The organism is Marinimicrobium sp. (assembly GCF_002695945.1).
Taxonomy (GTDB): Bacteria; Pseudomonadota; Gammaproteobacteria; order Pseudomonadales; family Cellvibrionaceae; genus Marinimicrobium; species Marinimicrobium koreense.
This window is the reverse complement of the sequence record NZ_NZQP01000055.1, coordinates 1-57671: the sequence shown is the minus strand read 5'-3', so window position 1 is coordinate 57671 and position 57671 is coordinate 1. Positions and strand designations below refer to the sequence as shown.

The following is a 57671-nucleotide window of genomic DNA, read 5'->3' as shown; positions in this document are numbered from 1 at the left end:
CAATCGGCCGGTGAGTGGGAGTGTCTGTCTGAGGTTGAGGAAGCCCTGGGTGAACGCCACCAGGGAGAAAAACAACCCACAGGACAGTACCGCGACCGCCATATTGTTGAGGGTGGGGTAGTCGGCCAGCAGACTGATGCCCAGGTAGCCGCGAAATGCCAGATTCCAGCTGAGGAAGAAGAACAGGTAGACGCTGTAGAGCACAAAGTTCCGCTCGCGGGTGACCAGGCCGACGATCAGGTTGTAGAGCAGCAGGATGGTGATGGCGCCGTAATAAAAGCCGAATCCGAGGGACTCGGCATCATTGCGTTTGAAAAACGCCGCGTCGCTGCTGAGGGTCAGCGGCAGTGCATCGTAGAGGCCGTCGTGACTGCTGAAGCGAATCAGCAGGGTTCCGCTCTGATCGGGCGTCAGCGGTAATGAAAGCGCAAAAGCCCGGTAGCGGAAGGGGCGGTCACTCAGCGGCCGGCGGTCGCCGGTGTGCCATTCGCGGACAGTACCGTCGTCGATCATCCACCAGGCGTCAATGTAATCCTGCAGAGGTTGGGCAATATCCAGGATCAGCCGCCGAGGGCGGGTGTCGGTATTGGTGATATCCAGCCGGAGCCAGTAGGCACGGTCGCTGAAGCTGAAGTTGGGGGCAGAGGATGACAGGGGTTGCCAGGCTCTGGTCGTATCGGCCAACAGGTCTGAGGGCGTGAGGTTGCCCTCCTTGGGTTGCTTGAGGATTAGCGCCTTGCCGGTCAGGTCGTAGGTGTCCTGCCCCGGGGTGATGTTCAGGGAGTGGGGCGCGTGCGGGTCATTGCCCCAGGCGGGCGATGCGAGCAGCGAAAACAGCAGTGACAGACTCAGCAGCCAGTGGCGTCTGGTCATCAGGTCCCTCCTTTCCGTGAGGTCCGGGTTGTCGGGTTTACGGCGCCGGTGCAAATTCCGGCGTCGGTGTGCTCAGCGCCTGTCCAAGCGACCGAAGTTGCTCGCTCAAGCCCTGGGGATCAATCTCGTCCGCTTCATTCAGATTCCGGCTCAGTGTCTGCCATTGGGGCTGCCAGTCAGTGCGCGTCGGCTCGGGGACCAACCACTGCACGACCGCTGGATCTCCGGCGTTCAGCAACTGGTCGGTGCCGGCAAGGGCGCTGATCACCACACTCAGGGATTGTCCCGCAAAGGCGTTGTGGGCCAGTTCAGGTTCTTCGAGTTGCGCCAGCTCCCGGGGCAGGCGCTCCCGCAGCAGTGACCGGAGCGCGTCGCGCAACAGGGGCAGTCGGCTGGAGGGGCTGAGCTGTCGGTAGGTGGCGGGAAGTCGCCCGCTGGTGGATTGCCAGTGTTGCTCGAGCAGTGCCAGGTCGTCCTGCAGTAACTGGCTGATCAGACGCACCAGGGCGNGGCGGCGGTTGTTGGGCAGTTGATCGACGGTCCGTTCGGCGTTCATCGGGTCGTCCCCGGCGGAGGTGCGGGGCTCGAAGTCACTCACCGGTCGGTCGCCCTGCTCATCCCAGAGCAGGAATTCCAGCGCGTGCAGGCCCAGAGCCACGTCGGCCTCATCGGTCAGACCGTGCTGNTCGNGCAGGGTCTGNGCGTTNATGGAGAGGGTAATGTCGTTGACGATGCCGCTGTAGGGATAGTTCTCCAGGCCATCCAGNTACCCGGGNTNGATGGGGTGNGCNTCCACCTGAAAGGCGANTTCCCNNAGGTCNCCAAACAGGCCGGGACTGCTNTCACCCAGAGTCAGNAGCGGCTCGAGATGGTGCCAGCGNGNGTGNCACTGATGCCAGGCCTCACGGGTGGCCNCNAGGCNGNCCTNCNCCGGCTGAGCCAGNAAAGCGTCGAGNCGCTCNTGCATTNCAGCACAGGCCGTGCGCGCCNCNCTGAGCCACTGCTCNCCCTGCNGCCANGCCGCCAGGGTGCTGTCNGCCAGNGCNGGGTCGGGGGCGGCNATGCTCTGTGTCTCGCNGGGCGATTCATCGGGAGTGGGGCCAGGGGACTCCGGACCCGGGTCGCAGCCGATCAACAGCAGGGCGGTGAGCAACGGGAGNGGGTGGGGGAACCGCATGGTCAGTCCCTCAGGCTGATGATCGGCCATTGACGTGCCTGCGCGGCCTCGGNCAGGCGCGGGTCCGGGTCAACGGCGGTCGGGTAACCCACCGACTCCAGCAGTGGCAGGTCGTTGGCCGAATCGCTATAGAAGTGGGCGTGTTCCAGAGCGTGGGGGTGTTCTTTCAGCCACTCCTTNAGACGGGTGACCTTGCCGCCCTGGAAGCAGGGCGTGCCGGTCGGGCGCCCGGTGTAGCCGTCGGGGCCGCGCTCGGCCTCACTGGCCAGCAAATGGGGANTGCCCAGGCGCTGTGCGATTGGGGTGGTGACCACATCATTGGTGGCGGTGATGATCAGCAGTTGATGCCCTTGGTCTCGGTGGCNCTGAATCAGCGCCTGNGCCTTGTCCAGCATCAANGGCTCGATCCACTCGGACAGNAATTCGCGCTGCAGCTCGGCCACCTGCTGGTCGCTCAGGGAGGCAAAGGGCGCNAGGGAGAACCCNAGGTACTCGTGAATGTCCAGGCTGCCGTCCTGATAGGCGCGGTAGAAGTCGTCGTTGCGGGATTTGTACTCCCCGGGATCGACCAGCGCCTTGTGGATCAGGAATTCGCCCCAGCGGTGGTCGCTGTCACCGGCGATCAGGGTGTTGTCCAGGTCAAAGATTGCGAGACTCACGGGGTACCTGCNGTTGCTTGGCCAAAGCCGCTNAGCATAGCGGCTCCTCAGGCCGGGCTCAACTGCGCCAATTGCTGAGCGCAATGACTTTATGGAACAATAGGCCGGAGTACTTTTATAACGACTGAAATAAGGATTGGCTGAGTCCCGTGATAGACGCCGAAGGTTTTCGCCCCAATGTGGGTATTGTATTGACCAATGACCAGGGCNAGNTGCTCTGGGCGCGGCGCGTTGGGGGGCAGGATGCCTGGCAGTTCCCGCAGGGTGGTATTCATGAAGGNGAGTCCCCGGAGCAGGCGCTGTACCGGGAGCTGCAGGAAGAGATAGGGCTGACCCGGGCGGATGTGGANATGCTNGCCTGCACCCGGGGCTGGCTNCGCTANCGNNTGCCCAGNCGGCTGGTNCGNCACAATTCCCAGCCGCTNTGCCTGGGTCAGAAACAGAAGTGGTTTCTGTTGCGNNTGAAATCTCCCGAGAGCCGGATCTGCCTNGAAAANGGCGGNCGNGCCGAGTTCGATGACTGGAGNTGGGTCAGCTACTGGTATCCGCTGGCGAAAGTGGTTGCCTTCAAGCGCGAGGTCTACCGCCGAGCGCTCAAGGAGCTCTCTCCCTACCACAGCCAACTCGAGGCCGCCTGGTTTGATCCGGCCCGTGCACCGGCGAGTCGCACATGCTGAACTCCCTGCGTTCCATCGTCCAGGAGGTTAACGCGGCGCGGGACCTGAAGACCGCGCTGGCGATCATCGTCTCCCGGGTCAAGACCGCCATGAAAACCGAGGTNTGCTCGGTGTATCTGCGCGGCCCCGAGGGCGACTANGTACTGATGGCGACCGAGGGNCTCAANGCCGANGCGGTCGGTCGGGTGCGNCTGAAAGACGGTGAAGGTCTGGTNGGCCGGGTCGTNACCCGGGAAGANCCCATCAACCTCGAGCAGGCTGAAACCCACCCCAGTTACCAATACTTCCCCGAAACCGGTGAGGAGCGCTTCAGCTCGTTCCTCGGCGTTCCCATTATCCACCACCGTAAAGTGCTGGGGGTGCTGGTGGTCCAGCAGGTGGAGCGGCGCCGGTTCGATGAGGGCGATGAAGCNTTNCTNGTCACCATGTCNGCCCAATTGGCGGGGGTGATCGCCCACGCCGANGCGACCGGNGTGATGGTGGCCATTGGCGAAAAGGCGGCGCAAGCCAAATTTGCCGGNGTGTCCGGNGCCTCCGGGATTGCCATGGGCGAGGCGGTGGTGATNACNCCGCCGGCCGATCTGCGCTCGGTNCCNTATAAAACCTGCACCNATGTGGAGGCGGANCTCGCCTTTTTCCAGAAGTGCCTGCAGGCGGTGCGGGAAGATATCAAAGGTCTGGGCGAGCAGCTCAAAACCCGGCTGAACCGGGAGGAGCAGGCGCTCTTTGATGCCTACCTGGCGATGCTAAATGATGCGTCGCTGGGGAAAGAAGTCACGGAACGGATTCGCCAGGGGACTGCCGCGCCATCGGCCTGGGCCGATGTGATTCTGGAGCACGAACGCACCTTCAGCAGCATGAATGACGCCTACCTCCGGGAGCGGGCGACGGACCTGAGAGATCTGGGTCGGCGAGTACTCGCTTACCTGCAGGAGTCCAACCAGAAGTGCCGCATTTATCCCGATCAGACCATTCTGGTGGGAGAAGAGCTGACCGCCTCCATGCTCGGCGAAATTCCCAAGGACAAGCTGGCCGGCCTGGTGTCGGTGCAGGGCTCGAGCAACTCCCACGTGGCCATTCTCGCCCGGGCCATGGATATCCCCACGGTGATGGCGGCCGTGGACCTGCCCTACACTCAGGTGGATGGGCGGACCCTGATCGTCGACGGCTACAAGGGCACGGTGTACACCGATCCGGGCCCGGAGCTGCGCAAGCACTACAAGGCGATTTATCTCGAAGAGCAGGAGCTGGTCAAGGGCCTGGAAGCGCTCAAGGACCTGCCCTGTGAAACCACCGATCACTACCGGCTGCCGCTATGGGTGAACACCGGTCTGATGACCGATGTGGTCCGCTCCCTGGAGCGCGGCGCCGAAGGGGTCGGCTTGTACCGCACTGAAGTCCCTTTTCTGCTGCGCGATCGCTTTCCCAGTGAGGAGGAACAGCGCTCCATTTATCAGGAGCAGCTCTCGGCGTTCGCGCCTCACACCGTGACCATGCGGACCCTGGATATCGGCGGGGACAAGGCGTTGCCCTACTTCCCCATCGAAGAGGCAAACCCCTTCCTGGGCTGGCGCGGCATCCGCGTCACTCTGGACCATCCGGAGATTTTTCTGGCCCAGATTCGCGCCATGATCAAGGCCAGTGAAGGCCTGGATAACCTGCGGATTCTGCTGCCGATGATTACCAGCGTGCCCGAGCTGGAGGCGGCCAAGGTACTGATCTATCGGGCCTTCAATGAATTGCTGGAAGAGGGCCACTCGGTCAAGCTGCCGCCGCTCGGGGTAATGATCGAAGTGCCCTCGGCGGTCTATCAGGCCCGAGAGCTCTCGGCCCGGGTGGACTTCCTGTCGGTGGGTAGCAACGACCTGACCCAATACCTGCTGGCGGTGGACCGAAATAACGCCCGGGTCGCCGATGTCTATCAGGCTTACCATCCGGCGGTGCTGCGGGCGCTGCGCAGCGTGGTCGACGACGGTCACGCCGAGGGCGTCAGCGTGGGGATCTGTGGTGAGTTGGCCGGTGACCCGGGGGCGGCCATTCTGCTGATGGCCATGGGCTATGACGTGCTGTCGATGAACGCCACCAACCTGCCCAAGGTCAAGTCGGTGATTCGCAGTATCAGCCTGGAGCAGGCGCGAGCGTTGCTTTCTGAGGTGATGACCTTGCCGGACGCCGATCAGATCCGCCAGCGCGTCGACGACACCCTGCGTGATCTCGGCGCAACGCGCCTGATTCGCCCCGCCAGCTCCACCGATTGAGTGCCGGTCGGGCGAAGGCACTGTGTTCGTCATCCAACAGTGGTAGTATTCCCCCGCACTGATTTGTCCCACCGTTCACTGACTGCGATAAGCAAGGCTTATGAAATACCCCGAAATTGACCCGGTGGCCGTGAGTATTGGCCCGTTTGAGTTTGCCGGCCAGTCCTATGGTCCGTTGGATATTCACTGGTATGGTCTGATGTACCTGCTCGGCTTTGCCGGCGCCTGGCTTCTGGCTCTGCGCCGGGCTGGTTTTCCGCATACGGTGGTCCAGCGCTCCCAGGTGGAAAACCTCACGACTTATGTGGCTTTCGGGGTGATTTTGGGGGGGCGCTTTGGCTATGTCTTCTTCTACCATTTCAATTATTGGCTGAGCGACCCGATCTGGTTGTTTCGGGTCTGGGAAGGGGGAATGTCCTTCCACGGTGGGCTGCTCGGGGTCATCGTGGCGCTCGCCCTGTTCGCCTGGCGGAGCAAAGTGTCATTCCTGGCACTGACGGATTTTGTCGCGCCACTCGTCCCTATTGGTCTCGGGCTGGGGCGCCTGGGTAACTTTATTGGTCAGGAGCTGTGGGGGCGCGCGGCCGATGTGCCCTGGGCCATGGTATTTCCCAAAGACCCCGAGGGCATTGCACGGCATCCCTCGCAGCTTTATCAGGCAACCCTGGAAGGGTTGGTACTCTTTACTGTGCTGTACTGGTATTCATCCAAACCTCGCCCCAGGGGCACGGTGGCGGGGCTGTTTTTGGTGCTCTACGCCTGTTTCCGAATTTTTGCCGAATTTTTCCGCGAACCGGATCAGCACATCAGTTTTGACCTGTTTGGCTGGGTTACCCGGGGGCAATTGCTCTCCTTGCCGATGCTCATTCTTGGTATCGGAGTACTGGTGTGGAGCTGGCAGCAACAGGTCAAGCGCCGGCAGTCGGGACGCTGAGTTCGAACGTTTTGGGGATCAGGTAATTCAACATGCAACAGTATTTGGCGCTGATGCGCGATGTCATCGACAACGGTCTGGATCGTGGGGACCGGACGGGAACCGGCACCCGGTCGGTATTCGGGCGGCAGCTTCGGTTTGATCTGTCTGACGGTTTTCCGTTGGTCACCACCAAAACCGTGCACTTGAAAAGTGTGATTGTCGAGCTCTTGTGGTTTCTGCAGGGGCGCACGGATGTCACCTGGCTGCAAGAGCGTGGCTGTAAAATCTGGAACGAATGGGCCACGGCGGAGGGAGATCTGGGTCCGGTCTACGGCAAGCAGTGGCGCAGTTGGGCCTGCCCCGATGGTCGCACCATCGATCAGATCGGCGAGGTGATCGAGCAGATTCGCACCAACCCCAACTCCCGGCGCCTGATTGTCAGTGCCTGGAATCCGGCGGACCTGCCGGATGAGTCCCTGAGCCCCCAGAAGAACGCCGAGCAGGGGCGGATGGCTCTGGCGGCCTGCCATACCCTGTTCCAGTTTTACGTGGCGGACGGGAAGTTGTCCTGTCAGCTCTACCAGCGCAGCGCCGACCTGTTCCTGGGGGTGCCTTTCAATATTGCCAGCTATGCGCTACTGACCCACATGATTGCTCAGCAGTGTGACCTGGGGGTGGGGGACTTTGTGCACACCTTCGGTGATTGTCACCTGTACCACAATCACCTGACCGACGATATTGTCTACGAGCAACTGCGCCGCGAACCCCGGCCGTTGCCAAAGCTGGTGATCGGGCGCCGACCGGAATCGGTGTTTGATTACCAGTTGGAAGATTTCCAGTTCGAGGGGTACGACCCCCATCCGAGAATCAAGGCACCGATTGCGGTGTGAAGTTCGTCACAGAAAAGGGGAACCTCGACGTATGACTGTGGCCTTAATAGTGGCGGCCGCCCGCAATGGAGTCATTGGCCGGAACAATGAGCTGCCCTGGCATCTGCCCGGCGACCTGAAGTATTTCAAGTCGGTTACTCTGGGCAAACCGGTCATCATGGGACGCAAGACCCATGAGTCCATCGGGCGCCCGCTGCCCGGAAGACTCAACATTGTGGTGAGCCGGCAGTCTCGAGAGGCGCGGGATCCGAGCCTGCGCTGGGTGACCAGTATCGAGGCCGCGATAGCCTTGGCCCGCCGGGAGCAGCCGGACGCTGAGGAAATCATGGTTATGGGCGGTGAAGAGATTTACCGCCAGAGTTTACCTCTGGCCGATCGGGTTTATCTGACCCGGATCGACCTGGAGGTGGAAGGGGATGCCCACTTTCCGTCGCTCAGTGGCGAAGAGTGGCACCTCACCGACGAGCAGCCCGGAGCGAATGACGCTTCGGTGGGGCACGTCTTTCAACGGTACGATCGTATTACCGTTTGATGACAGCGCAAAAGTATTGGTCAATTTTTAAGCAGGTGTTACTTTAATCAGACAGTCAGCGGGACAATTTGTTACCTGAGTGATACCGATCTACCCACTTGGGAAACGGTTTCCTTAAAGCATTGAATGTGAAGTAAGCCTCTTATTACAATGCTGCGTTCTTGGCTGCCTCGTAGAGGTTTTTGCCAGCCTTTTGAAGGCACTGTGTGGATAACGTGTTGTGTGGCAGCTGCCTGTCGCAAACTCATCTGATGCAAGCACCCGAGTTGGGGGAAATATGAAAAAGCAGCGATTGAAAGCCGTGGCTCTGACCACCGCGCTTTCTGCCGGCGCGCTAATGGGTAGCGTTGCCGTGGCAGATGAAACCCTGGAGCAGATTCTCCAGGTCGGTGAGGCCAAAACCGCAATGGCCCAGGAATCTCAACAGCGGATTGACCGCCTGGCCCAGGAAACCGACGATCTGCTGCAGCAGTTCAAGGTGGTAAACAAGGAAATTGAAGGTCTGCGTACCTACAATCTCCAGCTGGAGCGTCAAATCGAAGCCCAGCAGCGCGTACTGCGCGATCTGGATCAGTCCATCGAGCAGGTCACCGTGATCGAGCGTCAGATTCAGCCGCTGGTCATGAACATGCTGGACGCACTGGAGCAGTTCGTAGAGCTGGACATGCCTTTCCACCTGGACGAACGTCGTGCCCGCTTGCAGATGTTGCGTGACAATCAGGATCGCGCCGATATTTCCGTGGCGGAAAAGTTCCGCCAGGTTCTGGAAGCCTATCGCATCGAATCTGAATACGGTCGCTTCCTCGATACTTACCGCGATTCGCTGGAAGTGGATGGCCAGGAGCGCGAAGTGAACATTCTGCGCGTTGGTCGTATCTCCCTCATGTATCAGACCACAGATACCGAGCAGCAGGGCGCCTGGGATAAAGAACAGGAAGCCTGGGTTCCGCTCGATGATTCTTACCGGAATCACATTCTCAAGGGTCTGCGCATTGCCCGTGACCAGGCAAGCCAGGACATCATGATGTTACCCGTTCAGGCTCCGGAGGCAGCACAATGAAGATGACGTTTTTGAAGGGCTCTCTGGTTGCCCTGACCGCGGGTCTGCTGAGCGCCAATGTCGCTCTGGCCCAAGACGATGACCAGGCCGGTTCGCTCGACGAGCTGCTGGAGATGGTGCGTGAGTCACGTGTCAACGAATCCCAGGAGCACCGTCAGCGCGAAGCTGAGTTCCGTCAGGAGCGCGGCCAGCAGCAGCAGTTGCTGGAACAGGCTCGCAATACCCGGGCTCAAGAAGAAAACCGCTCTGAAACCCTGGAAGCCCGCTACGACGAGCAAGAGCTCGAAGTGGATGCCAAGCGCAACCAGTTGAATGAGCGTCTGGGTTCTCTGCGTGAGTTGTTCGGTCACCTGACCTCAACTGCAGGTGACTTGCGTTCTAACATTCAGACTTCAATCATCAGTGCTCAATACCCGAACCGGGGTGAGTTCCTGAATGGCCTGATCGACAAGATGAACAGCAACACTCGTCTGCCCAGCATCGAGGAAATCGAGCGCCTGTGGTACGAAGTGCAGCGTCAGATGGTCGAAAGNGGTCGCATCGTCACGTTTAATGGCGAAGTGATCAANCCNAANGGCGACAAGNTGNANCAGGAAGTNGTNCGTATCGGTTCCTACAACCTGGTGTCCGAAGGCAAGTACCTGGCCTTTATTCCGGATGGTGCCAAAATGGAAGAGCTGGCTCGTCAGCCTGCCGGCAACATTCAGGACGCGGCTGCCAACCTGCAAGCGGCCGATTCTGGCCTCGTTCGTGTGGGTATCGACCCGACTGGCCNGACCGGCGGTTCTCTGCTGACCGCGCTGATCGACAGCCCCACCTGGGGTGAGCGCTGGCATCAGGGCGGCGGCGTAGGCTACGTCATCACCGCCGTGGGTATCTTCGGCTTCCTGCTGGGTATCTGGCGGATCATCGTCCTGAGTGCGGTCAGTGCCAAAGTGACCTCTCAGCTGAAGTCCAGCACCCCGAGCGCCAACAACCCGCTGGGTCGTGTGCTGCAGGTGGCTGAGGACAACAAAGGGGTTGATCCCGAGACTCTGGAACTGAAGCTTGAAGAAGCCGTTCTGAAAGAGCGTCCGAAGATNGAAAGTGGTCTGGCCCTGCTGAAGATCATCGCTGCCGTTGCGCCGCTGATGGGTCTGTTGGGTACNGTGGTCGGTATGATTCTGACCTTCCAGGCGATCACCATCTTTGGTGCCGGCGATCCNAAGAACATGGCAGGCGGTATCTCCTCCGCTCTGATNACCACCGTTCTGGGTCTGGTNGTGGCAATTCCGACAGTATTGCTGCACACCATTGTTAACGGTCGCGCCAAGCGTATCATCCACATTCTGGATGAGCAGACTACCGGCATCGTTGCCGAGAACTCCGAGCGCAATAAGTAGGAGATAGACCATGACGGCAATAATGGAAGCGTTTGCAGCCATTAAAGCCTTTTTGGATCAAGGGGGCGGTGTGCTTGTGCTCATCGCCATCCTAACCTTCCTGATGTGGACCCTCATNTTTGAGAGGGTCTGGTACTTCAAAGGTGGTCTGAAAAGCGATGTCCAGGCGGCACTGGATCAGTGGGAAAGCCGTAGTGAGCGGAAATCGTGGAATGCCCACCAAATTCGTGAGGCGATGATTTCCCGGATCTCCGAGAAGATCAACACCAACATGGACATGATTGCCACCATGGTAAGTCTGTGCCCTCTGTTGGGTCTGCTCGGTACCGTGACCGGTATGATCGAGGTGTTTAACGTTCTGGCGATGACGGGCGGCGGCGACGCCAAACAGATGGCCGGCGGCGTATCGCGGGCAACAATTCCGACCATGGCAGGTATGGTGGCGGCCCTTTCCGGCCTGTTTGCCAACACTTACCTTGAGCGGATTGCCGATCGCGAAAATCACCTGTTTGCCGATCACCTGACGATGGATCACTAAGGCGAGCACCCAGTTTAAACCCGGTATTTAAGAGATATCCCATGAGCAGGAACAATCAGAAAGCCGAAGAAGAAGCTCAGGCCATTGACTTGACGCCCATGCTCGATGTGGTGTTCATCATGCTGATCTTCTTCATCGTGACTGCTACATTCATTAAAGAGACGGGGATTGAAGTCAATCGTCCTGAAGCGACCACCGCGGATCCGAAGGAAGAGGCTGCGATTCTGATTGCCGTTNACGCAAATAACGAAATCTGGATCGACAANCAGCAGGTGGACAANCGTGGTGTCCGGGCTCAAATTGAGCGTTTGCAGGCCGAAAACCCGAATGGGACAGTGGTTATCCAGGCGGACCAGGGTGCNGATATGGAGTTTGTTATNGCCATTACAGAATCCGCACGCGAGCTGGGTATTACCAACGTCGCTGTCTCCACTGAAGAGAACTAGGCTGCTATGAATTTTGCAAGAGTAGGTATCGCGGGGGGGTTGTCGGTCGTCGTGACGGTGGCCCTGCTGTTTTTGATGCAGTCCTTGATCAACTCCGACCTTGGTCAGGACGAAAAGCCGGAAGACCGTAAAATCGCCGACATCCATATGCCGGATACGGAGATTGAAACGCAGTACGAGGCGGCTAAGCCACAGAAGCCGGAGGATCCCAATGANCCTCCGCCGGATATTCCGGAGCCCGAGTTTGACTCTCCGGATGTTGATGCGAGTGCTCTGAACATGGCNGCGCCNAGTATGGGGCTCGACATGAACATGGGCACGGGTGGCAACTTCTCCGGTGACGGCGAATATATGCCTATCGTGGCNGTGGCGCCCGAGTATCCACGTCGCGCGGCTCAGCGCGGAATCGAGGGTTTTGTGACGGTAAGCTTTACCGTGACGACNAACGGTTCAACTCGTGACGTAGTGGTGGTGGATGCNGTGGATACCGAAGGTCGCGAGACCAGTATCTTCAACCGTTCGGCGATTCGCGCTGCAGAGCGTTTCAAGTTCCGTCCGCGGACTGTAGACGGNGAGCCGGTGGAAGTGGCCGGTGTTAGCTATCGTTTCGTCTTTGAACTNGCGGACGAGTAGGNTGGGGGTTATGACAGTGAATAAACTACAAGCATTTTTTGCCGGTACGCTGAATCGCAGCCTGTTGGCGGCGGCGCTGATCACCGCTCCTGCCGTCTCNACTGTGGTTGTGAATGAGGTGGCACCGGAGGCCAGTGGTTGGCTTCAGGGCAGTGTTATGGCCCAGGAGCTCATCAGGCCGTCCAGCACGCCGCCGGAAACCCGCCGGATTCCCGGTATCAGNCAGCGGTTGAACGAAGAGCTCTCTGAGGTTCAGAGNTTCATTGATCCGGAAGAAGATTCCGGTCGTGAGCCGGACCTGAACGAAGCGTTGCGTCTGTTGCAGGAAATGGAACGCAACATCGGCGAATACAACGCCTATGAGCAGGCTCAGATCTACAACTTCGTTGCCAATGTCCATTTCCAGATGGATAACATGGATCGCACCATTGATGCGTTCGAAAAGGTTGTAGCTCGTTCTCCGCAGATTCCATCGGGTCTGGAAACTTCCACATGGCAGGTTCTGGGCAAGCTGCACATGCAGGAAGAGNACTTTGATGCAGCACTGGACGCCTTCGAAAACTGGACCAACATGGTCACCAGTATCGACGCCGACCAGTACTACGTGTTCTCTCTGNTGTTCTACCAGATGGGTGATGCGGATCGTGCGCTGGTTCATGTCAACGAAGCGGTTGAGATGGCCGAGCAGGATGGCGAGGTTCCCGAAGAAAACTGGTATGCGATGCAGCGTCTGTTGTACTTCGAAAAAGAAGATTACAGAAACACGCTGAATGTGCTGAAGAAGATGGTTCGGGACTACCCGAAGGTGTCGACCTGGCGCCAGCTGTCTGACATGTACAGCCTGCTGGAAGAGTTCGACAATCGTCTGCACTCCCTGGAAGTGGTGTATCTGCTCGACGGCCTGGACAAGGAAAACATCCTGGTATCCATGGCTTCCATGTATCTCGATCGGGATATCCCTTACAAGGCCGCCAAGGTCCTTGAAAAAGGTATCTACGAGGATGAGATCATCGAGCCGACCTCCCGCAATCTGGAGCTTCTTGCCAATGCCTGGAGCATGGCTCAGGAAGTTGAAAAATCCATGGTTGAAATGGAAAAGGCGGCCGAGAAGTCTGACGAGGGCGATCTGTTCGCGCGCTTGTCCGCTATCTACATGTTGAACGATCGCTACGAAGACTCTATCGACGCAGCTCGTGAAGCGTTGGATAAAGGGGTTGAACGTGCTGACCAGGTGTATCTGCGCATGGGCACTGCCTATGTCAATCTGGAGCAGTATGACGATGCGATTGAGACTCTGAAGGAAGCGGCCAAAGACAAGCGCAGCGAAGAAGCGGCCAAGCAGTGGATCAGTTTCGCCGAGAAAGAGAAAGCGCGCGAAGAGAAGGCTCGTAAAGAAGAAGAGCGTTATCAGGAGCGCAAGCGTAAGTGGGAAGAGGAAGACGGTCTGGTATTGCCAGGCGCTTAAGCCTCTGCTCTCAACGCACAAAAAAACCGGCCTAGAGCCGGTTTTTTTGTATCGGGCAAAATTGAATGCAGCGCGCGAGGCGTCCCTGCCAAGTGCTCGCAAGGTGGACTCAGTCGAGTTTACTCAGATCCCTGACGGCCCCTTTGTCGGCACTGGTCGCCAGCATGGCGTAGGCTTTCAGGGCGGTGCTGACTTTGCGCGGACGGGCTTCTTGGGGTTTCCACGCCTGCTCGCCCCGCGCATTCATGGCGTCGCGGCGCGCCTGCAGTTGTTCGTCACTCAGGCGCACCTCGATCTTGCGGTTGGGAATATCGATCAGAATGGTGTCGCCGTCCTCTACCAGACCAATGGCGCCACCCGCCGCCGCTTCCGGCGATACGTGTCCGATCGACAGGCCAGAAGTCCCGCCGGAGAAACGGCCGTCGGTCAGCAGTGCGCAATCCTTACCCAGCCCCTTGGATTTCAGGTAGCTGGTGGGATACAGCATTTCCTGCATACCGGGACCACCGCGAGGCCCTTCATAACGAACAATTACCACTTCGCCGGCTATGACTTTCCCACTGAGAATCGCATCGACCGCCTCGTCCTGGCTTTCCACAACACGCGCCGGCCCTTCAAACACCCAGCAGCTCTCATCGACACCCGAGGTTTTCACCACACAGCCGTCCAGGGCGATATTGCCCTTCAGGACTGCCAGGCCCCCTTCGCGGGTAAAGGCGTGCTCCAGTGAGCGGATACAGCCGTTGGCGCGGTCGTCATCGAGGCTGGGCCAGCGAGTGGCCTGACTGAACGCCTGTTGGGTCGGGATACCCGCCGGACCGGCCTTGTAAAAGGTGCGTACCTCATCGGAGGTGGTCGTCGTAATATCCCAGTGATCCAGCGCCTCCTGGAAGGTGTTGCTGTGAACGGTGGGCAGGTTGGCATGGAGCAGACCGGCCCGGTTGAGTTCGGCCAGAATACTCATGACCCCACCGGCGCGGTGCACGTCTTCAATGTGATAGAGCTGAGTGTTGGGTGCGACTTTGCACAGCTGAGGAATCTCGCGAGACAGGCGGTCGATATCGAACATGGTGAAATCGACTTCGCCTTCCTGCGCGGCCGCCAGCAGGTGCAGAATGGTATTGGTGGAACCGCCCATGGCAATATCCAGGGCCATGGCGTTCTCAAAGGCTTTGAAGTTGGCGATTGAGCGTGGCAGCACCCGCTCGTCGTCTTCCTCATAGTAGCGCTTGGTGATGTCCACGATACGTCGGGCGGCCTCAAGAAACAGCTCCTCCCGGTCGGCGTGGGTTGCCAATAGAGTGCCGTTACCGGGCAGTGACAGACCCAGTGCCTCGGTCAGGCAGTTCATGGAGTTGGCGGTGAACATCCCGGAGCAGGAACCGCAGGTCGGGCAGGCGGAGCGCTCGTACTCGGCCACGGTTTCGTCGTCCACCGAGTCGTCGGCGGCAATGACCATGGCATCAATCAAATCCAGGTTGTGATCTGCGAGTTTGGTTTTGCCCGCTTCCATAGGACCGCCGGATACAAAAATCACAGGGATGTTCAGGCGCATCGCGGCCATCAGCATTCCGGGGGTGATTTTGTCGCAGTTGGAGATGCACACCAGGGCGTCGGCACAGTGGGCATTGACCATGTACTCGACGGAGTCGGCGATGATGTCTCGCGAGGGCAGACTGTAGAGCATGCCGTCATGGCCCATGGCGATGCCGTCGTCGACCGCAATGGTGTTGAACTCTTTGGCCACACCACCGGCTTTTTCGATTTCCCTTGCGACCAGTTGGCCCATGTCCTTGAGATGAACATGGCCGGGCACAAATTGGGTAAAGGAGTTGGCGACGGCGATAATGGGTTTATGAAAGTCTTCGTCTTTCATCCCGGTGGCACGCCACAGGGCGCGAGCACCAGCCATATTCCGGCCAGCGGTGGTGGTCTTGGAGCGATAAACGGGCATGGTTCTACTCTTCGTCTGACGTAATAAAAAAGGCGTCAATAATAGCAGAAAACCCTGTGGGTGGTGTCGCGTCCGGTCCGGTGTAGGGTGCACTGTTCCCGGACACGCCGTGAATACATCCATGTAGGCTCGCATCGCGGGTCCCCCGCTCCACGGTCCGGGAACAGTGCACCCTACACCGAACCTCAGTGGCACATTTCAGGCACTGTAGTGCGCGTAGGGCGGATAAGCTAAAGCGCATCCGCCGTCGTTGGCTAGGCCGTAATCCGACAGATCCCCAAGACCACGAATTTGTCGGATTACGCTTACGCTAATCCGACCTACTCTCTGAGTAGGTACTAGTTCCCGGAACTGTACGTTGGCACGGCGGAGGTTGGGTATACTGTTGTGAGACCGTCACCCGCCTCTGGACGCCCCACATGGATGTGGGAAGTGCCCCGAAGCGCGGGGAGCGCGAAGGGGGCCGGCGGGTGATGAGCCCCCACGGATGGGTTCACGGCGTGTCTCACAACAGTATACCCAACCGCAGCGTTTCGATACGAAGCTCTAACGGTTTCTCAACCTGTCCTATAGGTTTTTGATAAAAATCTTCGAATTCCGCTGATAGTTATACAACCGACGCCGCGCAACAGGGAGGTCATCAATCTGCGCCTGAACAAACCCCTGCTCGATAAACCAATGAGCCGTCTGGGTGGTCAGCAGAAACAATTGCTTGATGCCCTGACGCCGCGCCATTTTCTCCATCTGAGTGAGCAGCGTCGACGCCCGGCCGCCCTTGCGGTACTCCGGATGGGTGACCACACAGGCCAGTTCCGCACTCTCCTCAAAGGGATACATGGCCGCACAGGCGATGATGGTGCCGTCCTTTTCCAGCACATGGAACCGGTCGATCTCCGTCTCCAACAACTCCCGGGAGCGGCGCACCAGAATGCCCTCATTCTCCAGCGGCGCGATCAGCTCCAGAATCCCGCCCACATCATCGATGGTGGCCCGGCGTAGTTGTTCGTAACTGTCCGAGTGCACCATGGTGCCCATACCGTCCCGGGTGAACAGCTCGCTGAGCATGGCGCCGTCGGCGGCGTAACTGAACAGTTGGGCGCGGGGCACGCCCTGCAGGCAGGCCAGGTAACAGGCCGAGAGTGCCTGACGGATATCCCCGCTGATCTGTTCGCCCTGTTGTTCCAGAAAGTCCCGGCACTCCTGCACAGCCAACTGCCTGACCAGTTCGCCGCTGGCATCGCTGACACCCTCGGCTTCTATAAACGCCAACAGCTTGTCCGCTTTCAACGCCGAGGCCACTTGAGTGGCGACATCGGTGAAGGAGAGGTTGAAGGCTTCACCGGTGGTGGAATAGCCCAGCGGCGAGAGCAGGGCGATGGCGCCGGAGTCGAGTACGGTATTGAGTGAGCGGGTGTTGATCCGGCGGACCTTGCCGGTGTGCTGCAGATCGACGCCGTCGAGCACGCCGTGGGGCATGGCCACCACAAAGTTGCCGCTGATCACCTGCATGCGTGCGCCGTGCATGGGGGAGTTGGGCACCCCGGTGGACAGGGCCGCCTCCATCTGAATGCGGGCCTGGCCAATGGCTTGGGTGACCTGTTCCAGGTTGGCGGCGTCGGTGACTCGCAGGTTGCGGTGAAACTGGCTCTCGATGCCGGACTCGGCCAGTCGGGCATCAATCTGCGGTCGCGCACCGTGCACTACCACCAGTCGTACTCCCAGGCTGCTGAGCAGGGCGATGTCGTAGATGATGTTGCCGTAGTTGGGGTGCACCAGGGCTTCGCCGGGCAACATCAATACAAAGGTTTTACCCCGGTGTGCATTGATGTAGGGCGAGGAGTGCCTGAACCATTTGACGTAGTCTTGGGTTGAACCGGTCAAAGCGTTAGTTCCTTTTGTCAGACACAGGGACTTCGGACGCCGCCGTGTCGGGCTGGATGCAGAAGCGATCAATCAGCCCGCTGAGAATGTCCACCGCCGGTGCCAGTTGTTGAATGTCGATAAACTCGTCGGGTTGATGGGCCTGGTTGATCGAGCCGGGCCCGAGCACCAGCGTCTCCATGCCCAAGGATTGCAGAAACGGGGCCTCTGTGGCGAAGGCCACCGCCTCACTGGAGTGGCCCGTGAGACGCTCACAGGCCTTTACCAGGGCGGAGTGCTCGTCCTGCTCGAAGGGCTCCACGCCAGCAAACAGTTCCGATAACACAATGTCGGTACCCGAGCGCTCGGCAATGGGGCGCAGGCGCCGGCCAATGGCCGCGCGCAGCTCGTCGTTGTCCATGCCGGGCAGCGCCCGCAGGTCGAAATGCAATTCGCACTCGGCGCAAATCCGGTTGGGGTTGTCGCCGCCATGGATGCAGCCGAGGTTCATGGTGGGCACATCCACCTGAAAGCCGGGATTGCGGTAGCGGGTCTGCAGTTCACTCCGGTATGTGAGCAGCTCGGAGATGACCCCGTGCATGGTTTCCAGAGCGTTCTTGCCCAGCGCCGGGTTCGAGGAGTGCCCGCTGGCGCCGCGCACCCGAATCGACTCCATCATGATGCCCTTGTGCATGCGCACCGGGCGCAGCTCGGTCGGTTCCCCAATCACCGCGTAGCGCGCCTTGGGGCGCCCCAGCTCCACCAGCGCCCGGGCGCCGCTCATGCTGCTCTCTTCATCGGCCGTAGCGATGACGATCAAGGGTTGCGCCAGAGGTTGATCAGCAACCGCATCGATGGCCGCGAGCACCGCCGGGAAAAAACCTTTCATGTCGGTGGCGCCCAGACCGTAGAGCTTGCCGTCTCTTTCCGTGAGCGAAAAGGGGTCGCTCTGCCAGCGGTTCTGATCGTAGGGTACGGTATCGCTGTGGCCAGACAGAACCAGCCCACCGGCGCCGGAGCCCTTGGTGGCAATCAGGTTGTGCTTGCCGCTCTTGCCCGGCACTGCCAGAAGCTCGCACTGGAAGCCGCGAGCCTCGAGCCAGTCGGCCAGCAGGTCGAGCACCTTGCGGTTGCCCATATCCCATTGGGGGTCGGAGCAGCTCACCGACGGTTGGGCGACCAACTGGGCCAGCTGGTCAGAATACAGTTTGAGATCGAAAGTCATACACGGCCGGATTCAGAGAATGTATCGGCAGTGTAATACAGGACGGAAATCATCGGTAGGGCACGCCAACAAACCCGGGTAGGTCGGGTTAGCCGAAGGCGTAACCCGACATTTGGTGCGTGGCATGAGTGTCGTGGCGCCGGGCTTGGATATCGGCGTAGGGCGGATAAGCGAAGCGCATCCGCCGTTACAAACCCCTGGGCGAGATTACCCAAACACACCTTTAAAGAAGAAGAAAAACAGAATGGCCAACCCGGCCCCGGCCGGCAGAGTGATAACCCATGACATGAAAATGGTGCCGATCACCCGCAGATTCAGAGCGCCGATGCCCCGTGCCAGGCCAACACCCAATACTGCACCCACCAGGGTGTGCGTGGTGGATACCGGCAGGCCAGTGCCGGAGGCCAGAACCACCGTGCCGGCGGCGCCCAGTTCGGCGGCAAAACCGCGGCTCGGGGTCAGTTCGGTGATTTTCTTGCCAATGGTAGCAATCACCTTCCAGCCGTAGGTCGCCAGGCCCACGACGATGCCTGCCGCACCGATCAGCAGGACCCAGGCGGGTACCACCGCCTGTGCGCTGACCGCCTGGGTCTGCACCACGCTGACCACGGCCGCCAGCGGCCCCACNGCGTTNGCCACATCGTTGGAGCCGTGGGCGAAGGCCATGGCACAGGCGGTAAAAATCATCAGNATGCCGAATACCCGTTCAACGCTGGTGAAGCGGTTGACCGAGTCGGCCTCGTTGTCTCTCTTGATGCCNCGCATCATGCGCATGCCGAGCAGCGCGACCAGGACGCCGATNACGGCGGATACTCCCATGCTCTGGAAGAAACTGGGCTGAAAAGCCGAATCACTCAGCACATGCTTGAGGCCTTTCACCAGGGTNACCATGGCGATCAGGAAGCCTACGGCGAACATGTANAGTGGAATATAGCGCTTGGCGTTGCTGAAGGGGTCTTCGGTATTGAGGATCAGCTTCTGTACCGAGCGGAACAGCCAGAAGGANATGGTACCCGCCAGCAGGGGNGATACCACCCAGCTCGCCACAATGGTGCCCACCTTGTTCCAGGCCACNGCTTCCATGGAAATGCCCACGGCGGCGAAACCGACAATGGCGCCGACGATGGAGTGGGTGGTGGATACCGGCCAGCCGAGAATACTGGCGATCAACAGCCAGGTGCCGGCNGCCAGAAGGGCGGATAGCATCCCGAAGACCAGAAGGTCCGGGTTTTCCGCCATGATGACGGGGTCGACAATGCCTTTGCGGATGGTGGAGGTCACCTCGCCGCCGGCGAGGTAGGCGCCGAGGAATTCGAACACCATGGCCACCAGAATGGCCTGTTTGATGGTCAGGGCNCGAGAGCCCACCGAGGTGCCCATGGCATTGGCGACGTCGTTGGCGCCAACGCCCCAGGCCATAAAGACGCCAAAGATGCAGGCGAGGATGAGCAGCGTCTGGCCGTATTCTGCGATCACGGTCATGTGGTTACCCCAATAGTCATTTGCAGGATTGAATTAACGCGCGAGCAGCAGTTCGAGACGGCCACCGACATCCTGAGCGCGATTGGCGAGGTCACCGATCCAGTCGATCACCTTATACAGAAACATCACGTCCACCGGCGGAAGGTCGGCCTCCAGGCTGTACAGGGTGGCGCGCATTTCCACTTCCAGTTGGTCGGTCTTGCGTTCCAGGGCATCCAGCTCCTGAATCATCTTTTCCACAATGCCCAGTTCCCGACCGCTGAAGCCGGTTTCCAGCAGTTCATCCAGCTCGTTGATGGCCACCAGCGCCTGCTCGGCGGCTTTCACCGCGGCGCCCACATACTCCAGGGTCATGTCCTGCATGGTGGCGGGAATGGTCATCTTGCGGCCGAGCATGATGCCGGCAATGTCTTTGGCGCGGTTGGCGATGCGGTCCTGCATGCTCAGCAGTTCCAGCAGATCGGTGCGCGGGACGGGCAGGAAAAGGCTCTTGGGCAGGTGCAGGCGGAGCTGCTTCTTCAGGGCATCGGCCTCGCGCTCCAGCTCGACAATACGCTGCTGAACGGCTTCGACCTGCTCCCAATCGTCGGCGATCACGCACTCAAAGAAGCGCTGCAGCTCNCCNGTGGCGCGGATGGCCACGGCCATNTGCTCCTGCATGGGCTTGATCGGAGAGCGCCCAAACAGGTTCGAGAAAGGGTTGTTGATAGCCATAGCGGTAGTTCCCCCTTGCGAAAGTGCGGGCAGTATAAAAACTTATGCCCGGCAGGTCACCCTTGAATTTGACATTTTTATGACAGAATCCCTGGTCATACCCCTGCCGTGTATGGTTCGTNCGGGGCGAAGCGCCTTTCCTTGGTGTTGTCCGCGGATCAGACAGGCTACAATCGGGCGCATTGATTAAAGAACGGGAATGCGCCTTATGGCCTCAGTTGCTACTGCACAGCATAGCCTCGATTTACGCCGCCTGGTGGATGATCTGGTCAAGGATGATCGCCTGGGGCAGGAAGACGCCAATCGCTTGCTGGGTGCCGTNCGGACCCGCGAGCAGGCAATGATGCACCCCCTGGCCTATATTGCCTCCCAGGGGCTGGAGGATCTGGCCCGCCCGGGCAAGGTNCTCGATGGCGATACCCTGACNGCCTGGCTGGCGGANAAGGCCGAGCTGCCGGTCTATCACATNGACCCGCTCAANATCGACGTGCCCAAGGTGACGGATGTNATGTCCTANGCCTTCGCCAAGCGCCANGGCATCCTCTGCGTGGANGTGACCCAGGAAACNGTGGTNGTGGCNTGCACCCAGCCCTTTATNACCGGCTGGGAGCCCCAGNTGGAGCANGTGGCGCGGCGCANCGTCAAACGGGTGTTCGCCAACCCGGCGGATATTGACCGGCATCTGGTGGAGTTCTACACCCTGGCCCGCTCGGTGAANCGGGCCAGCGGCGGCCCCGGCGCCAGCGGTGCGGGTAACTTCGANCAGTTGGTGGACCTGGGCAGCTTCAGCGANGACCCGGAGGCCAACGANCAGCATGTGGTGAAAATCGTCGACTGGCTGCTGCAGTACGCCTACGACCANCGCGCNAGTGACATTCATATCGAGCCGCGCCGGGAAGTGGGNCGGGTGCGGTTTCGCATCGACGGGGTGCTCCANCCGGTGTACGANNTGCCCGCNAATGTCGCCAACGCGGTCACCAGCCGGTTCAAGGTGCTGGCCCGGATGAACATCGCCGAGAAGCGCAAGCCCCAGGANGGNCGGATCAAGACCCGNCGCAGCGATGACAGNGAAGTNGAGCTGCGCNTGTCCACNNTGCCNACCGCCTTTGGCGAAAAGCTGGTNCTGCGGATTTTCGACCCGGANGTGCTGCTGCGCAGCTTTGCCGANCTGGGNCTGGTGGGCGAAGATTACGAACGCTGGCGGGGCATGCTNGAGCGNCCCAACGGGATTGTNCTGGTGACNGGCCCCACGGGGTCGGGGAAAACCACCACGCTNTANTCCTCGCTGCGCCAGATTGCCACGGAGGAGGTGAATGTCAGCACCATCGAGGACCCGATTGAGATGGTGGAGGAGCATTTCAATCAGACCCAGGTGCATCACAAGATCGGGCTGGATTTCGCGGCGGGCATTCGCACCCTCATGCGTCAGGACCCGGACATCATCATGGTCGGGGAGATCCGTGATCTGGAGACGGCGCAGATGGCCGTGCAGGCGGCCTTGACTGGACATCTGGTGTTGTCCACGGTGCATACCAATGATGCGCCGGCGACGGTGGCACGTCTTCTGGACCTGGGCATTCCGCCCTATCTGATCAATGCGACTCTCTTGGGAGTGATGGCGCAGCGTCTGGTACGCACGTTGTGTCCGCACTGTAAGGAGGAGGGGGAGATCAGTTCGGAGGACTGGCAGCAGTTGGTGACGCCCTGGAAGGTGTCGGTGCCGCAGCGGATTTATCGGCCGGTAGGTTGTCTTGAGTGTCGCAATACGGGGTATCTGGGGCGTCAGGGGTTGTATGAGATTCTGCTGTTGTCGGAGTCGGTGAAGGATCGGATCGGGACTGAGACGAGTCTGGGGGAGTTGCGCAAGCAGGCGATGCGCGAGGGGATGCGCACGCTTCGCTTATCCGGCGCCCAGAAGGTCGCCGCCGGCCTGACCACCGTAGAAGAAGTCATGCGCGTCGCTCCACCTCCCGAAAAAGAACGCTGATGATTGTGGGTGGTTCTATGGAGGTCCGGTCTGTTGAGGGGTATAGCCTTTGGAGACCCGCCGTAAACCCTTGACGTGAATGGATTCACTAATGCCGCGATGGCATGGATGCCAAAGAGCGGCCCCTGGGGGCTTCTCGTCGGCTCCCTGCCTCCGAGAGTCTCCAAAGGCTATACCCCTCAACAGCCCTCAGTACCAAAGTTCGCGTAGGGCGGATAAGCAAAGCGCATCCGCCGTAACCCAAAGTGAATGATTGGCTAAGGCGGATCGGCCCGACGCCCCGGAATGCGAAGCGCATCCGCCGTAACCCAACTTTAAAGCCCCAACAAAACAAACAACGGAGCTCCCAAATTTATGTTCGACCCAAACCAGGTCCCCGCCGAACTCCACGAAGCCACCCGCAAACGCTTCGATGACTTTTACGAGGTCATCGAGCAGAGGGAGCTGGATCGTCCGGAGTCACTCTTGCCCAAAGGGGTGTCGGAAGCGGCGTTCCGCGAACAGATGAACACTGCGTTCGCCGCCAGCGAGTACATCGCGAAAACCGCTACGACCCGACCGGAGCTGTTGTTGGAGTTGGTACGTTCCGGGGCGTTGTTTGCGCCGCTGGAGGACGGCTCTTTTCCCGATCTGGTCGAGGCCGTGGCGGCCTGTGAGGATGATGGGGAACTGGATAAGGTGCTACGTCGGGAGCGTCACCGGGCCATGGTGCGCATCATCTGGCGGGATCTGAATCGTCTGGGGTCCATGCGGGAGATTACCGATGAGTTGTCCCGCTTCGCCGAGGCGGCTATTCAGAGCACGCTGGATTACCATTTTGAGCAGCTCAAACCCCGTTGGGGGGTGCCGACCGGTAAGCACAGTGGCAAGCCGCAGCCCTTGATTGTGCTTGGCATGGGCAAGTTGGGGGCCCGGGAGCTGAACGTGTCGTCGGACATCGATCTGATTTTCGCCTACCCGGAGGCGGGGGAAACCCAGGGTGGGTCGCGCTCGCTGGGCAATCAGGAGTTTTTCACCCGACTGGGGCAGCGGTTGATCAAAAGCCTGGATGCGCCCACCGCTGAAGGTTTTGTGTTCCGGGTGGATATGCGCCTGCGCCCTTATGGTCAGAGCGGGGCGCTGGTGTCGAATTTCGATGCCATGGAGGAGTACTACCAGAGCCAGGGCCGGGATTGGGAGCGTTATGCCATGATCAAGGCCCGTCCGGTGGCGGCCAGCGGTGAGGGGGCCAAGCCGGCGGCGGAGGAGTTGGTGGAGTTGCTGCGGCCGTTCACCTATCGCCAGTACATCGATTTCAGCGTGATTGAATCCCTGCGGGCCATGAAGGGACTGATCAGCCGCCAGGTGCAACGCCGGGGCATGAGCGAGGATGTGAAGCTCGGTGAGGGCGGTATTCGGGAAATCGAGTTTGTGGTCCAGGTGTTCCAACTGATTCGCGGTGGGCGGGACCCGCGCCTTCGTGAGCGACAGGTGTGTGAGCTGCTGCCCCTGCTGGAGGCGGAGGGCTATCTGCCCGAGGGCAGTGGTCAGGCTCTGCTGGATGCCTATGAGTTTCTGCGCAACACCGAGCATGCGATCCAGGGCTATCAGGATCGGCAGACCCAGGCCCTGCCGTCCGACCCCGATGGGCAGTGCCGGATGGCCTGGGTGTTGGGCTTTGAAAACTGGGAGGCGTTTTCCGACACTCTTGCCGAACACCGCGCGCGGGTCAATCGCGAGTTCCAGGAGGTGATCGCCGACCCGGATGCCGATCAGGGGCAGGAGCCCGAGAATCTGCAGGACTGGGTGTCACTCTGGGAGGGCAGCCTGGAGGGTGACGAAGCCGTGGACTGGCTTGCCGGGCAGGGTTTTGATCAGCCCGAGCGGGTCTTGTCGGTGTTGGCGGACATCCGCTCGCACCGGCAGGTGGTGGCCATGCAGGCCAGCAGCCGGGATCGCCTGGATGCTTTTATGCCCCGCTTGCTCGCCATGCTCGGCGAGGGCGAGTCGGTGGGCGATACCCTGGCGCGGATTCAGCCGCTGGTGGTGTCGATTGTGCGCCGCAGTGCCTATCTGGTGTTGCTGGTGGAAAACCCCGTGGCGCTGGAGCAACTGGTCCGGCTCTGTGCGGCGAGCCCCTGGATCGCGGATGAGCTGGCCCGGTTCCCGGCGTTGCTGGATGAGCTGCTCACCCCGGAGAGCCTCTACGCGCCGCCGGGTAAAGACGAGCTGCGCGATGAACTGCGCCGTGAGCTGCTGCGCACCGCCTGGGATGACCTTGAGGGGCATATGGAAGCGCTGCGCTATTTTCGTTCCGCCCACGCGTTGCGGGTGGCGGCCAGCGAGGTGACCGGGGCCCTGCCGCTGATGAAGGTCAGTGACTACCTGACCGATCTGGCCGAAGTGATTCTGGAGCACGTTCTGGAGCTGGCCTGGGAGCAGCTGATTCCGCGCCACGGTCGCCCGAGCAATNCCCNGGGCGAACCGGAGCAACACCCCAACTTTGTGATCGTCGGCTATGGCAAGCTGGGCGGGATCGAGCTGGCCCATGGCTCGGATCTCGACCTGGTGTTTATTCACAACAGCGACCCGGAAGGCAAAACCGATGGCGAAAAGTCGGTGGACAACAACGTGTTCTACACCCGCCTGGGCCAGCGGATCATCCACATTCTGAATACCCGGATGCCCTCGGGTACCCTGTACGAGGTGGACATGCGCCTGCGCCCCAATGGCGATGCGGGCATGCTGGTCACTTCCTTACCGGCGTTTGAGAAGTATCAGCAACAGGAAGCCTGGACCTGGGAGCATCAGGCGCTGGTGCGGGCCCGCGTGGTGGCCGGCGATGCCGAGCTGGCCGAGGCCTTTACGCAGGTCCGGCAACAGGTGCTGNGTCAGTCGCGGGACCTGGCGGCGCTGCGTGAGGAGGTGATCAAGATGCGCCAGAAAATGCGCGAGCACCTCGGAACCCGCCCCAAGCCGGGCGCTCAGGGCGATGATGAAAAGACGCCTTTTCATCTCAAGCAGGACGCTGGAGGTATCGTCGATATTGAATTTATGGTTCAATATGCGGTTTTAGCNTGGGCCGAGAGTGAGCCTGGGCTCACCGAGTATACCGACAACATCCGCATACTCGGTGCGCTGGAACAATCCGGCCGGTTGGGCGCAGAAGCCGTCGCCCAGTTGATTGATGCCTACAAGGCCTATCGGTCCACCGGCCACCGCCTCGCGCTACAGCGCCAGGAGGCAGTCTTGGAGGATGGCGCGCCCTTTGCCGAGGAGCGGCGCCGAGTAACTGGCCTGTGGCGGCAACTGCTGGAATCCCATCAATGATCGGTCCTGCCGAGCGTCGACCACGGCCCCACGAATTTCATATTTAGGAGTTGGTTATGTCATTTGCCGATCGCGACGGCGTTATTTGGCTGGATGGCGAACTGGTGCCCTGGCGGGATGCCCGGGTTCACGTACTGACCCACACCCTGCACTATGGCATGGGCGTGTTCGAGGGCGTGCGCGCCTACGAAAGCAGCGACCGGGGCACCTGTATTTTTCGCCTGAAGGAGCACACCGACCGGCTGTTCCGTTCCGCCCATATCATGCGGATGGACCTGCCCTACAGCAAAGATGAGCTGAACGAAGCCCAGAAGCTGGTGGTGCGGGAAAACGGCCTGCATGAAAGCTACCTGCGTCCCATGGCGTTTCTCGGTTCCGAGGGCATGGGCCTGCGCGCCGATAACCTGAAGGTGCACGTGATGGTCGCCGCCTGGCACTGGCCGTCCTACATGTCCCCGGAAGCGCGGGACATGGGCATCAAGGTGCGCACTTCCAGCTACACTCGCCACCATGTGAACATCACCATGTGCAAGGCCAAGGCCAACGGCAACTACATCAACTCGATGTTGNCCCTGCGCGAGGCGCTGGACAGCGGCTGTGAAGAGGCCCTGCTGCTGGACAATGAAGGCTATGTGGCCGAGGGCAGCGGCGAGAATGTGTTCCTGGTGCGTGATGGCGTCCTTTACACGCCGGAGCTGACCTCCTGTCTGGACGGCATTACCCGCAACACCATTTTCCAGTTGGCGGCGGATTGCGGTTACGAAGTCCGGGAAAAGCGCATCACCCGGGATGAAGTCTACATTGCCGATGAAGCCTTCTTTACCGGTACCGCGGCCGAGGTTCTGCCCATTCGTGAGCTGGACGGTCGGGTGATTGGCGAGGGTCGTCGCGGCCCGATCACCACCCAGCTGCAGTCACTCTACTTCGATGCGGTCAAGGGCAANNTGTCCGGCCACACCGAATGGCTGGCNCCGGTGGCTGGCTGAACCGCTGATCCAAAACGCGCCCTCTCCGNAGGGCGCGCTTCAGGAGGACCCCCTGCATCATGAGCGATAAAGGCACGCCGCTCTCTCACGACCCTCATTCCCGAGACACGCTGCGGCAGACCGATACCGCTTCCCTCAAGGTGTATCTTCGCTTACTGGCCTATATCAAACCCTATTGGGTGTTATTTGCCATCAGCGTCTTTGGTTTTGTCATCTACTCCGCCTCCCAGCCGGCCATGGCCCAGTTCATGGAATANCTGCTGGACTTTATTGGCGCNGAAGAAAACNAGTGAGNCTGCCTANTTGGCGAACCCCTTNGTCAGGTGGCCAGGCNTCAGCNGACGCTTCNGCCACCACGCATCCGNTGGGCGCGGTCCGGCCTATATGCCCTCGCTCATTATTGTGGGCATTGTNTTCTTTCGCAGTGTCGGGGCNTTNCTCGGGAATTATTTCATTTCGCAGTTGGCCTTTCGCATCGTGCACAAACTGCGGGTCAGTCTGTTTGATCATATGGCCCTGCTTCCCGGTCAGTACTTTGATCGGCACAGTTCCGGGCACCTGATGTCGGTGATCACCTATAACGTCAATGGGGTGACGACGGCGGCAACCGATGCCCTGAAAATACTGATTCGCGAAGGCGCTACCGTACTCGCGCTGATGAGCTTCCTGCTNTACAAAGACTGGANGNTGACATTGNTNTTNCTTCTGGTGGCGCCGNTGATNGCAGGCATTGTCGGGTATGTCGGTAAGCGCCTGCGTCGNTTGAGNGCCAAGGTGCAGCACAGTATGGGGGACATNACNCAGGTGTCTTCCGAGATGATCCATGGCTATCGGGTCATGCGCAGCTTTGGCGGCGAAGAGTATGAAAAGCGTCGCTTCAATCANGCCAGCTGGCGCAACTATCTGCANAACATGAAAATCGTGTTCACCTCTTCTCTCAATACNCCNATNATGCAAATGTTGGTCGCNCTCTCAATGGGGCTGATGCTCTATGTCGCCCTGACGGTGATGGAGATCAATGATCCGGGTGCTTTTATTGCCTATTTCACGGCCGCGGGCCTGGTGTTGAAACCGCTACGCCAACTGAGTGAAGTCGTTCCCACCATTCAGAAAGGCGTCGCGGCGGCGGACAGTATTTTTCAGTTGTTGGATGAACCGACGGAAAAAGATACCGGTGATCGCACGGTCAAGCGAGCCCAGGGCGNGGTGCGTTTTGAGGACGTCAGCTTCCGTTACGACAGCAGTGACGACTGGGTTTTACAACACATTGATCTGGATGTGAAACCGGGCGAAGTCATTGCCCTGGTGGGACGCTCCGGCAGCGGCAAATCCACCCTGGTGAGCCTGCTGACCCGTTTTTACGATCCGGGTGAAGGCCGCATTCTGCTGGACGGCCACCCGTTGGAAGACTACCGGTTGGATAACCTGCGCGAGCAGGTGGCGTTGGTCAATCAGAACGTGGTGCTGTTCAATGATTCGGTATCGGGCAACATCGCTTACGGCGCGCTGGCGGCCACGGACCCGGAGAAAGTGCGCGAAGCGGCCAAAGCGGCTCATGCGCACGAGTTTATCGAGCAGTTACCCCAGGGCTACGACACTCTGATCGGTGAGAGCGGCGCACGTCTGTCCGGCGGGCAGCGTCAGCGTTTGGCCATCGCCCGCGCCATTCTCAAAGACGCCCCCATCCTGATTCTGGATGAGGCCACNTCGGCCCTGGATACGGAGTCAGAGCGTCATATTCAGGCGGCNCTGGAGCAGGTGATGAAAAACCGCACCACGTTCGTGGTAGCGCACCGCCTGTCCACCATCGAACGGGCGGACCGGATTGTGGTGATGGGAGAAGGCCGAATTCTGGAAGTCGGCAGCCACAGCGAACTCCTCGCCGCCGGCGGCCAGTACGCCCGCCTACACTCCATGCAATTCCGCGACGAACTGTAGAGAGGAAAGCCCTTTTAATTTTCAAGCGCAGGGAAGCGTCACGCCCGGGCCGGGGAGGGGAAGCCCTTTNAAGACACGCCGTAAATACATCCCTGTAGGCTCGGATCGCGGGTCCCCCGCTCCACGGTCTTGAAAGGGCTTCCCCTCCCCGGCCCTAAGTGCCATAGCTCGCGTAGGGCAGATCGGTCCGACGTATCGGAGCGAAGCGCATTCACCGTTACCCAGGTGCTATTTCCCGGAACGATAATTTGGCACAGNGGAGGGAGGGTGTCCCTTTCCGAGACCGTCACCCGCCTGGACGGCGGGTGATCGAGCCCCCATGGATGGGTTCACGGCGTGTCTCGGAAAGGGACACCCTCCCGCAGCCCTATACTCCGAAGTACCGAAGCCGAGCGGCTCAACGTTATTCCGGCGGAAACTGCGCCAATAACCGACCAATGACTTTTCGTAACTGCTGCTCTCGCGCCAACTCAAAATCCCGCAAGGCAATCCCTTCCGCGCTACCACGCCAGACCAGCTCATTGCTCTCGGCATCCGTGATATCCACAATGATCACCCCCTCCTGCTTGCGGTCTTCCAGGCTNTTGCTNCCCCCAAGTCCGATACTGCCGCTNTTACCCACGGGCAACCCGATGGAAATGCCCACCGACTTGCCGCCACCNACCGCGGCNCGCGTNGTGCCGCTGACGCTGACATAAAACTGGGGGTTGTCGGGATCAAGCCGGTAACCGCGTTGCACCATCGCCTGCTCGGTGATGCGCTGCAACCGACTGTGGGACACTCCGTCGATCTGCGACGTGCCACCGCGCCATTCATAGCGGCCCCAGCCGGGATCAAATTCGGTGTCTTCGTTNTAGTCCTGTGAGACCTTGGGGCCGGCGCAGGCGGTGANGNCGGCCAGCAAGATGAAAACGAAAGATAGTCTAGTCAANCGATTCATTGTTGAGTCCTGTTCTGGCTGCGTGNTGGTAGAANCTCCGNCCGACANCGTGGCNTCATGGGTAGGTTCACACTCTTCCACCTACGTGCGCTAATGGCACTGAGGTGGCTGCAGGGTCTATCGTTCAGAGACTCTCGGAGACATGGATGTCGACGAGAAGCTTACGTGGACGACCCACATGGATGTGGGAAGTGTCCGTAAGCGCCGGGAGCGCGTAGGACTGTATTCACGGCGGGTCTNTGAACGATAGNCCCTGCAGACGCCGGGCTACCCTTTAGTATCGTAGGTTGAACGAAGGATTGCCTTGTCACTTGTCTTCAAGGCCGTCGGTAAAGTGTCGGATTACGCTTCGCTAATCCGACCTACCGCTNCTACATCAANTTTACAATCTGTGTGTCGGGATCCCGGGATTTNCCCTGTTGGTGTAAANCGTCCAGGTATTTCTGCCAATGGGTTTCTTTATTGACACATAAATCGTGCAGATAATCCCAAGTGTAGATGCCAGAATCGTGGCCGTCGTCGAAAACGATGTGCAGGGCGTAGTTGCCGGCTGCTTCGATGTGGGNAATGGCGACCTGTTTTTTGCCGAACGGGAGTTGCCCGCCCTGACCGTGATGGCCGCGCACTTCGGCGCTCGGCGAGTGNNCNCGCAGGTANTCGGCGTCCAGGCGNTAGTTTTGGTCGCCGTANGTGAGTTCCANNTGGCGGGATTTCTTGTGGAGCAGGATTTTGTNGGGCGTCATNTAGNTGNTCCTGTGNTNTAGGTGCCTCTAGCGCCGGGTCGATCCCCGGGGTGTTGTTNCAAGACACGCCGTGAACCCATCCCTGGGGGCTCGCCNCGCGGAGTCCCTCCGCTTACGGTCTTGNAACAACACCCCGGGGCTCGCCCCTGTTATGGAGCGACCTTGTTGACCCAACTACAGGATATACCGACTCAGGTCCTCATCCTTCGCCAGTTCACCCAACTGCTTCTGCACGTAATCGGCGTCGATTTCCACGCTGGTCTGCTGGCTGCCGGAGTCGAAGGAGACGTCTTCGAGGAGGCGTTCGAGCAGGGTGTGGAGGCGGCGGGCGCCGATGTTTTCGGTGCTTTCGTTGACTTCGAAGGCGGTCTCCGCAATGCGGCGGATGCCGTCGGGTTTGAAGACCACTTCGACGCCTTCGGTTTTGAGCAGCGCCTGGTGTTGTTCGGTCAGGGAGGCGCTGGGTTCGGTGAGGATGCGTTCGAAGTCATCCGGGGTCAGGGCGTTGAGTTCGACGCGGATGGGCAGTCGGCCCTGTAGCTCCGGAATCAGGTCNGAAGGCTTGCTNAGGTGGAAGGCGCCCGAGGAGATGAACAGGATGTGGTCGGTTTTGATCATCCCGTGTTTGGTGCTCACGGTGCAGCCTTCAATNAGCGGCAGCAGGTCGCGCTGGACGCCTTCGCGGGAGACGTCGGCGCCGCTGGTTTCGCCTTTTTTGGCGACTTTGTCGATTTCATCGATAAAGACGATGCCGTTCTGTTCGGCCGCNTTGATGGCGTCGGCTTTGANTTCNTCGTCGTTGATCAGGCGNGCGGCTTCTTCTTCCTGAAGCTGTTTGAAGGCCTGNTTGACGGTCATTTTGGTGGTNTTCTTCTTGTCNTTGGACAGGGAAGAAAACATGTTCTGCAGCTGGCTGGTCATGTCCTCCATNCCGGGAGGGGCCATGATCTCCACGCCCATGGGGGTGCTGGCGACATCGATTTCGATTTCTTTCTCGTCCAGCTCACCCTCGCGCAGTTTTTTGCGGAAGATCTGGCGAGTGCCGGATTCGCCGGTGTTTTCGGTGTCGCCGCCACGGGCCGGGGGCAGCAGTACGTCCAGGATGCGCTCTTCGGCGGCTTCGGCGGCGCGGTGCTGGACGGTTTTCATGGCCTGTTCGCGGTGCATCTTGATGGAGATGTCCACCAGGTCGCGGATGATGGATTCCACGTCGCGGCCGACGTAGCCGACCTCGGTGAATTTGGTCGCCTCGACCTTGATGAAGGGCGCGTGGGCCAGCTTGGCCAGGCGGCGGGCGATTTCGGTTTTACCGACCCCGGTGGGGCCGATCATCAGGATGTTTTTGGGGGTGATTTCGGCGCGCAGGTTTTCATCCACCTGCATCCGGCGCCAGCGGTTGCGCAGGGCGATGGCCACGGCTCGCTTGGCTTCGTTCTGGCCGATGATGTGTTTGTCCAGTTCGTGGACAATTTCCCGGGGGGTCATGTTTGACATAACGGACTCGTCAGTTCGTCAGGCCAGCGAGGCTCAGTAGTCGAGGGTCTCGATGGTCTGGTTGTGATTGGTGTAGATGCAGATGTCGCCGGCGATGGTCAGTCCTTTTTCGACGATACTTTGGGCATCCAGTTCGGTGTTATCGAGCAGGGCGCGGGCGGCGGACTGGGCGAAGGCGCCACCGGAGCCAATGGCAATCAGGTCATCTTCCGGCTGAATGACATCGCCGTTACCGGTAATGATCAGGGACGCTTCGGCGTTGGCCACTGCCAGCAGGGCTTCCAGGCGGCGCAGGGCCCGGTCGGTGCGCCAGTCTTTGGCCAGTTCCACAGCGGCGCGGGTCAGTTGGCCGTTGTGGGCTTCAAGCTTGGCTTCAAAGCGCTCGAACAGGGTGAAGGCATCGGCGGTGCCGCCGGCGAAGCCCGCGATCACCTGATCTTTGTACAGGCGGCGAACCTTGCGGGCGTTGCCTTTCATGATGGTGTTGCCCANCGACACCTGCCCGTCGCCGCCAATGGCGACCTGGCCGTTGCGGCGCACGGAGAGAATCGTGGTTCCTCGGTATTGTTCCACAAGCCATCCTTTATCAATGCAATAAGTATGAAGTCTGAATGGCAGAAGTGGGGGCTGGGCCCCGGGATTTCAAGCAAGCAAGGGAGGCGGACGGGCGGTTATTGTTTCTTCCGCTTGAGCACCAGCGCGTGGTAGTCGTTGGACACCAGGGTAGAGCGGGCGCTGGCCAGGCGGGACTGGTTGCTGAATGGTCCCACCAGCACCCGGTGCCAGGTCTCGTTGTTGTTCAGNGTTACCTGCTCGGTGTAGGCGTCCAGGTTCAGCAGCAGCAACTGGGCGCGCAGGCTGTCCGCTTCGGTGGCCTTGCGGAAGGAGCCCACCTNCAGGATGAATTCGTCCCGGTTGGCGGTGTCGTTTTGCTCGGCATTTGCCTGGCTCTCGCTGGGCTCGGTCGCCGGGACGATCACTTCGCTCTCTCGCAGCAGCTTGTAGAAATCGAAGCGCGGTTTGGGGTTGCTGGGCTCGGCCTGGGGCTCCACCGGCTGCGCGGTCTGGGTTTCTTGGGTCGCGGTGTCCGCCGGGTCGGTTTCCGGGACCTCGACATCGGTCAGGCGCATCAGAAACACGATAAAGCCCCCGAGCACCGCCCCGGTAAACAGCCACACCCAGCCGGGCACCTGGCTCTTGGGCCGGTTGCGACGGGGGGCAGGACGATTTTTCTTGGCGTAGTCTCGGGTCATGATCGCGTTGNTTTCCAGTGGTCACAGCGCGGCAATTGTACCCATCGCCGACCCGCCCGGCCAGTGGTCTTTGGGGCGGGCGAACACTAGCCCATATCCTGTGGGTCGACATCAATGGACCAGCGATTGCGCTTGGCCAGGGCGTGCTGCTCCATTTCCGGGGCCAACTGGCTCAACAGCTTTTGCAGTGCTCCCCGGTTGGCCGCATTNACTTGCANCTGGTAGCGGAACCGGTCNCCGCGCTTTTCCAGCATGGCGGGCAAAGGCCCCAGATAGCCCAGNTCGTGACCGGGTGGGTGACNCTGCTCGGCCAGGGCTCGAACCTGTTTGAGGAAGGCGACCGCATTTTCCGGTCGCTTGGACTCGGCGCGGATCAGCGCCATGTGCCGGAACGGGGGCAGCCCTGTCAGGCGCCGTTCACTGAGAATCAGCTCGGCAAAGGCGTGATAGCCCCGCTCGAGCAGGGTGCGCACCAGAGGATGCTCGGCGTGGTGGGTCTGAATGATGACCTGCCCCGGNTTGTCCGCGCGCCCGGCCCGTCCGGCGACCTGAAGCAATAACTGGCCCATGCGCTCGGGGCCGCGAAAGTCGGTACTGAACAGACCGGCATCCGAGTCGAGAATGACCACCAGCGTCACGTCGGCAAAGTGATGGCCTTTGGCCAGCATCTGGGTGCCCACCAGAATGCAGGGGTCGCCCCGGTGAACTTCCTCAACCAGATCGCGGAATGCGTTTTTCTGGCGAGTGGAGTCCCGGTCGACCCGCAGCACCCGGGTGTCAGGGAAGTGTCGTTGCAGGGCTTCTTCACTGCGTTCGGTGCCCTGGCCGAGCGGCTGCAGGCGGGTGCTCTTGCAGGATGGGCAGGCCCGGGGCACCGCGCGCTGATGGTCGCAGTGGTGGCAGTGCAGATGGCGCGGAGTCTGGTGCAGGGTCAGGCGGGTGTCGCAGTGGCGGCACTCGGCCAGCCAGCCGCAGTCCGGGCATTCCAGTGTGGGGGCGTAGCCGCGTCGGTTGAGAAAGACCAGAACCTGGTTGCCCGCATCGAGGGTGGTGCGAATCCGCTCCAGGGTATCGCGGCTGAAGCCTTCATCCAGGGGCTGGCGGCGAATATCCTGAGTGAGCAACTCCGGTGCCCGGGCATTGCCGGCCCGGTGGGTCAGGCGCAGGTAATGGTAGCGGCCGGTGCGCGCGTTGTGCAGGCTTTCCAGCGACGGCGTGGCGCTGCCCAGAATCAGTGGAATGTTCAGGCGGTGGGCGCGNAGGGCGGCCAGGTCCCGGGCCGAGTAGCGAAAACCGTCCTGCTGCTTGAAGGAGCTGTCGTGCTCTTCGTCCACAATGAGGATGCCCAGATCAGCCATGGGGGTGAAAATGGCGGAGCGGGTGCCGATCACGATCCGGGCTCGACCGTCCCGGGCCTGCAGCCAGGCATCGAGCCGCTCGCGGTCATTCATGCCCGAATGCAGGGCCACCACGGGTTGGGCGAAGCGGCGCTGAAAGCGGGCCAGGGTCTGGGGTGTCAGGCCAATTTCCGGTACCAGTACCAGGGCCTGTCGACCTTGAGCCAGGGTGCGGGCGATGGCCTGCAGGTAAATCTCGGTTTTGCCGCTGCCGGTGGTGCCGTCGAGCAGGCTGATGTGAAAGCCGTCCTCTGGAATCTGGGCCAGGGCGGCGGCCTGCTCATCGCTGAGCGTAAGCGGGGTATCCCTCAGAATATTGGGNTCCGGCGATGGTGTGAGCACTTGCTCACGGCTGAATACCAGTCCCTTGTCTTCCAGTGTCTTGACGTGGCTGCGGGCGATGCCCAATGCCGCCAGGTCCGCCCGGTTCAATGCCCCCCGTTGTTGCAGGGCGGCGAGCAGTTCCGCCTGGCGAGGGGCCCGCTTCAGGGCGCCCTCGGGGAGGCCTTTGCCTTCGGTGGTCAGTTGCCAGTAGGGCTCGCCTTTCTCCCGGTCGGGCTCGCCCTGGCGCAGCAGCACCGGTAGGGCCGTGTGCAGGGCGTCGCCAATGGGGTGCTGATAGTAATCGGCCGCCCAGAGGCACAGGCGCCACAGATCGTCCGGCAACAGTGGCTTGGTGTCGAGCAGGGCCTCGGCCGGGCGCAAGTTCTGNAGCGGGAGTGATGACTCACTTTTTACCCGGAGAATGAGCCCGATCAGACGCTGGTTGCCGAAGGGCACCCGTACCCGTTGCCCCGGCTTCAGCAGGGTGGTGTCTACCCCTTCTGGCGGCAGGTAATCAAACCGGCGGCGCAGCGGTGTGGGCAGGGCGATTTCCAGAACAGTAGGGGCGGCCATGTACTCCCGTCGCGTGGTTGAATTCAAAAGGCGCCCAGAATAACCGATTGACGGCCCCTTTGGCAGCGCNCGTGCCTGTACGAAAAATGCNCTAAAGTCCTTGCGTTGCCGGGTGTTTCTGGTANTATGCCCAGCTCTCAAAACCAGCCGTATCCATTAACCGTTGTGCGGTGCTCGGCAAAATCCTGCGTTCCAGATGGGCTCAGGTCGACTGAGTGGCGGCACAAAGATGAAAGGCATTCACCATGAAAGCTGATTTACACCCCAAATACGAAGACGTAACTGCGACCTGCAGCTGCGGCAATACCATCAAGACCCGCTCTACTCTGGGTAAAGATTTCCTGGTTGACGTTTGTTCAGAATGTCACCCCTTCTACACCGGTAAGCAGAAAGTGGTAGACACCGGCGGCCGTATCGATCGCTTCAAGAAGCGTTTCGGCAGCCGCATCGCCGCCAAATAAGGCGATTGGCATGGCCCTTGGGCCCTTGCTGATAAGCGACATGAAAACGCCGGGGGCGAGAGCCCTCGGCGTTTTTTTATGGAGAGCCTTCAGCGTATTTTCCTGCAGAGCCTTCAGCGTGCTTTCATATAAAGCCTTCAGCGTATTCTCATATAAAACCCGCGGCGTTTTTTTGGGTGCCCTACTGGCCCTGAGCGCGTTTCCCGGCGCTGCCTGCCCCTTGCCGGAGGGGCTTGAGCACGAGTCGGTACAGGTGGCTGGGGTTCATGACGGCGACAGCGTACGCCTGGCCGATGGGCGCCGGGTGCGCCTGATTGGCATCAACGCGCCGGAGTTGGCGCGCGAGGGGCGGCCCGCAGAGCCGCTGGCAAAAGCAGCGCGCGAGGAATTAAAAAAACAGCTNGTTGAGAGTGAGGTTCTGCTGGTCCAGGATCAGGAGCGGCACGACCANTACGGCCGCACCCTGGGNCACCTGTTCACCCTGGAGGGAAAGAGCCTGGAAGCCGCCCTGTTGCGTCAGGGGCTGGGTTTTCATATCGCGATACCGCCGAACATGACCNTGGCCTCCTGCCTGTCTGAGGCGGAAGGTGAGGCGCGGGCGGCGTCCCNTGGGGTGTGGGCCGANAACCAATGGCCGGCCCTTGAGGCGAGCGGCCTGACCTTGCAGGACACCGGTTTTCAGCGAATCCGTGGAACGATCACGGATGTCAGCCGAGGCGGTGGCTCGGTCTGGCTGGAGCTTGACGGGCCCCTNGTANTGAAGGTGCCCGATTCCGTGTGGTCGTCCAGNCCGGTTCTGGCGCCCGGTCAGAGGATCGAAGTTCGGGGCTGGGTGACCAGTCGCGCCGGAAGCCGTGCGGTTCGCCGCGGGTTCAAACCGCTGGTCCTGTCCGTACCGTCCGGCTTNGCCATCGAGCGACCNGCTGCGGGCCGCCCCTAAAACAGCTCNTCCGGCAGTCGTTCGCTGTCACTGCTGCCATTGCCGTTGCCATTATCGTTGTACGGCGGTACCTCTTCGGCACGGAAAATCTCAAAGATCGCATCCGGGTCCCCGGGCTGAGCCCGCTGGCCATTCTCTGGGTCAATGCGCACGGTCACGATGCCTTCGGGTTGCGGTGCCGGGCGGTCCGGCTTACCGGCAAGTGCGCTCCGCATGTAATCAATCCAGATCGGCAGTGCGGCCGTGCCGCCGTACTCGCCTCGACCCAGCGGCGTGTTCTGGTCGAAGCCCAGCCAGGCGACGGTGACCAGGTCGGGGTTGTAACCGGCGAACCAGGCATCNCGTGGGCCGTTGGTGGTACCGGTTTTGCCGGCGAGGTCNGCCCGGTCCAGCACTCTGGCTCGACGGCCGGTACCTCGGGCCACGACGTCGCGCAGCATCGAGTCTATGATGAACGCGGTGCGCTCACCCAGCACTCGTGGGGCGATGGGGAGCGGCTCCAGGGTCGCTTCGTCTTCATNCAGCAGCGCCAGTTGGGCGGGTTGCTCTGGCGCCAGGCGTTCGTCCGGGCCGGTCTCGGCCGCGCGTTCGGGCTCGCTGGCGTAGATGTCGGCGATCAGGCTGACCGGCTCTTCCTCTTCTTCCTGCTCGCGCTCACAGTCNTCGCAGACGGTGGCGGGGCGAGCGACATGCAGCGCNTCACCGNGATCATCNTCAATGCGNTCAACCAGATAGGGTGCAATGCGGAAGCCGCCGTTGGCGAAGATGGCGTAACCGCGCGCCATATCCATGGGGGTCAGGGCGTGACTCCCCANTGCCAGGGACAGGTTGCGCGGCAAGGCCTCGCGGTCAAAGCCAAACTTCTCGAGCGTGTCGAGGAGCGCCGGCAGGCCGATGCTGCGCAGCACCCGGATCGAGACCAGGTTGCGGGAGCGGTACAGCGCTTCCCTCAACCGGGTCGGCCCGAGGAAGGTGCCGCCGTCGTTCTCCGGACGCCAGGCGCCTTCCAGGCTGGCGTCTTCGATGACAATGGGGGAATCGTTGACGATGGTCGCCGGGGTAAAGCCATTCTCCAGCGCGGCGGTATAAACAAATGGCTTGAAGCTGGACCCGGGTTGGCGGGCCGCCTGCAGGGCGCGATTGAAATTGCTCTGGCGGAAGTCAAACCCGCCCACCAGCGAGCGCACGGCACCATCGCGCGGGTCGAGGCTGACCAGCGCGGCCTGGGCCTGGGGGAGCTGACGCAGGTGCCATACGCCGCCGATCTGGCGCAGGCGGATCAGGTCGCCGATCGCCAGGACATCGCTTGCGCTCTCGGGGAGTGGGCCGCGGGCGTTTTCGTTGAGATAGCGGCGCGCGGTGGACAGGCTCTGATCCCATCCCAGCTCAATGGTGTCTCCATTGGCCAGCAGGATCTCGGCCGAGCGCTCTTCCAGCGAGAGCACCAGGCCGGGGAGCAGGCCGCCGTAGACCGGGGTGTCCGAAAGCAGTTCCTGCCAACTGGACAGGTCTTCCGGGCGCTCGCCGAGTTGTTGTTCGGGGCCGCGATAGCCGTGGCGCCAATCGTAGGTCAGCAGCCCGTCAACCACCGCCTGCTGAGCCGCCGCCTGATAGTCGCTGTGGATCGTGGTATAGACCTTGTAGCCGGCGTTATAGGCGTTCTCGCCAAACCGGTCCACAGCCTCGCGTCGGGCCAGCTCGGCGACATAGGGTGCATAGAGTTCCAGGGTGGCGCCGTGGTAGCGGGCGTCATCCGGCGTGTTCACAGCGACGTCGTAGGTGGCCTGATCAATATGCCCCAGCTCCAGCATGCGGCCGAGAATCCAGTTGCGCCGGATCATGGCCCGTTCGAGGTTGGCCAGGGGGTTGTAGGCCGAGGGTGCCTTGAGAACGCCCACAATCATGGCCCATTGATGAAGTTCCAGCTCGTCGATGTCCTCGCCGTAGTAAATTTGGGCCGCAGCCTGAATACCGTAGGCGCGATTGCCGAAGAACATTTTATTGCTGAACAGCTCAAGAATTTCCTGTTTTGTGAGCTCGTTCTCAATCTGAAGAGCCAGCAGGATCTCATTGAATTTACGGGAAAAAACCTGTTCCCGGCTCAGGAAAAAATCCCTGGCCAACTGCATCGTGAGGGTGCTTCCCCCCGATTGAATCTCACCTGTTTTCAATAATTGTGACGCGGCTCGCAAAAGTCCGCGAATAGATACGCCCGGATGGTCGTAAAATTCCGCATCTTCGGCGGATAATAACGCTTTAATGTAAAGGTCAGGCAGCTCTTCGAACGAAACCGGTGTGCGACGCTGTTCACCAAACTCGCCAATCAGCTTGCCGTCGCTTGAATAAACCCTCAGCGGGGTCTGTAATTGAACTTGCCTGAGGCTCTCCACGGGGGGCAGTTTGGGGCTTAGATAGAGGTACAACCCCGCCAAAACGGTGAGGGAGGCGCCAGCTCCGGCGATAAACAACCAGAAAAGCAGGTTCAGATAAGACTTTTTGATAGGCATTTTTTCTATGAGAATTAATAAGTTAGCGAAAATGGCGGCAAGTCGCCGCATTATACGGGCTTTTTGCCTGTTTACATATGCGCGGTCTTGTTGCAGGCTTAACTTAAAGTCCTATAACATAAACTTCCTCTAAGTTACGGATATAGATAGAAAAATGGGCATTCTAAGCTTCCTGGAAAAAAGGGCGAAGCCGGTCTTGGGGTTGGACATCAGTTCAACGTCGGTCAAGCTTCTGGAGCTCAGCCGACACGGTGATCGCTACCGGGTGGAGACCTATGCCGTACGTCCGCTGCCCCCCGGGGCGGTGGTCGAGAAAAACATCAACGACCCCGAAGCGGTCGCCGATGTGGTCCGCACGGTGGTCAAGCAATCCAAAACCAAGCTCAAGCACGCGGCCGTGGCGGTTGCCGGTTCTGCCGTGATCACCAAAATGATCGACATGCCGGCGGGTCTCAGCGACGACGCCATGGAGACTCAGATCTCTATAGAGGCCGATCAGTATATTCCGTTCCCTCTGGAGGAGGTTGCCATCGATTTCGAGGTGCAGGGCGAATCGCCCCGCAACCCCGAGCAGGTGGAAGTTCTGCTGGCAGCCTGTCGGCGGGAGAATATCGATCTGCGGGTCAACGTTCTGCAACTGGCCGACCTTCAGGAAGAAGTGGTCGATGTGGAGGCCTATTCCATGGAGCGGGCCTTCGGCCTGGTCGCGGAGCAACTGGAAGACCAGGATGGTCAGGTCGTTGCGGTGATCGACATCGGGGCGACCATGACCACACTGAGCGTTCTGGTGGACGGCCGCACAGTTTATACCCGCGAGCAGCTGTTCGGTGGCAAGCAACTGACCGAGGAAATCCAGCGGCGCTACGGCCTGTCCATGGAAGAAGCCGGGCTGGCGAAGAAGCAGGGCGGTCTGCCGGATGATTACGAGTCAGAAGTGCTCGGCCCCTTCAAAGAGGCCGTGGTCCAGCAGGTGACCCGCTCGCTGCAGTTTTTCTTTTCCGCCAGCCAGTACAACGATGTGGACTACATCGTGCTCGCCGGTGGTGTCGCGTCCATGGAGGGCCTGGTCGGGCTGATTGAAGAGAAGCTCGGTACTCAGACTCTGGTGGCCAACCCCTTTGCCAATATGTCGGTGTCCTCGAAAGTGAACGCGGTCGCGTTGGCCAATGACGCCCCCTCGATGATGATCGCGGCCGGCCTGGCGCTGAGGAGTTTCGACTGATGGCAAGAATCAACTTATTGCCCTGGCGGGAAGCCTACCGCCAGGAGAAGAAAAAAGAGTTCCTCGGCATCCTGGTGGGGGTTTTGATTCTCGCGGGTCTGGTGGCCTACTTGTGGGTATCGAGCATTCAGTCCTCGATTTCCGACCAGGAAGCCCGCAACCGACTCCTCAAGACCGAAATTTCGGCTCTGGAAGCGGCGGTGGCCGAGATCCGGGAGCTGCGAGAGAAGCGCGAAGAGTTGCTGGCCCGCATGCGGGTGATTCAGGACCTGGAAGGCAAGCGGCCGGTCATCGTGCGCTACTTCGATGAAATGGTGCGTGCCGTCCCCGACGGGGTCTATCTGAACCGGCTGGAGCGCCAGGGCGAAGTGATCCTGCTCGAAGGGATCGCCGAGTCCAATAATCGGGTCTCCAGTTTTATGCGCAATCTTGATGAGTCCGACTGGTTCGCGGCGCCGAACTTGAGCTCGGTGACTGCCGCACCGGAGCAGGGTGAGCAGGCAAATGCCTTCAGAATGTCGGTACGCACCTCGGCGCCGGCAGATCAGGCCGGTGTTGATGAGGGAGGAAACTGATCATGGCATTTTCCGATACTCTGGAGCAGTTGAAAAACTTTGATGTCAACGACATCGATTTTGAGCGCATTGGCGTCTGGCCCCTGCCGGGCAAAATCTTCGTCTGTGTGCTGCTGGTGGTCGTGGTTTTTGCGCTGACCTATTACCTGAAGGTCAAGGATCTGAATACCCAGCTCGATCGCGTGGTTGCTGAAGAAACCAATCTGCGCCAGACGTTCGAGACCAAGAGTTTCCAGGCCGCCAACCTGGAAGAGTACCGGGCGCAGATGGTTGAAATGGAAAAGTCCTTCGGTGCCTTGCTCTCTCGGTTGCCCAGTGACACTGAGGTGCCGGGTCTGCTGGAAGATATTGATGCCCGTGGGTCTGAAAGCGGACTGGACATCAACAGTATCCGCCTGGAGTCCGAGCAGCAATCCGAGTATTACGTGGAGCTGCCCATCAGCATTGACGTTGAAGGCGGCTATCACGACCTGGGCACATTTGTCAGTGGTGTTGCCGGCATGCCGCGCATCGTGACGCTGCACAACTTCACGATTGCTCGCCAACAAGACAGCGGCACGCTGACCATGCAGATCGGGGCGAAGACCTATCGCTATAAGTCACAGGATGAATCTAGTGATGAATAGAATTATAACGTTTACCAGTTTAGCCATCTGTCTGGCCGCGCTGACCGCCTGTGGTAGTTCATCCGATCACCGCGACCTGCAGCAGTATATCCAGCAGACCAAGGCCCGCCCGGCGGGGCAGATCGAGCCCCTGCCGGCGTTCCAGCCATACCGGCCGTTTAGCTACAGCGCCATGACCCTGCGCAGCCCGTTTGATCCGCCGGCCCGGGAAGAGGAGCGGCGGGTGCAGCTAAGTGGTAAACAGGTTCAGCCGGATCTGAATCGGGAAAAAGAGTATCTGGAAAGCTTTAACGTGGCCAACCTGACCATGGTCGGCACCTTGACCAAAAACGGTCAGCTTTGGGCGTTGATCAACGACGGCCAAGGCGGTGTTCACGCGGTCACGGAGGGTAATTACCTGGGTAAAAATCATGGACGCATCGTGTCCGCATCGCGGTCACAGCTTGAACTTTTGGAAATCGTCGCCGATGGCGCCAACGGCTGGGTCGAGCGTCCCAGAATTATTGAATTACAAGAAAAGGAATAGGCCATCATGCGAGCACTGTGCTTATTGGGGTTAACCATGCGAAATCTAGCCTTGTTACTGGTCTGTCTGGCGCCTTCCCTTGTGTGGGCCAAGTCACTGAACAATATCCAGTTCTCGGAGTTGCCGGGGGAGCGATTCGAAGTCCGTTTGGGCTTCGATGACATGCCGCCGGAACCCGAGGGCTACACCATCGAGCAGCCGGCACGTATCGTGCTCGACTTCCCGGAGGTAACCAGCGCACTGGAACAGCGGCGTTTCCCCCTGTCGTTCGAGAACAGCAAGAGCGCGCTGGTGCTTAGTTCCCAAGGCCGCACGCGCCTGATTCTGAACCTCAGTGAGCTGACCACTTACAGTGCACGGGTGGACGGTAATACCTATGTGCTCGAGGTGGGCGCGGCCCAGGGCGGCTATGTTTCCCGCCCCGCACAGGCGACCAGCGTTGCGGGCGACCGTCAGTCGCAAACGGCCCCCCGCGCCGACAGTGAACCTCGGGTCACCAATATCGACTTCCGTCGTGGTGAGGAAGGCGAAGGCCGAGTTATCATCAACCTGTCCGATGACAACATCAGTGCCGATGTCACCGAAACGGCCAAAGGCATTGAGCTTGAGCTGGGTGGGGTCAATTTGCCGGAAGCGCTCCGCCGTCGTCTCGACGTGGTGGATTTCGCCACCCCTGTGACCATGGTGTCGGCCTCTCAGGACCGCCGCGGAACCATCCTGAATATTGATGCCAATGGCGAATATGACTACATGGCCTACCAGGCCGACAATGAGTATGTCATCAGCGTGAAGCCGTTGACCGAGCGGGAAATTGAAGCGCGGGATCAGGAGTTCAGTTACACCGGCGACAAACTGTCCCTGAACTTCCAGGACATCGAAGTGCGCAGTGTACTGCAGATCATTGCCGACTTTACCGACCTCAACCTTGTGGCCAGTGATACGGTCCAGGGCCGGATTACCCTGCGTCTGGATAATGTGCCCTGGGATCAGGCGCTGGATCTGGTGTTGAAAACCAAAGGCCTCGACAAGCGTCAGAACGGCAATGTTCTGATGGTGGCGCCGGCGGCCGAGATCGCTGAGCGTGAGCGTCAGGAGCTCGAGTCCCGTCAACAGTTGGAAGAGCTGGCACCGCTGCGCACCGAGTACATTCGGGTTCGCTACGCCAATGCCCGGGAGATGTTTGAACTGTTCCGTGGTGAGGAAGGCGAGGGTGGCCGCAGTGGTGGCTTATCGGGTGGTCAGGGCGGTAACCGCGCGACTGGCAGTGTTCTGTCCGAGCGGGGTGATGCGATCGTCGATGAGCGCACCAACTCCATCATCATCACCGATACCGCTGATCGTATCGAAGCCTTCAAGCGCCTGGTGGAACAGATTGATATTCCGATCCGCCAGGTGATGATCGAGGCCCGTCTGGTGATTGCCAACACCGATTTCCGTCGTGAAATGGGGGTTCGCTGGGGTGGCGTCGGCTTTGATCGCTCCTCCGATACGCTGGTCGAAGTGGCGGGCTCCACAGCCGGTCTCGACTCTAACCCGGGCTCGCCCGCCGAGTGGCTCACCGGAACCGGCACACTGGATCTGGAAGAGAACATGATGGTGGACCTGGGGGTCGACAATTCGGCCGGTAGCTTCGCGTTCAGCGTTCTGTCCGACAGTGCCTTTATCGACCTGGAGCTGTCCGCTCTGGAGAACAACGGTCAGGCCGAGATTGTCTCCCAGCCCAAGGTGATCACCGGAGACAAGCAGCAGGCGACCATTATGTCCGGCACGGAAATTCCCTATCAGGAAGCCTCGGCCAGTGGTGCGACCACCACAGCGTTCAAAGAAGCCGTGTTGAAGCTCGATGTCACACCCCAGATTACCCCCGATAACCGCATCATCATGGACCTTGTGATCAATCAGGATTCTGTTGGCGCTCTGAACCAGGCCTCCGGTATTCCCACCATTGATGTGACCGAGGTGATGACCAAAGTGCTGGTGCAAAATGGCCAAACGGTCGTGCTCGGTGGTATCTTCCAAGTTGAACAGGTCAAGGGCGAGGACAAGGTTCCGTTCCTGGGCGACATCCCGGTACTGGGACGTATGTTCAAGCGGGACATTACCAGTCAGGAAAAACGCGAGCTGTTGGTGTTCATTACCCCCAAAATCATGGCCGATACTTTAACTGACTGATCCATGCCCAATAATGTGTTTCTGGTCGGCCCCATGGGGGCCGGCAAATCAACCATCGGCCGCCTTCTGGCGGCCGAGTTGAAAGTCCCCTTCTATGACAGCGACCGTGTGATTGAGCAGCGCACCGGTGCCGATATCCCCTGGATTTTTGATGTCGAAGGCGAGTCTGGTTTTCGTGATCGCGAGTCGGCGGTTCTGGCCGAGCTGGCCGAGGAGCCCGGCGCCGTGATTGCCACCGGAGGCGGCATCATATTGCGCCCCGAAAATGCCGAGGTGATGCACCGCGGTGGCCGCGTGTGCTACCTGACCGCTTCGGTGGAACACTTGGTAGAGCGCACCGCCAAGGACAAAAAGCGCCCGCTGTTGCAGGTGGACAACCCCCGCCAGAAAATCGTCGAGTTGCTTGAGCAGCGCGACCCTCTGTACCGGGCGGTAGCGGACTGGGTGGTGGTGACCGACCGACGCCCGCCGAAGGTGGTGGCGCGGGATATTGCCGAACGTCTAGGCCAGGATTGAGCTCGGTTAAAGTTTCGGACGGTGTGCTAAGATGAGGGTTTTCCGACAACCCGAACGCAGTGCCGACTATGCAAACTCTGACCGTTGATCTCGCCGATCGCAGCTACCCGATTCATATTGGCGAGCAGCTCCTGAAGAACCGGGAGCTGCTGGTACGCCACGTGCGCGCCAAGCAGGTATACATCGTCACCAACGATACCATCGCGCCGCTTTACCTGCCCGCTCTGATCGAACTTCTCGACGGCTATCAGGTCGATACTACCGTGTTACCCGACGGAGAATCGTTCAAGAATCTGGAGACGCTGAATCAGATTTTTGATGGTCTGCTCGAGGCTCGACACAATCGTACGACGACCATCATGGCCTTGGGCGGTGGTGTCGTGGGTGACATGGCGGGCTTCGCCGCTGCGTGTTATCAGCGTGGAGTGGATTTCATTCAGTTGCCGACCACCCTGTTATCCATGGTGGACTCCTCTGTGGGGGGCAAGACCGGTGTCAATCACCGGCTCGGCAAAAACATGATCGGCGCTTTCTATCAGCCGCAAGCGGTGATCGCGGACATGTCCGTGCTGGAATCTCTACCTCCGCGCGAGCTGTCGGCGGGTATCGCCGAGGTGATCAAATACGGCCTGATATCCGATCGGGAATTTTTTGAATGGCTGGAGTCGAATCTGCCCGATCTCCTGGCGCGGGACCCTAAAGCGATGGCCTATGCCGTCAAGCGTTCTTGTGAGAACAAGGCGCAGGTTGTGGCCCGGGATGAGCGAGAAGGTGGGCTGCGCGCCATTCTCAACCTGGGGCATACCTTTGGCCATGCGATTGAAACCCATCAGGGCTATGGCGTCTGGTTGCATGGTGAAGCAGTCGCCGCAGGTATGGTGATGGCGGCAGACCTGTCCCATCGACGAGGGGCCATTACGGCTGACGAGCTGGACCGGATTGTTCGCCTGCTGGAGCGGGCCCACCTGCCGGTGAAAGCACCGGCCAGCATGACTCCCGACGATTTCCTGCAGTTGATGGGGGTGGATAAAAAAGTGGTCGACGGTCGGCTGCGGTTGGTGTTGCTGAGCAAACTCGGCGAAGCGTTGATCACCAGCGATATCGAACAGGATCTATTACAGGAAACATTTGCAGCCTGTCGGGCGGATGAACATACCGCGCCACCGGGCGCCTAGCGACAATCCTTTCCGGGAGAGCGTTTATGAACACCGACCCAACAGACAGCTCGGAGCACGACAACCTGGCGGGTCAATCGGCCGCCCCGGAATCCCCTGTGGCGGATTATCGTCAATACTACGGTTTGAGTGAAGATCCCTTCCGGGATGACCCGGAATTTGCGTTCTTTGGCGGCGGTGGCCGACGCGCTCTGCTCGAACAGTTACAGCACCTGTGTCAGTTCAGTGCCAGTTTGCTGGCGGTGCTGGGCAAACCCGGGGTGGGTAAAAGTCGCGTTGCCCTTGAGCTGGCCAACAGTTTTCAATTCGATGATGATATTTGCCTGCTCACCGCCGAGCCTGGTGCGGGCGCCGAAGCGGTGCTGGGGCAAATGGCCAGGCACTTTGCCCTCTCGGTAGACGACAACCCCTCGGTGGGTCGGTTGCTCGCCGCGCTTCGTCATTTCGCTCAGATAGCGGATGAAGAAGACCGCCTGGCGCTGACCATCATCGATGATGCCCATCATCTGGATGAGAAAACACTTGGAGCCCTGATCAGTCTGTTGCAGGGGCAGGACTCCACCGGTCGGCGCCTGCACATCGTGCTGTTTGCCGACTCTGAGATGGTCACACGGCTGGATCAGTTCAACATGCACGACGTGCTGATCCACGATTTCGACCTAGCGCCACTCTCCCTTGAAGAAGCCACCGATTACCTCAACTTCCGCATGGAAATGGCCGACTATATGGGGCCGGAGCTGTTCACCGAGGAAAAGGTGGAACCCTGGTGGCGTCGGGCTGAGGGGCGGATTCCCCGGCTGCACGAGCAGGCCCGTCGCTGGCTGCTTGAATCGGTTTCCGCCCGCGCCAGCTCGGGCAGGCCGGGGGAGCGCCGCAATGCCCTGCCGCTGGTGCATATTGTGGTGATTGCTGTGCTGCTTGGTGTGCTGTTGATGGTGTTTATCTATCAGGGTGATTCCGAAGCCCCTGAGCGTGAGTCGACGACACGGCTGCCCGAGTCGAGAGAAACCCAGACCCTGACGCTGTCTCCCAGCAACGAGGCGTCCAACCGTACAGAGCTGGAGTCCTCTGCAGAATCGGAGCCGGCTGTAGAAACCGTCCAGACACCCGAGTCGGCAGCGCCAGAGCGGGCACTGCCCGAGTCGCCGTCCCCCGAACCATCGGTGGAGGAGCGTCCGGAGATCCCACAGCCCGATGAAGCGTCTGAGCCCGAGGAAACATCGGCGCCGGCGGCCGGGGCGAAAACTCCGACCGAGCAGCCCCCTTCGGAAGAGCCGGCCGTTGCCGAGGCTTCCAGTTTACCCGACATTCCGGAAGACGAGCAGGTGCTGCTCTCCTGGCGCGCCTCCGAGTACACCCTGCAGCTTCTGGGTGCCAGCTCACGGGCATCGGTGGATCGCTATATTGAGGCACAGCCCAATCGGGAACAGCTCCTGAGCTTCGAAACCCGCCGTCAGGGAAAGCCCTGGTTTGTGGTCGTAACCGGACGCTATTCAGGTGCTGAGTCGGCCAGAGAGGCGATAGGCGATTTGCCCGAGGATCAAAGGGAGGCGGGGCCCTGGCCGCGCGTCATGTCTGATATACATGAAGAAATTAAGGAAAGTCGCGGGCTTTAATATGGTAGCCGGTGGGGTGAGCCCCACCGGCGATCAGTCAAATATATTACGGCGCTGTGATTTCAATGGGGCCGTAGTTGGTCTGAGCTCCCTCATAGGTAATACTGAGAACGAACGACCCTGCCACAGATTCAGTGTCATCGGCTTTCAATTGAAGCGAGACTTTCGACGGCTCAGAAGATCCGCCCAGCGTATCTCGGCTCAACGTGAAGGTGACATTCTCCGCAAACTCTTCATTGATTTCGATTTGCGTGCCAGCGGGCATGCCGTTCCCATTTTCGTCTGCGATTATGAGGTCATATCGAACCGACTCATTAAGCCCCAGCTCTACGCTCGACGGTAATCCCGGGATGAGCGGGTTGCTCCATGGGCTGGTCATAACCAGCATAGTGCTCTCTCGAATAGTGATGCCCTCCCGGCTACAGAGGCCGGCTTCATGATCCTCTGCGCGGCAAAGAATCCCGTTGTAGAGGTTGTTTCTCTCCTTGGGATCGCGCACGATTTCGTCATTTTCCAGGGTGCCGTTGAAGTTGGTGTCCAGATAAGACGGTCCAAGGTCATCGCATGCCTGATCAATAGGAGCGGGTGGGATATAGGATCTTGGGACGCTCGGGGCGCAGTTCCCGTTTGCCGCGAACAGGTCTGTTCCTACATCGAAAAGGCCATTGCTATTAATGTCGATAAAAGATTCGTTGCCCTCTGTTGAGGCAAGTACATAAACACGACCGGCGCGACACTCTTCGGTGCCGGGGCAGCGTGCGTAAGGTGGCTCCTCATGCAATGTAACTCCGCCGGATCCCATTGGGCGCTGGCCTTGGCTTCTCCAAGTGACAGAGCAGGCGCTGTTTTCTCCGGTAAGGCACTCTGCATCAACAATCCCGGCACTGGCGGTGAAATAAACAGCGGTTCCTTCGGGAATGTGGTTATTGTTCTGGTCACCCAAACGAATGGTGAGCTCGCTCTCCACACCGTCAGTGTTCCATGCCACGGGGTAAAGGTCTGACGCCGATAGGCTAGTGTGGCGCTGTGTTGGGATGGTGGTGGTAATCACCAGTTGCCGAGACAGGGTGGAGACGCCATTGGCTGTTGCAATGACATTTGCAACGCCTGCCCCAGTTCCAGCTCTGACTCTGGCTGTAACTTGGCCTTCACTGTTAGTGGTTCCGCTGTCGTTGGCCAGGTTTGCGCCGGCAGGAGCGTTTGAGCTTAGGGCGAATGTCACCGGAACCTCTCGCATCGGGCTTCCGTTGGCCCCAACTACCTTAAATACGACTTCTGAGCTTGTGGTTTGCGCGCCCATCCCTCTGATGCCAATGACGCTGGGGGACGCCCCGATAAACTGAACTTGGTCGAGCGTATCTTGTTCAACGTTTATGGTGGCTCTGGCGCTGTTTATGCCCGAACGAGTTTCGCTGGAAGCGCTTGCTACAATTTCGTCCTCTCCGACGCAACCTGTCGCCTGATAGGTGACGGAGGCGCTGCCAGTGCTGGTAGTGACGGACGTCTCAGACTCTTCGTCTGTTCCCTGCAGTCTGGCGCCACCTGAAGAAATACAGCTTGAGCTAAAGGAGACGGTCACCTGCTCGTTGATGAGATCGCCCTGGTCATTGACGAGTGTGACTTCCAAAATAGTGCTCCCACCTGCGGATAAGGAGCTATCCGATGGTAGGTCGACGGCGATTTCACCTTCTACAAAATTGCTGCCAACGCCCCGTCCCAGTTGGGAAGTCTGATCTTCCGTATCACCGTCTCCTCCATTGTCTTCGCCCCCATCGTCGGTACCTCCATCATTGGGGTCGCCCCCGGTGTTGCCGTTATTGTTGATGTTGTCGAGACGTGAGTCGTTGTCGTCACTGCCGCAGCCTGCCAGGGCGAGGCTTAGGATCAGCGCGGCAAATATGCTGCAGCCTGCGCTCCTGAAAGTTAATTTATTCATGGTGTCTTCCTGAATTACCGGTGTTTTTAATAAGCGGGTGTTATAACACGAGCCTAACTTAGCCTAGATTTGCGGTGGAATAAAGTACGCTGGCACCCTCAGATGGCCCGTTGAGCGAGTTTGTAGGCATTGAGCGGGATTTGTGATAGCTTGGGTGTGCGGCTTGTCAGGTGGTTTTAGGCCGTTTGCGGGCGGCACCGGTGAGGCAATATGCTTTGATTCATGTGTCCGCCTATAGACCCGGCCGGATCGGTCGGTGCGGGACCGTTTGCGACCGTTTCCTTAAATTTCCTGAATTTACTCCTGATTTCGCCGAAATTAGCTTTACTGTTGGGCGCTGAGAGCCCCGCTCGTCTTGCCTTTGGGGCCACTTGCGGGTAATATGCTGCGCCCATTTGCCTGGCCCCTTTTTGGAGGGGCTTTTTTGTCTGGGGCGTGAGCGGAGCGAGCCATGTTCCGGATTCTATCGGTATCGAGAGAGACAGCGTATGACCACGGGCCTCTACAGGTTAGATGAGTTTAAAGACAACTGCGGCTTTGGCTTGATTGCCCATTTGAAGGGCAAGGCCAGTCATCGCCTGTTGGAAACCGCCATCGAGTCGTTGACCTGCATGACCCACCGCGGCGGTATCGCGGCGGACGGCAAGACCGGTGACGGTTGCGGCCTGCTGCTTCAGAAGCCGGACGGCTTTCTGCGCACCGTGGCCAAGGAGGCCTGCGGCGCCGAGCTGACTGACGTTTACGGCGTCGGCTCGATCATGCTCAGCACCGACGATGCCCAGGCCCAGAAGGCCCGCGATGTGGTTGAGGAGGAGCTGCGCGCTCAGGAGCTCAGCCCGGCGGGCTGGCGCGAGGTGCCGGTGGACAGCAGCTGCCTGGGGCCGATTGCCCTGGAGTCACTGCCGCGTTTCAATCACCTGTTTATCAACAACGATGGAGACCTGAGTCTCGAGCAGTTTAACGCCCGGCTGTTCCTCGCCCGGCGTCAGGCCGAAAAGCGCCTGGCCGAAGACAAGGCGTTCTATATTGCCAGTTTCAGCTCCACGGTCATCTCCTATAAAGGGTTGATGATGCCGGTGGACCTGCCCAAGTTCTTTACCGACCTGGCGGATCCGCGCCTGGAAACCGCCATCTGCGTGTTCCACCAGCGCTTCTCCACCAATACGCTGCCCCAGTGGCCCCTGGCCCAGCCGTTCCGTATGCTGGCGCACAACGGTGAAATCAATACCGTGATGGGCAACCGTAACTGGTCCGTGGCCCGCACCTCCAAGTTCAGCACGCCCCTGCTGCCGGATCTGGATCGCGTGGCACCCCTGGTCAACCGCGATGGGTCCGACTCCTCCAGCCTGGACAATATGCTCGAAGTGCTGATCACCGGCGGCATGGAGCTGCACCGTGCGGTGCGCATGCTGGTACCGCCGGCCTGGCAGAATGTCGAGCACATGGATCCGCAGTTGCGTGCGTTCTACGAATACAACTCCATGCACGTCGAGCCCTGGGATGGCCCGGCGGGCCTGGTGATCACCGACGGCCGCTACGCGGTCTGTACCCTGGACCGCAACGGCTTGCGTCCGTCGCGCTGGGTGATCACCAAAGACGACATCATCACCGTGGCCTCCGAAGTCGGCGTGTACAAGTACAAGCCGGAAGACGTGGTGGCCAAGGGCCGTCTTGGACCGGGCCAGATTCTGTCGGTGGATACCGAGACCGGCAAGCTGTACCACACCAAGGACATTGACGAGCAGCTCAAGGGGCGCCAGCCCTACAAGCAGTGGCTGAAAGAGAAGGCGCTGCGCATCGAATCCACTCTGGAAGACGATGTGGCCGAAAACGGCCTCACCGAAGAGCAGCTCAAGGCCTACATGAAAATGTACCAGGTCACCTTCGAGGAGCGTGATCAGGTGCTGCGTCCGCTCGCCGAGGGCGGCCAGGAAGCGGTCGGCTCCATGGGTGACGATACCCCCATGGCTGTCTTGTCCGCCAAGCAGCGGCCGCTGTACGACTATTTCCGCCAGCAGTTCGCCCAGGTGACCAACCCGGCGATTGATCCGCTGCGTGAAGCCATCGTCATGTCCCTGGAAACCTGTCTGGGACGCGAACTGTCGGTCTACGAAGAGACCGAAGAGCACGCCGATCGGGTGATTCTGCGCTCACCGGTGCTGTCACCGGCGAAGTTCCGTGCCCTGATGGATATTCCCCGTCCGGGGTATGAGGCGACCGTTCTGTCGCTCAATTACGATCCGGCCCAGTACAACCTCAAGCAGGCCATCGCCAAGCTGTGCGATGACGCCGCCGAGCAGGTGAAGGCGGGCAAGGTGCTGTTGGTACTGAGCGACAACCATCTGGAAAAAGGCCAGCTGCCGATCCACGCCCTGCTGGCCACCGGCGCGGTGCACCACCACCTGACCAAGGTGGGGCTGCGCTGTGACGCTAACATCATTGTGGAAACCGGCACGGCCCGCGACTCCCACCAGATCGCAACACTGATCGGCTACGGCGCGACGGCGGTTTACCCGTACCTGAGCTACTACGTGCTCAACAACCTGATGGAAACCGGCGAACTGCAGCTGGATACCGATCAGGCGTACAAGGGGTATCGCAAGGGCGTCGACAAGGGCCTGCTGAAGATTCTGTCCAAAATGGGCATCTCCACCATCACCTCCTACCGCGGTGCGCAGTTGTTTGAGGCAGTCGGTCTGGCCGATGAAGTGGTGGACACCTGCTTTGAAGGTACTCAGTCCCGCATTCAGGGCGCCGGCTTCCCGGATCTGGAAGAAGACCAGAAGATCATCGCCAGTACCGCCTGGTTGGCGCGTAAGCCCCTGGTGCAGGGCGGCATTCTCAAATACGTTCACGGTCAGGAATACCACGCTTTCAACCCGGACGTGATCCAGACCCTGCAGCGTGCCGTGCAGACCGGTGAGTACAGCCTGTGGCGCGATTACTCCAGCCTGGTCAATGAGCGCCCGGTGGCGACGCTGCGCGACCTGCTGAAAGTCAAAGAAGACAGTGCTCAGGCCATTCCACTGAGCGAAGTGGAGCCGATCGAGGCCATCATCAAGCGCTTTGACTCCGCCGGTATGTCCCTCGGGGCCTTGTCGCCGGAAGCGCACGAGTGTCTGGCGCAGGCCATGAACCGTCTCGGTGGCCGCTCCAACAGCGGCGAGGGTGGTGAAGATCCGGCCCGTTTTGGCACCGATAAGGTCTCCAAAATCAAGCAAATCGCCTCGGGCCGCTTTGGTGTGACCCCGCACTACCTGGTCAATGCCGAAGTGCTGCAGATCAAGGTTGCCCAGGGCGCCAAGCCCGGGGAGGGTGGCCAGTTGCCCGGTGGCAAGGTCAATGATCTGATCGCCCGGCTGCGCTATTCGGTGCCCGGTGTGACCCTGATTTCACCGCCGCCGCACCACGACATTTACTCCATCGAGGATCTGGCGCAGCTGATCTTTGACCTCAAGCAGGTCAACCCGGACGCCCAGGTGTCGGTCAAGCTGGTGTCTCGTCCCGGCGTCGGCACTATTGCCGCCGGTGTGGCCAAGGCCTACGCGGACCTGATCACCATTTCCGGCTACGACGGCGGTACCGCGGCCAGCCCGCTGACCTCCATCCGCTATGCGGGCTCTCCCTGGGAGCTGGGCCTGAGTGAAACCCACCAGACCCTGCGCGCCAACGATCTGCGCGACAAGGTCCGGGTGCAGACCGACGGCGGCCTGAAAACCGGCCTGGATGTGATCAAGGCGGCCATGCTCGGCGCCGAGAGCTTCGGCTTCGGTACTGGCCCGATGGTGGCCATGGGCTGTAAGTACCTGCGGATCTGTCACCTGAACAACTGCGCCACCGGTGTGGCCACCCAGCGCGACGACCTGCGTGAAAACCACTACATCGGCACCGTTGAAATGGCGATGAACTTCTTCAAGTTTATTGCCGAGGAAACCCGTGAGTGGTTGGCCCGACTGGGACTGCGCAGTCTGGGTGATCTGGTCGGTCGCGTCGACCTGCTCGAAGCGATCGAAGGCCAGACCAGCAAGCAGAAGCGTCTGGACCTGAGCCGCATCACTTACACCGACAAGTTCCTGGAAACCAAGCCGCAGCTGTGCGCGGTGGATCGTAACGAACCGTTCGACAAGGGCGAGCTGGCCGAGGCGATGGTCAAGGAAGTGCTGCCGGCCATTGAGAGCAAATCCGGCGGTGAATACGCCTTTACCGTGACCAACTGCGACCGCTCTATCGGCGCGCGCATCAGCGGTGAAATTGCCAAGCGCCACGGCAACCAGGGCATGGCGGATAAGCCCATTACGCTAAAACTCACCGGTGTGGCCGGTCAGAGTCTGGGTGTGTGGAACGCCGGTGGCCTGTATATTTACCTGGAAGGCGATGCCAACGACTACGTGGGCAAAGGCATGGCCGGCGGCAAACTGGTGCTGCGCCCACCGCGCAACTCCGGCTTCAAGTCCCAGGACACCAGCATCATGGGTAACACCTGTCTGTACGGCGCGACCGGCGGTAAGGTGTTCGCGGCCGGTCAGGCGGGCGAGCGCTGCGGCGTTCGTAACTCCGGTGCTCACGTCGTCGTGGAAGGTGCCGGTGACCACTGCTGTGAGTACATGACCGGTGGCGTGGTGACCGTACTCGGTCGCACCGGGGTGAACTTCGGTGCGGGTATGACTGGCGGCTTTGCGTTCGTGTTGGATGAGGACAACAGCTTTGTGGATCGCTACAACCACGAACTGGTGGACATTCACCGGGTGGATGGCGAATCGCTGGAAGCGCACCGCAACTACCTGCGTCGGGTCATCACGGAATTTACCGAAGAGACCGAAAGCGAGTGGGGCCAGAACCTGCTGGACAACTTCGATGATTACGTCGGTAAATTCTGGCTGGTCAAGCCCAAGGCGGCGAGCCTGAGCGGCTTGCTCAACGACATGGAAAAACGCGGCGAATAACCCGCCGGTGCGCCTTCGGGCGCACAGGACACTAGAACGATACAGAGCCCGTTCGCCAGTGCGGCGCGGGCTCACACCGATTAGCTGAGGCAGTGATTATGGCCGGACGTTTAAACAACAACTTCCAGTTTATTGATGTGGGCCGTCAGGACCCCGCCAAAAAAGACATGGAAGTGCGCCAGCACGAGTTTGTGGAAATTTACGAACCGTTTGACCAGGACCAGGCAGCCAGTCAATCGCATCGCTGTCTTTCCTGCGGCAATCCCTACTGTGAATGGAAGTGCCCCGTGCACAACTTCATTCCCAACTGGTTGAAGCTGATTTCCGAAGGCNACATCTTTGAAGCGGCCGAGCTGAGTCATCAGACCAACTCNCTGCCGGAAGTCTGTGGTCGTGTCTGCCCCCAGGATCGCCTGTGTGAAGGCGCCTGTACCCTGAACGACGGCTTCGGTGCCGTGACCATTGGTAATGCCGAGAAGTACATCACCGACACCGCTTTCGCCATGGGTTGGAAGCCNGACATGTCCAAGGTCACCTGGACCGACAAGAAAGTCGCCATCATCGGCGCCGGCCCGGCCGGTCTGGGTTGCGCCGACGTGTTGGTGCGCAATGGCGTCAAACCGGTGGTCTTTGATCGTTACCCGGAAATCGGCGGCCTGTTGACCTTCGGTATNCCCGAATTCAAGCTCGAGAAAAACGTCCTGACCCGTCGGCGTGANATCTTCACCGAAATGGGTATGGAATTCCGTCTGAATACCGAAGTCGGCACCGACATCACCATGGACGAAATTCTCAAGGAGTACGATGCGGTGTTTATGGGCATGGGTACCTACACCTACATGAAAGGTGGCTTCCCCGGTGAAGACCTGCCCGGCGTACACGACGCTCTGCCGTTCCTGGTGGCCAACGTCAATCGCAACCTGGGGTTTGAAAAAGACCCGAGCGAGTTCATCAGCGTGAAAGGCAAGCGCGTGGTGGTGCTCGGCGGTGGTGATACCGCCATGGACTGTAACCGCACCTCCATTCGCCAGGGCGCCGAGAGCGTGACCTGTGCTTACCGCCGTGACGAAGAGAACATGCCCGGCTCGCGCCGCGAAGTGGCCAACGCCAAAGAAGAGGGNGTNCAGTTCCTNTTCAACCGTCAGCCNGTGGCCATNGTNGGTGANGANAANGTCGAAGGCGTGAAAGTGGTGACCACCGAANTGGGTGANCCCGATGAAAATGGCCGNCGCCGTCCCGAACCGATTCCGGGCAGTGAAGAAGTCTTGCCGGCNGATGTGGTGCTGATTGCCTTCGGTTTCCGTCCGAGNCCCGCGCCCTGGTTTGACGAGCACGGCATCANNGTATCCGACTGGGGTGGTGTGGAAGCGCCGGAAACCCAGCAGTACAAGTTCCAGACCTCCAACCCGAAGGTGTTCGCCGGTGGCGACATGGTGCGCGGTTCCGACCTCGTGGTGACCGCCATCTGGGAAGGGCGCGAAGCGGCCGAAGGGATCATGGACTACCTCGAAGTGTAAGAACTTGGGTGACGGCGGATGCGTGCTTCGCACTCCGAGGCGTCGGACCGATCCGCCCTACGACACCTCCGTATCCGCCGCTCCCCTCCCCCGTTCTCCGACTGTACCGGACCATTACTATGACCGAGCTGAAAAACGACCGCTTCCTGCGCGCNCTGGCCCACGAACCGGTGGACGTCACTCCGGTGTGGATGATGCGTCAGGCCGGTCGCTACCTACCGGAATATCGGGCCAGCCGCGAGCGGGCCGGCAACTTCATGGGTTTGTGCGGCAACCCGGACATGGCCTGTGAGGTGACGCTGCAACCCCTGGAGCGCTACNCGCTGGATGCGGCCATTCTGTTCTCGGACATTCTCACTATCCCTGATGCAATGGGGTTGGGNTTGTACTTTGAGCCNGGTGAAGGCCCCAAGTTTGAAAAGCCGGTGCGTACTGAAGCCGATATCATGGCACTGGATGTGGTCAATCCAGAAGCGGATCTGCCNTACGTCCTCGATGCGGTGAAAACCATTCGCCNCGAGCTGGGCGGTCGGGTGCCCCTGATCGGTTTTTCCGGTAGCCCCTGGACCCTGGCCACCTACATGATTGANGGNGGCTCCAGCCGGGATTTTCGCCGCGCCAAGCAGATGATGTACGACCGGCCCGANCTGATGCATCACCTGCTCGACACCCTGGCCCAGTCCGTTATCCGCTACCTGAACGGCCAGATNCTGGCGGGCGCCCAGGCGGTGCAGATTTTCGATACCTGGGGCGGCGCCCTGTCCCACAATGCCTACCGGGAATTCTCCCTGCGCTACCTGGAGCAGATTGTCAAAGGCCTGATCCGTCAGCACGACGGCCGCAAAGTACCGGTGATTCTGTTCACCAAAGGCGGCGGCCAGTGGCTGGAGGCCATGGCCGACACCGGCGCCGATGCGCTGGGTCTGGACTGGACCACCGACATCGGCCGCGCCCGCGCCCGGGTCGGTGACCGGGTCGCGCTACAGGGCAATATGGACCCGACCATTCTCTACGCCAGCCCCGAGCGGATTCGCGAGGAAGTCGGTCAGATTCTGGCCTCTTACGGTAAAGGCTCAGGCCACGTCTTCAACCTGGGCCACGGCATCACCCCGGAAGTCGACCCNGAACACGCCGGCGCCTTTATCCGCGCGGTCCACGAGCTGTCGGCCGAGTACCACGGTCAGTAAGTAAAAAGTTTTTGGGTGGCACAGAGGGACGGGAAGGGGAAGCCCTTTCAAGACCGTAAGCGGAGGG

At 60.0% G+C, this 57671-nt stretch carries 43 protein-coding genes and 1 pseudogene (1 of these 44 running past the window's edge); 28 read left to right on the top strand and 16 right to left on the bottom strand.

Annotated features, from left to right (window positions below):
- From CMG77_RS12140 to CMG77_RS12130, 3 genes and pseudogenes are all read right to left on the bottom strand, one after another.
- On the bottom strand, nucleotides 1–873 hold the 5' end (the start) of the coding sequence (locus tag CMG77_RS12140; protein ID WP_286875954.1) for a sensor domain-containing diguanylate cyclase. 1014 nt of this gene lie to the left of the window's left edge; 873 of the gene's 1887 nt are visible here — the first part of the coding sequence; its start codon is at nucleotides 871–873; its stop codon lies off the left edge, out of view.
- 37 nt (nucleotides 874–910) lie between these two features.
- Nucleotides 911–1840 (bottom strand): annotated as a pseudogene (locus CMG77_RS12135) (imelysin family protein).
- 212 nt (nucleotides 1841–2052) lie between these two features.
- Nucleotides 2053–2709: a histidinol-phosphatase gene (locus CMG77_RS12130; RefSeq protein WP_286904649.1), complete on the bottom strand. Its 657-nt coding sequence runs from the start codon at nucleotides 2707–2709 to the stop codon at nucleotides 2053–2055.
- 149 nt (nucleotides 2710–2858) lie between these two features.
- Between CMG77_RS12130 and CMG77_RS12125 the strand changes: the two genes are divergently transcribed.
- The 11 genes from CMG77_RS12125 to CMG77_RS12075 all read left to right on the top strand — a co-directional run bounded on the left by CMG77_RS12125 (nucleotide 2859) and on the right by CMG77_RS12075 (nucleotide 13506).
- The gene (locus CMG77_RS12125; RefSeq protein WP_286904647.1) at nucleotides 2859–3386 is read left to right on the top strand and encodes an RNA pyrophosphohydrolase; all 528 of its coding nucleotides are present in this window, start codon (nucleotides 2859–2861) and stop codon (nucleotides 3384–3386) included.
- Complete coding sequence (ptsP, locus tag CMG77_RS12120; RefSeq protein ID WP_286904645.1) at nucleotides 3380–5644, top strand: phosphoenolpyruvate--protein phosphotransferase; 2265 nt, start codon at nucleotides 3380–3382, stop codon at nucleotides 5642–5644. The genes CMG77_RS12125 and ptsP overlap by 7 nt, the downstream gene beginning before the upstream one ends.
- Before the next feature lie 100 nt (nucleotides 5645–5744).
- Entirely contained in the window at nucleotides 5745–6578 is an 834-nt protein-coding gene (lgt, locus tag CMG77_RS12115) for a prolipoprotein diacylglyceryl transferase (protein WP_286804459.1), read from the top strand.
- A 32-nt stretch (nucleotides 6579–6610) separates the two neighbouring features.
- On the top strand, nucleotides 6611–7450 hold the full coding sequence (locus tag CMG77_RS12110; protein ID WP_123638391.1) for a thymidylate synthase: 840 nt from the start codon (nucleotides 6611–6613) through the stop codon (nucleotides 7448–7450).
- 31 nt (nucleotides 7451–7481) lie between these two features.
- Complete coding sequence (gene folA, locus CMG77_RS12105) at nucleotides 7482–7982, top strand: type 3 dihydrofolate reductase (protein WP_286804460.1); 501 nt, start codon at nucleotides 7482–7484, stop codon at nucleotides 7980–7982.
- Nucleotides 7983–8259: 277 nt separating this feature from the next.
- Entirely contained in the window at nucleotides 8260–9042 is a 783-nt protein-coding gene (locus CMG77_RS12100; protein ID WP_123638389.1) for a DUF3450 domain-containing protein, read from the top strand.
- Nucleotides 9039–10424, top strand: coding sequence for a MotA/TolQ/ExbB proton channel family protein (locus CMG77_RS12095; protein ID WP_286904642.1), 1386 nt, complete (start codon nucleotides 9039–9041; stop codon nucleotides 10422–10424). Before CMG77_RS12100 ends, CMG77_RS12095 begins: the two co-directional genes overlap by 4 nt.
- 10 nt (nucleotides 10425–10434) lie before the next feature.
- Nucleotides 10435–10962, top strand: a complete 528-nt coding sequence (locus CMG77_RS12090) for a MotA/TolQ/ExbB proton channel family protein (protein WP_286904641.1) — start codon at nucleotides 10435–10437, stop codon at nucleotides 10960–10962.
- A 41-nt stretch (nucleotides 10963–11003) separates the two neighbouring features.
- Entirely contained in the window at nucleotides 11004–11408 is a 405-nt protein-coding gene (locus CMG77_RS12085; protein WP_286904639.1) for an ExbD/TolR family protein, read from the top strand.
- 6 nt (nucleotides 11409–11414) lie between these two features.
- Complete coding sequence (locus CMG77_RS12080) at nucleotides 11415–12041, top strand: energy transducer TonB (RefSeq protein WP_286904637.1); 627 nt, start codon at nucleotides 11415–11417, stop codon at nucleotides 12039–12041.
- Between the two features lie 10 nt (nucleotides 12042–12051).
- Complete coding sequence (locus CMG77_RS12075; RefSeq protein WP_502691889.1) at nucleotides 12052–13506, top strand: tetratricopeptide repeat protein; 1455 nt, start codon at nucleotides 12052–12054, stop codon at nucleotides 13504–13506.
- A 109-nt stretch (nucleotides 13507–13615) separates the two neighbouring features.
- Here CMG77_RS12075 and ilvD read toward each other — a convergent pair whose 3' ends face one another.
- The 5 genes from ilvD to CMG77_RS12050 form a co-directional block, all read right to left on the bottom strand.
- Nucleotides 13616–15460 (bottom strand): dihydroxy-acid dehydratase, encoded by a 1845-nt coding sequence (ilvD, locus tag CMG77_RS12070; RefSeq protein WP_286804461.1) that lies wholly within the window; start codon nucleotides 15458–15460, stop codon nucleotides 13616–13618.
- A 567-nt stretch (nucleotides 15461–16027) separates the two neighbouring features.
- Nucleotides 16028–17341, bottom strand: a complete 1314-nt coding sequence (gene argA / locus CMG77_RS12065) for an amino-acid N-acetyltransferase (RefSeq protein WP_123638383.1) — start codon at nucleotides 17339–17341, stop codon at nucleotides 16028–16030.
- 4 nt (nucleotides 17342–17345) lie between these two features.
- A complete protein-coding gene (argE, locus tag CMG77_RS12060) occupies nucleotides 17346–18545 on the bottom strand; it encodes an acetylornithine deacetylase (RefSeq protein WP_286807476.1) in 1200 nt (399 codons plus the stop codon).
- Nucleotides 18546–18752: 207 nt separating this feature from the next.
- Complete coding sequence (locus CMG77_RS12055) at nucleotides 18753–20027, bottom strand: inorganic phosphate transporter (RefSeq protein WP_286904634.1); 1275 nt, start codon at nucleotides 20025–20027, stop codon at nucleotides 18753–18755.
- Nucleotides 20028–20060: 33 nt separating this feature from the next.
- Complete coding sequence (locus CMG77_RS12050) at nucleotides 20061–20741, bottom strand: TIGR00153 family protein (RefSeq protein ID WP_286904632.1); 681 nt, start codon at nucleotides 20739–20741, stop codon at nucleotides 20061–20063.
- Nucleotides 20742–20949: 208 nt separating this feature from the next.
- On the opposite strand from CMG77_RS12050, the gene tfpB reads away from it, so the two are divergent.
- From tfpB to msbA, 4 genes are all read left to right on the top strand, one after another.
- Entirely contained in the window at nucleotides 20950–22728 is a 1779-nt protein-coding gene (tfpB, locus tag CMG77_RS12045; RefSeq protein WP_286904630.1) for a type IV pilus assembly ATPase TfpB, read from the top strand.
- Nucleotides 22729–23082: 354 nt separating this feature from the next.
- Nucleotides 23083–26037 carry a bifunctional [glutamate--ammonia ligase]-adenylyl-L-tyrosine phosphorylase/[glutamate--ammonia-ligase] adenylyltransferase gene (glnE, locus tag CMG77_RS12040; protein ID WP_286904628.1) on the top strand — a complete coding sequence of 985 codons (2955 nt, stop codon included), beginning with the start codon at nucleotides 23083–23085 and terminating at the stop codon, nucleotides 26035–26037.
- Nucleotides 26038–26093: 56 nt separating this feature from the next.
- The gene (locus CMG77_RS12035) at nucleotides 26094–27023 is read left to right on the top strand and encodes a branched-chain amino acid transaminase (protein ID WP_286904626.1); all 930 of its coding nucleotides are present in this window, start codon (nucleotides 26094–26096) and stop codon (nucleotides 27021–27023) included.
- A gap of 384 nt (nucleotides 27024–27407) precedes the next feature.
- Nucleotides 27408–28961 (top strand): lipid A export permease/ATP-binding protein MsbA, encoded by a 1554-nt coding sequence (gene msbA / locus CMG77_RS12030; RefSeq protein ID WP_286904624.1) that lies wholly within the window; start codon nucleotides 27408–27410, stop codon nucleotides 28959–28961.
- 403 nt (nucleotides 28962–29364) lie between these two features.
- On the opposite strand, the gene CMG77_RS12025 is transcribed toward msbA, so the two are convergent.
- The 6 genes from CMG77_RS12025 to CMG77_RS12000 all read right to left on the bottom strand — a co-directional run bounded on the left by CMG77_RS12025 (nucleotide 29365) and on the right by CMG77_RS12000 (nucleotide 35685).
- Entirely contained in the window at nucleotides 29365–29901 is a 537-nt protein-coding gene (locus CMG77_RS12025; protein ID WP_286904622.1) for a DUF4136 domain-containing protein, read from the bottom strand.
- A gap of 371 nt (nucleotides 29902–30272) precedes the next feature.
- A complete protein-coding gene (locus tag CMG77_RS12020; protein WP_286904621.1) occupies nucleotides 30273–30644 on the bottom strand; it encodes a gamma-butyrobetaine hydroxylase family protein in 372 nt (123 codons plus the stop codon).
- Nucleotides 30645–30818: 174 nt separating this feature from the next.
- The gene (hslU, locus tag CMG77_RS12015; RefSeq protein WP_286904620.1) at nucleotides 30819–32138 is read right to left on the bottom strand and encodes an ATP-dependent protease ATPase subunit HslU; all 1320 of its coding nucleotides are present in this window, start codon (nucleotides 32136–32138) and stop codon (nucleotides 30819–30821) included.
- 33 nt (nucleotides 32139–32171) lie between these two features.
- Nucleotides 32172–32711, bottom strand: coding sequence for an ATP-dependent protease subunit HslV (gene hslV, locus CMG77_RS12010; RefSeq protein ID WP_286904618.1), 540 nt, complete (start codon nucleotides 32709–32711; stop codon nucleotides 32172–32174).
- 98 nt (nucleotides 32712–32809) lie between these two features.
- Nucleotides 32810–33268: an SPOR domain-containing protein gene (locus CMG77_RS12005; RefSeq protein WP_502691890.1), complete on the bottom strand. Its 459-nt coding sequence runs from the start codon at nucleotides 33266–33268 to the stop codon at nucleotides 32810–32812.
- Between the two features lie 209 nt (nucleotides 33269–33477).
- A complete protein-coding gene (locus CMG77_RS12000) occupies nucleotides 33478–35685 on the bottom strand; it encodes a primosomal protein N' (RefSeq protein ID WP_286904614.1) in 2208 nt (735 codons plus the stop codon).
- 245 nt (nucleotides 35686–35930) lie between these two features.
- Here CMG77_RS12000 and rpmE point away from each other — a divergent pair, with 245 nt between their 5' ends.
- Nucleotides 35931–36146: a 50S ribosomal protein L31 gene (rpmE, locus tag CMG77_RS11995; protein ID WP_123638371.1), complete on the top strand. Its 216-nt coding sequence runs from the start codon at nucleotides 35931–35933 to the stop codon at nucleotides 36144–36146.
- A gap of 10 nt (nucleotides 36147–36156) precedes the next feature.
- Entirely contained in the window at nucleotides 36157–37086 is a 930-nt protein-coding gene (locus CMG77_RS11990) for a thermonuclease family protein (protein WP_502691888.1), read from the top strand.
- Here CMG77_RS11990 and CMG77_RS11985 read toward each other — a convergent pair.
- Nucleotides 37083–39593 (bottom strand): penicillin-binding protein 1A, encoded by a 2511-nt coding sequence (locus CMG77_RS11985; RefSeq protein WP_286904610.1) that lies wholly within the window; start codon nucleotides 39591–39593, stop codon nucleotides 37083–37085. The two genes, CMG77_RS11990 and CMG77_RS11985, sit on opposite strands and share 4 nt — an antisense overlap.
- 154 nt (nucleotides 39594–39747) lie before the next feature.
- Between CMG77_RS11985 and CMG77_RS11980 the strand changes: the two genes are divergently transcribed.
- The 8 genes from CMG77_RS11980 (at nucleotide 39748) to CMG77_RS11945 (ending at nucleotide 48021) form a co-directional block, all read left to right on the top strand.
- On the top strand, nucleotides 39748–40815 hold the full coding sequence (locus tag CMG77_RS11980) for a pilus assembly protein PilM (RefSeq protein ID WP_286807665.1): 1068 nt from the start codon (nucleotides 39748–39750) through the stop codon (nucleotides 40813–40815).
- On the top strand, nucleotides 40815–41390 hold the full coding sequence (locus CMG77_RS11975) for a PilN domain-containing protein (RefSeq protein WP_286807664.1): 576 nt from the start codon (nucleotides 40815–40817) through the stop codon (nucleotides 41388–41390). Before CMG77_RS11980 ends, CMG77_RS11975 begins: the two co-directional genes overlap by 1 nt.
- 2 nt (nucleotides 41391–41392) lie before the next feature.
- Nucleotides 41393–42016, top strand: a complete 624-nt coding sequence (locus CMG77_RS11970; protein WP_123638368.1) for a type IV pilus inner membrane component PilO — start codon at nucleotides 41393–41395, stop codon at nucleotides 42014–42016.
- The gene (locus CMG77_RS11965) at nucleotides 42009–42542 is read left to right on the top strand and encodes a pilus assembly protein PilP (protein WP_123638367.1); all 534 of its coding nucleotides are present in this window, start codon (nucleotides 42009–42011) and stop codon (nucleotides 42540–42542) included. The genes CMG77_RS11970 and CMG77_RS11965 overlap by 8 nt, the downstream gene beginning before the upstream one ends.
- A 36-nt stretch (nucleotides 42543–42578) precedes the next feature.
- The gene (locus CMG77_RS11960) at nucleotides 42579–44714 is read left to right on the top strand and encodes a type IV pilus secretin PilQ (RefSeq protein WP_286807661.1); all 2136 of its coding nucleotides are present in this window, start codon (nucleotides 42579–42581) and stop codon (nucleotides 44712–44714) included.
- 3 nt (nucleotides 44715–44717) lie between these two features.
- Entirely contained in the window at nucleotides 44718–45230 is a 513-nt protein-coding gene (gene aroK, locus CMG77_RS11955) for a shikimate kinase AroK (protein ID WP_123638365.1), read from the top strand.
- 68 nt (nucleotides 45231–45298) lie between these two features.
- Nucleotides 45299–46405: a 3-dehydroquinate synthase gene (aroB, locus tag CMG77_RS11950; RefSeq protein ID WP_286807658.1), complete on the top strand. Its 1107-nt coding sequence runs from the start codon at nucleotides 45299–45301 to the stop codon at nucleotides 46403–46405.
- Nucleotides 46406–46431: 26 nt separating this feature from the next.
- A complete protein-coding gene (locus tag CMG77_RS11945) occupies nucleotides 46432–48021 on the top strand; it encodes an SPOR domain-containing protein (RefSeq protein ID WP_286807657.1) in 1590 nt (529 codons plus the stop codon).
- 46 nt (nucleotides 48022–48067) lie between these two features.
- On the opposite strand, the gene CMG77_RS11940 is transcribed toward CMG77_RS11945, so the two are convergent.
- On the bottom strand, nucleotides 48068–49957 hold the full coding sequence (locus CMG77_RS11940) for an Ig-like domain-containing protein (RefSeq protein WP_286807656.1): 1890 nt from the start codon (nucleotides 49955–49957) through the stop codon (nucleotides 48068–48070).
- Between the two features lie 488 nt (nucleotides 49958–50445).
- Here CMG77_RS11940 and gltB point away from each other — a divergent pair, with 488 nt between their 5' ends.
- The 3 genes from gltB (at nucleotide 50446) to hemE (ending at nucleotide 57604) form a co-directional block, all read left to right on the top strand.
- Nucleotides 50446–54900: a glutamate synthase large subunit gene (gltB, locus tag CMG77_RS11935; protein ID WP_286904607.1), complete on the top strand. Its 4455-nt coding sequence runs from the start codon at nucleotides 50446–50448 to the stop codon at nucleotides 54898–54900.
- A gap of 98 nt (nucleotides 54901–54998) precedes the next feature.
- A complete protein-coding gene (locus CMG77_RS11930) occupies nucleotides 54999–56417 on the top strand; it encodes a glutamate synthase small subunit GltD family protein (RefSeq protein WP_286904605.1) in 1419 nt (472 codons plus the stop codon).
- A gap of 119 nt (nucleotides 56418–56536) precedes the next feature.
- Nucleotides 56537–57604: a uroporphyrinogen decarboxylase gene (gene hemE / locus CMG77_RS11925; protein WP_286904603.1), complete on the top strand. Its 1068-nt coding sequence runs from the start codon at nucleotides 56537–56539 to the stop codon at nucleotides 57602–57604.
- The last annotated feature ends 67 nt before the right edge of the window (nucleotides 57605–57671 follow it).

Bases quoted from the DNA above. Each gene is read 5' to 3' on its own strand.
- lgt (WP_286804459.1), top strand. From the start codon at position 5,745: ATGAAATACCCCGAAATTGACCCGGTGGCCGTGAGTATTGGCCCGTTT.
- CMG77_RS12110 (WP_123638391.1), top strand. From the start codon at position 6,611: ATGCAACAGTATTTGGCGCTGATGCGCGATGTCATCGACAACGGTCTG.
- folA (WP_286804460.1), top strand. From the start codon at position 7,482: ATGACTGTGGCCTTAATAGTGGCGGCCGCCCGCAATGGAGTCATTGGC.
- CMG77_RS12100 (WP_123638389.1), top strand. From the start codon at position 8,260: ATGAAAAAGCAGCGATTGAAAGCCGTGGCTCTGACCACCGCGCTTTCT.
- ilvD (WP_286804461.1), bottom strand. From the start codon at position 15,460: ATGCCCGTTTATCGCTCCAAGACCACCACCGCTGGCCGGAATATGGCT.
- argE (WP_286807476.1), bottom strand. From the start codon at position 18,545: ATGACTTTCGATCTCAAACTGTATTCTGACCAGCTGGCCCAGTTGGTC.
- rpmE (WP_123638371.1), top strand. From the start codon at position 35,931: ATGAAAGCTGATTTACACCCCAAATACGAAGACGTAACTGCGACCTGC.
- CMG77_RS11980 (WP_286807665.1), top strand. From the start codon at position 39,748: ATGGGCATTCTAAGCTTCCTGGAAAAAAGGGCGAAGCCGGTCTTGGGG.
- CMG77_RS11975 (WP_286807664.1), top strand. From the start codon at position 40,815: ATGGCAAGAATCAACTTATTGCCCTGGCGGGAAGCCTACCGCCAGGAG.
- CMG77_RS11970 (WP_123638368.1), top strand. From the start codon at position 41,393: ATGGCATTTTCCGATACTCTGGAGCAGTTGAAAAACTTTGATGTCAAC.
- CMG77_RS11965 (WP_123638367.1), top strand. From the start codon at position 42,009: ATGAATAGAATTATAACGTTTACCAGTTTAGCCATCTGTCTGGCCGCG.
- CMG77_RS11960 (WP_286807661.1), top strand. From the start codon at position 42,579: ATGCGAAATCTAGCCTTGTTACTGGTCTGTCTGGCGCCTTCCCTTGTG.
- aroK (WP_123638365.1), top strand. From the start codon at position 44,718: ATGCCCAATAATGTGTTTCTGGTCGGCCCCATGGGGGCCGGCAAATCA.
- aroB (WP_286807658.1), top strand. From the start codon at position 45,299: ATGCAAACTCTGACCGTTGATCTCGCCGATCGCAGCTACCCGATTCAT.
- CMG77_RS11945 (WP_286807657.1), top strand. From the start codon at position 46,432: ATGAACACCGACCCAACAGACAGCTCGGAGCACGACAACCTGGCGGGT.
- CMG77_RS11940 (WP_286807656.1), bottom strand. From the start codon at position 49,957: ATGAATAAATTAACTTTCAGGAGCGCAGGCTGCAGCATATTTGCCGCG.
- gltB (WP_286904607.1), top strand. From the start codon at position 50,446: ATGACCACGGGCCTCTACAGGTTAGATGAGTTTAAAGACAACTGCGGC.